The organism is Phenylobacterium sp. Root700 (assembly GCF_001429025.1).
Lineage (GTDB): Bacteria > Pseudomonadota > Alphaproteobacteria > Caulobacterales > Caulobacteraceae > Phenylobacterium.
Genome location: NZ_LMHT01000035.1, coordinates 395,423 through 453,093, shown reverse-complemented (window position 1 = coordinate 453,093; position 57,671 = coordinate 395,423). Strand labels below are relative to the sequence as shown.

48 protein-coding genes (2 of these 48 running past the window's edge) are annotated in these 57,671 nt (G+C 67.3%); 20 read left to right on the top strand and 28 right to left on the bottom strand.

The genetic code is table 11. From position 1 onward, the window contains the following. Positions 1–114, bottom strand: the start of a protein-coding gene (locus ASE02_RS21855; RefSeq protein ID WP_056737392.1) for a 3D domain-containing protein. Its footprint begins 372 nt before the window's first position; only the first 114 of its 486 coding nucleotides appear in the window; the start codon lies at positions 112–114; the stop codon falls past the left edge of the window. Positions 115–281: 167 nt separating this feature from the next. Here ASE02_RS21855 and ASE02_RS21850 point away from each other — a divergent pair, with 167 nt between their 5' ends. The 5 genes from ASE02_RS21850 (at position 282) to ASE02_RS21830 (ending at position 3,840) form a co-directional block, all read left to right on the top strand. Beyond that, the gene (locus ASE02_RS21850; RefSeq protein ID WP_056737390.1) at positions 282–863 is read left to right on the top strand and encodes a glutathione S-transferase family protein; all 582 of its coding nucleotides are present in this window, start codon (positions 282–284) and stop codon (positions 861–863) included. Positions 864–873: 10 nt separating this feature from the next. Next, positions 874–1,872 (top strand): S1/P1 Nuclease, encoded by a 999-nt coding sequence (locus ASE02_RS21845; RefSeq protein WP_056737388.1) that lies wholly within the window; start codon positions 874–876, stop codon positions 1,870–1,872. Positions 1,873–1,875: 3 nt separating this feature from the next. Further along, positions 1,876–2,325 carry an NUDIX domain-containing protein gene (locus ASE02_RS21840; RefSeq protein WP_056737386.1) on the top strand — a complete coding sequence of 150 codons (450 nt, stop codon included), beginning with the start codon at positions 1,876–1,878 and terminating at the stop codon, positions 2,323–2,325. A gap of 80 nt (positions 2,326–2,405) precedes the next feature. Further along, positions 2,406–3,305 carry a bifunctional methylenetetrahydrofolate dehydrogenase/methenyltetrahydrofolate cyclohydrolase FolD gene (folD, locus tag ASE02_RS21835; RefSeq protein ID WP_056737385.1) on the top strand — a complete coding sequence of 300 codons (900 nt, stop codon included), beginning with the start codon at positions 2,406–2,408 and terminating at the stop codon, positions 3,303–3,305. Positions 3,306–3,393: 88 nt separating this feature from the next. Further along, entirely contained in the window at positions 3,394–3,840 is a 447-nt protein-coding gene (locus tag ASE02_RS21830) for a globin domain-containing protein (RefSeq protein ID WP_056737383.1), read from the top strand. Between the two features lie 13 nt (positions 3,841–3,853). On the opposite strand, the gene ASE02_RS21825 is transcribed toward ASE02_RS21830, so the two are convergent. From ASE02_RS21825 to ASE02_RS21810, 4 genes are read right to left on the bottom strand one after another with little or no spacing between them, the layout of a single operon-like run. Continuing rightward, positions 3,854–4,489 (bottom strand): ABC-type transport auxiliary lipoprotein family protein, encoded by a 636-nt coding sequence (locus ASE02_RS21825; RefSeq protein ID WP_056737381.1) that lies wholly within the window; start codon positions 4,487–4,489, stop codon positions 3,854–3,856. After that, positions 4,486–5,424 (bottom strand): MlaD family protein, encoded by a 939-nt coding sequence (locus tag ASE02_RS21820; RefSeq protein ID WP_056737379.1) that lies wholly within the window; start codon positions 5,422–5,424, stop codon positions 4,486–4,488. Before ASE02_RS21820 ends, ASE02_RS21825 begins: the two co-directional genes overlap by 4 nt. Continuing rightward, positions 5,424–6,209: an ABC transporter ATP-binding protein gene (locus ASE02_RS21815; RefSeq protein ID WP_056737377.1), complete on the bottom strand. Its 786-nt coding sequence runs from the start codon at positions 6,207–6,209 to the stop codon at positions 5,424–5,426. Before ASE02_RS21815 ends, ASE02_RS21820 begins: the two co-directional genes overlap by 1 nt. 30 nt (positions 6,210–6,239) lie before the next feature. Next, complete coding sequence (locus ASE02_RS21810; RefSeq protein WP_056737375.1) at positions 6,240–7,355, bottom strand: ABC transporter permease; 1,116 nt, start codon at positions 7,353–7,355, stop codon at positions 6,240–6,242. A 269-nt stretch (positions 7,356–7,624) separates the two neighbouring features. Between ASE02_RS21810 and ASE02_RS22605 the strand changes: the two genes are divergently transcribed. Then, positions 7,625–7,951, top strand: coding sequence for a hypothetical protein (locus ASE02_RS22605; RefSeq protein ID WP_056737373.1), 327 nt, complete (start codon positions 7,625–7,627; stop codon positions 7,949–7,951). A gap of 56 nt (positions 7,952–8,007) precedes the next feature. After that, on the top strand, positions 8,008–8,514 hold the full coding sequence (locus ASE02_RS22600; protein WP_162257210.1) for a YdcF family protein: 507 nt from the start codon (positions 8,008–8,010) through the stop codon (positions 8,512–8,514). Positions 8,515–8,685: 171 nt separating this feature from the next. Here ASE02_RS22600 and ASE02_RS21795 read toward each other — a convergent pair whose 3' ends face one another. The 8 genes from ASE02_RS21795 to ASE02_RS21760 form a co-directional block, all read right to left on the bottom strand. Then, on the bottom strand, positions 8,686–9,375 hold the full coding sequence (locus ASE02_RS21795) for a response regulator (RefSeq protein ID WP_056737370.1): 690 nt from the start codon (positions 9,373–9,375) through the stop codon (positions 8,686–8,688). Then, positions 9,372–12,053: a sensor histidine kinase KdpD gene (locus tag ASE02_RS21790; protein ID WP_056737368.1), complete on the bottom strand. Its 2,682-nt coding sequence runs from the start codon at positions 12,051–12,053 to the stop codon at positions 9,372–9,374. Before ASE02_RS21790 ends, ASE02_RS21795 begins: the two co-directional genes overlap by 4 nt. Further along, positions 12,050–12,640: a potassium-transporting ATPase subunit KdpC gene (gene kdpC / locus ASE02_RS21785; RefSeq protein ID WP_056737366.1), complete on the bottom strand. Its 591-nt coding sequence runs from the start codon at positions 12,638–12,640 to the stop codon at positions 12,050–12,052. The genes ASE02_RS21790 and kdpC overlap by 4 nt, the downstream gene beginning before the upstream one ends. A 12-nt stretch (positions 12,641–12,652) precedes the next feature. Next, positions 12,653–13,342: a TorF family putative porin gene (locus ASE02_RS21780; protein WP_056737364.1), complete on the bottom strand. Its 690-nt coding sequence runs from the start codon at positions 13,340–13,342 to the stop codon at positions 12,653–12,655. A 135-nt stretch (positions 13,343–13,477) separates the two neighbouring features. Continuing rightward, on the bottom strand, positions 13,478–15,547 hold the full coding sequence (gene kdpB, locus ASE02_RS21775; protein ID WP_056737362.1) for a potassium-transporting ATPase subunit KdpB: 2,070 nt from the start codon (positions 15,545–15,547) through the stop codon (positions 13,478–13,480). Positions 15,548–15,566: 19 nt separating this feature from the next. After that, complete coding sequence (kdpA, locus tag ASE02_RS21770) at positions 15,567–17,276, bottom strand: potassium-transporting ATPase subunit KdpA (RefSeq protein WP_056737361.1); 1,710 nt, start codon at positions 17,274–17,276, stop codon at positions 15,567–15,569. Between the two features lie 317 nt (positions 17,277–17,593). Continuing rightward, positions 17,594–17,941: a PRC-barrel domain-containing protein gene (locus ASE02_RS21765; RefSeq protein ID WP_056737359.1), complete on the bottom strand. Its 348-nt coding sequence runs from the start codon at positions 17,939–17,941 to the stop codon at positions 17,594–17,596. A gap of 64 nt (positions 17,942–18,005) precedes the next feature. Beyond that, positions 18,006–18,947, bottom strand: a complete 942-nt coding sequence (locus ASE02_RS21760; RefSeq protein WP_056737356.1) for a helix-turn-helix domain-containing protein — start codon at positions 18,945–18,947, stop codon at positions 18,006–18,008. Positions 18,948–19,291: 344 nt separating this feature from the next. Here ASE02_RS21760 and ASE02_RS21755 point away from each other — a divergent pair, with 344 nt between their 5' ends. Continuing rightward, on the top strand, positions 19,292–21,583 hold the full coding sequence (locus ASE02_RS21755; protein WP_056737354.1) for a TonB-dependent receptor: 2,292 nt from the start codon (positions 19,292–19,294) through the stop codon (positions 21,581–21,583). Positions 21,584–21,680: 97 nt separating this feature from the next. Here ASE02_RS21755 and ASE02_RS21750 read toward each other — a convergent pair whose 3' ends face one another. From ASE02_RS21750 to ASE02_RS21730, 5 genes are all read right to left on the bottom strand, one after another. Next, the gene (locus ASE02_RS21750) at positions 21,681–22,868 is read right to left on the bottom strand and encodes an acyl-CoA dehydrogenase family protein (protein ID WP_056737352.1); all 1,188 of its coding nucleotides are present in this window, start codon (positions 22,866–22,868) and stop codon (positions 21,681–21,683) included. A 105-nt stretch (positions 22,869–22,973) separates the two neighbouring features. After that, entirely contained in the window at positions 22,974–24,668 is a 1,695-nt protein-coding gene (locus ASE02_RS21745; RefSeq protein WP_056737350.1) for a class I adenylate-forming enzyme family protein, read from the bottom strand. Between the two features lie 23 nt (positions 24,669–24,691). Further along, positions 24,692–25,846 carry an acyl-CoA thiolase gene (locus ASE02_RS21740; protein WP_200957739.1) on the bottom strand — a complete coding sequence of 385 codons (1,155 nt, stop codon included), beginning with the start codon at positions 25,844–25,846 and terminating at the stop codon, positions 24,692–24,694. 121 nt (positions 25,847–25,967) lie between these two features. Then, positions 25,968–26,996, bottom strand: coding sequence for an MBL fold metallo-hydrolase (locus tag ASE02_RS21735; protein WP_056737346.1), 1,029 nt, complete (start codon positions 26,994–26,996; stop codon positions 25,968–25,970). 101 nt (positions 26,997–27,097) lie between these two features. Then, complete coding sequence (locus tag ASE02_RS21730) at positions 27,098–28,327, bottom strand: acetyl-CoA acetyltransferase (protein WP_056737344.1); 1,230 nt, start codon at positions 28,325–28,327, stop codon at positions 27,098–27,100. 120 nt (positions 28,328–28,447) lie between these two features. On the opposite strand from ASE02_RS21730, the gene ASE02_RS21725 reads away from it, so the two are divergent. The 4 genes from ASE02_RS21725 (at position 28,448) to ASE02_RS21710 (ending at position 32,187) form a co-directional block, all read left to right on the top strand. Further along, entirely contained in the window at positions 28,448–29,281 is an 834-nt protein-coding gene (locus ASE02_RS21725; RefSeq protein ID WP_056737342.1) for an SDR family NAD(P)-dependent oxidoreductase, read from the top strand. Between the two features lie 97 nt (positions 29,282–29,378). Further along, complete coding sequence (locus ASE02_RS21720) at positions 29,379–29,903, top strand: nuclear transport factor 2 family protein (protein WP_056737340.1); 525 nt, start codon at positions 29,379–29,381, stop codon at positions 29,901–29,903. A gap of 9 nt (positions 29,904–29,912) precedes the next feature. After that, positions 29,913–30,671 (top strand): SDR family oxidoreductase, encoded by a 759-nt coding sequence (locus ASE02_RS21715; RefSeq protein WP_056737338.1) that lies wholly within the window; start codon positions 29,913–29,915, stop codon positions 30,669–30,671. 16 nt (positions 30,672–30,687) lie between these two features. Further along, the gene (locus ASE02_RS21710; protein ID WP_235536780.1) at positions 30,688–32,187 is read left to right on the top strand and encodes an AMP-binding protein; all 1,500 of its coding nucleotides are present in this window, start codon (positions 30,688–30,690) and stop codon (positions 32,185–32,187) included. A gap of 87 nt (positions 32,188–32,274) precedes the next feature. Here ASE02_RS21710 and ASE02_RS21705 read toward each other — a convergent pair whose 3' ends face one another. Continuing rightward, positions 32,275–32,667 carry a nuclear transport factor 2 family protein gene (locus ASE02_RS21705; RefSeq protein WP_056737336.1) on the bottom strand — a complete coding sequence of 131 codons (393 nt, stop codon included), beginning with the start codon at positions 32,665–32,667 and terminating at the stop codon, positions 32,275–32,277. Then, on the bottom strand, positions 32,664–33,068 hold the full coding sequence (locus tag ASE02_RS21700) for a nuclear transport factor 2 family protein (protein ID WP_082602272.1): 405 nt from the start codon (positions 33,066–33,068) through the stop codon (positions 32,664–32,666). Before ASE02_RS21700 ends, ASE02_RS21705 begins: the two co-directional genes overlap by 4 nt. 178 nt (positions 33,069–33,246) lie before the next feature. Between ASE02_RS21700 and ASE02_RS21695 the strand changes: the two genes are divergently transcribed. Further along, complete coding sequence (locus tag ASE02_RS21695; protein WP_056737333.1) at positions 33,247–34,176, top strand: nitronate monooxygenase family protein; 930 nt, start codon at positions 33,247–33,249, stop codon at positions 34,174–34,176. Positions 34,177–34,271: 95 nt separating this feature from the next. On the opposite strand, the gene ASE02_RS21690 is transcribed toward ASE02_RS21695, so the two are convergent. Together ASE02_RS21690 and ASE02_RS21685 are read right to left on the bottom strand one after the other, a co-directional pair. Beyond that, positions 34,272–35,897, bottom strand: a complete 1,626-nt coding sequence (locus tag ASE02_RS21690; RefSeq protein ID WP_056737331.1) for an AMP-binding protein — start codon at positions 35,895–35,897, stop codon at positions 34,272–34,274. Beyond that, a complete protein-coding gene (locus ASE02_RS21685) occupies positions 35,894–37,153 on the bottom strand; it encodes an MFS transporter (protein ID WP_162257209.1) in 1,260 nt (419 codons plus the stop codon). The genes ASE02_RS21690 and ASE02_RS21685 overlap by 4 nt, the downstream gene beginning before the upstream one ends. Positions 37,154–37,571: 418 nt before the next feature. On the opposite strand from ASE02_RS21685, the gene ASE02_RS21680 reads away from it, so the two are divergent. Then, complete coding sequence (locus tag ASE02_RS21680) at positions 37,572–39,044, top strand: carotenoid oxygenase family protein (RefSeq protein WP_056737327.1); 1,473 nt, start codon at positions 37,572–37,574, stop codon at positions 39,042–39,044. Between the two features lie 82 nt (positions 39,045–39,126). On the opposite strand, the gene ASE02_RS21675 is transcribed toward ASE02_RS21680, so the two are convergent. Continuing rightward, positions 39,127–40,485 carry an MFS transporter gene (locus tag ASE02_RS21675; RefSeq protein WP_056737325.1) on the bottom strand — a complete coding sequence of 453 codons (1,359 nt, stop codon included), beginning with the start codon at positions 40,483–40,485 and terminating at the stop codon, positions 39,127–39,129. Positions 40,486–40,720: 235 nt separating this feature from the next. Between ASE02_RS21675 and ASE02_RS21670 the strand changes: the two genes are divergently transcribed. After that, positions 40,721–42,931 (top strand): TonB-dependent receptor, encoded by a 2,211-nt coding sequence (locus ASE02_RS21670; RefSeq protein WP_156406171.1) that lies wholly within the window; start codon positions 40,721–40,723, stop codon positions 42,929–42,931. On the opposite strand, the gene ppc is transcribed toward ASE02_RS21670, so the two are convergent. From ppc to ASE02_RS21645, 5 genes are all read right to left on the bottom strand, one after another. Next, entirely contained in the window at positions 42,928–45,615 is a 2,688-nt protein-coding gene (gene ppc, locus ASE02_RS21665) for a phosphoenolpyruvate carboxylase (protein ID WP_056737322.1), read from the bottom strand. The genes ASE02_RS21670 and ppc overlap by 4 nt on opposite strands. A 138-nt stretch (positions 45,616–45,753) precedes the next feature. Continuing rightward, on the bottom strand, positions 45,754–46,374 hold the full coding sequence (locus ASE02_RS21660; protein ID WP_056737320.1) for a glutathione S-transferase family protein: 621 nt from the start codon (positions 46,372–46,374) through the stop codon (positions 45,754–45,756). A gap of 33 nt (positions 46,375–46,407) precedes the next feature. Further along, a complete protein-coding gene (locus tag ASE02_RS21655; RefSeq protein ID WP_056737318.1) occupies positions 46,408–46,848 on the bottom strand; it encodes an SRPBCC domain-containing protein in 441 nt (146 codons plus the stop codon). Continuing rightward, positions 46,845–47,177 (bottom strand): helix-turn-helix transcriptional regulator, encoded by a 333-nt coding sequence (locus ASE02_RS21650; protein WP_056737316.1) that lies wholly within the window; start codon positions 47,175–47,177, stop codon positions 46,845–46,847. The genes ASE02_RS21655 and ASE02_RS21650 overlap by 4 nt, the downstream gene beginning before the upstream one ends. A gap of 78 nt (positions 47,178–47,255) precedes the next feature. Then, positions 47,256–47,882 carry a TetR/AcrR family transcriptional regulator gene (locus tag ASE02_RS21645; protein ID WP_056737314.1) on the bottom strand — a complete coding sequence of 209 codons (627 nt, stop codon included), beginning with the start codon at positions 47,880–47,882 and terminating at the stop codon, positions 47,256–47,258. A gap of 143 nt (positions 47,883–48,025) precedes the next feature. Here ASE02_RS21645 and ASE02_RS21640 point away from each other — a divergent pair, with 143 nt between their 5' ends. The 5 genes from ASE02_RS21640 to ASE02_RS21620 form a co-directional block, all read left to right on the top strand. Next, positions 48,026–49,213 carry an efflux RND transporter periplasmic adaptor subunit gene (locus ASE02_RS21640; RefSeq protein WP_056737312.1) on the top strand — a complete coding sequence of 396 codons (1,188 nt, stop codon included), beginning with the start codon at positions 48,026–48,028 and terminating at the stop codon, positions 49,211–49,213. A 161-nt stretch (positions 49,214–49,374) separates the two neighbouring features. After that, positions 49,375–52,548, top strand: a complete 3,174-nt coding sequence (locus ASE02_RS21635; protein WP_056737310.1) for an efflux RND transporter permease subunit — start codon at positions 49,375–49,377, stop codon at positions 52,546–52,548. Then, positions 52,545–53,948 (top strand): efflux transporter outer membrane subunit, encoded by a 1,404-nt coding sequence (locus ASE02_RS21630; protein WP_056737308.1) that lies wholly within the window; start codon positions 52,545–52,547, stop codon positions 53,946–53,948. Before ASE02_RS21635 ends, ASE02_RS21630 begins: the two co-directional genes overlap by 4 nt. A gap of 145 nt (positions 53,949–54,093) precedes the next feature. After that, positions 54,094–55,578: an NAD(P)/FAD-dependent oxidoreductase gene (locus ASE02_RS21625; RefSeq protein WP_156406170.1), complete on the top strand. Its 1,485-nt coding sequence runs from the start codon at positions 54,094–54,096 to the stop codon at positions 55,576–55,578. 213 nt (positions 55,579–55,791) lie between these two features. Then, positions 55,792–57,671 carry the 5' portion of a TonB-dependent receptor gene (locus ASE02_RS21620; protein ID WP_056737304.1) on the top strand. The gene runs 397 nt beyond the window's last position, so the window shows 1,880 of its 2,277 coding nt (coding positions 1–1,880); the start codon lies at positions 55,792–55,794; its stop codon lies beyond the right edge, outside the window.

The following is a 57,671-nucleotide window of genomic DNA, read 5'->3' as shown; positions in this document are numbered from 1 at the left end:
CAGGGCCGAAACGATCAGGTCCCCGATCGGATCGGGGGGAGGCGCGGCTTGTGCGCTCGAGGACAGCCCCAAGAAAATCGGGAGGGCGGCAAGGGCGGCGAGGCGACGTCGCATGACGGCAGCTCCTTCGTCGTTGATCTTGGCAGCGGCGGACTAGGTACCCGGAGTCCGAGGGCGGTTCAACCCTGCGTGAAGGATTGCTAACAGCGACATATAGACACCATCGCTTGCCGAACGGCCTATTTCGGCTATCAAACCCTTACGCAACAAGGGGCGAGCTCATGCAGGTCTATGGGGATTCGATCTCTGGAAACTGCCTGAAGGTGCGGTGGGTCGCTGAATATCTCGGCCTGCCCTTCGACTGGATCGAGACCGATATCCTCAAGGGCGAGTCGCGGACGCCGCATTTCCTGGCGCTGAATCCGGCCGGTCAGGTGCCGCTGGTCGTCCTGAACGACGGCCGGCCGCTGGCCCAGTCCAACGCCATCATCCTGCACCTCGCCGAAGGTTCGGACCTGATCCCGACCGACGCCTATGACCGCGCCCGGATGCTGGAATGGATGTTCTGGGAGCAATATTCGCATGAGCCCTATGTCGCTGTGGCGCGCTTCCACGTGCGCTATGCGGGCAAGGCGGTGGCCGATCTCGAGCCCCGGCTGGTCGAGCGGGGCAATGGCGCGCTGCAGCGTCTGGAGGACGGCTTGGCCGTATCGCTATTCCTGGTGGGGGAGGCCGTCAGCCTCGCCGACGTGGCGCTGGTCGCCTACACCCGGCTAGCCCACGAAGGGGGCTTTGACCTTGGCCGCTATCCCAAGGTCCAGACCTGGGTGAAGCGGGTGGAGGCCGCGCTCAAGATCGCCTAAACGGAGGAGCATGAAAGCTCCGCTGATCGTCGCCCTCGTCGTCGCTCTAGCCCCCGCCCAGGCGCTTGCCTGGGGCGCCATGGGGCACCGGATCGTCGGGGAGGCGGCCATGCGCGCCTTGCCCGGCGAGGTCCCGGCCTTCCTGCGCACCCCGGCCGCGGTCCGCGACGTCGGAGAGCTCTCGCGTGAGCAGGATCGCTCCAAGGGCGCCGGGCGCATCCACGACCACAATCGCGACGCCGGCCATTTCCTGGATCTGGACGAGGACGGCAAGCTGCTGGGCGGTCCGTCCTTCCTGCCGCTGCCGGCGACCCGGGCCGACTACGAGAAGGGGCTGCAGGCCGCCGGGCTGGACAGCTGGAAGGCTGGCTACCTGCCCTATTCGATCATCGACCAGCACCAGCAGCTGACCAAGGATTTCGCCTATTGGCAGGCGGTGAAGGTCGCCGCGTCGCGCGAAAAGAACCGCGAACGCCGCGCCTGGCTGAACCGCGATCTGGTGCGGCGCGAGGCGCAGATCCTGCAAACCATCGGCAATCTCTCGCACTTCGTCGGCGACGGGGCCCAGCCCCTGCATGTGACCGTGCACTACAACGGCTGGGGCGAGTATCCGAACCCTCAGGGCTACACGACCGCGCGGGTCCACGGGCCCTTCGAGAGCGAGTTCGTGTTCAACAACATCAAGCTGGCGGCGGTGAGCGCCAAGGTGGCGCCGCTGCGCTCGTGCGACTGCCCGATCGAGAAGCGGACCGTGAACTATCTCTCGGACACCGCCACGCAGGTCATTCCCTTCTATGAGCTGGAGAAGACCGGCGGGATCCGGTCCGGCGACGGGCGAGGGATCACCTTCGCTACGGACCGGCTGGCGGTCGGCGCCTCCGAACTACGCGACATGGTGGTCTCGGCCTGGCGGGCCAGCGGTAACGCCACGGTCGGATGGCCGGTGCTGAGGGTGCAGGACGTGCTGGCCGGCAAGGATCCCTACGACAGCCTCTACGGCAAGGACTGACCGATGCGCGCGGTCCCGCAGTTCGGGGAACGGCAGGGTGGCAGGGTCTATGCCGATCGCCCCGCGGCCTTCGGCATTCTGGAGCGCGAGGGCAAGATCGCCCTGGTGCGCATCGTCAAGACCGATGGGGCCTCATGGCACGATCTGCCGGGCGGCGGCGTCGATCCGGGCGAGACCCCGGAGCAGGGCGTGGTGCGCGAGTTCGGCGAGGAGGCGGGGTTGCAGGTGGCGACGCGGTCGTCCTTCGGCGTCGCCGACCAATTCTTCATCAACACCGAGGGGCTGGCCTGGAACAATCGCAGCGTCTTCTTCAGCCTCGACCTGCTGGCCGAGGCGCCGGCGCTGAAGGTCGAGGACGACCATACCCTCATGTGGCTTGAGCCCGAGGCCGCGATCAGGATCCTTCGCCACGACTCCCACGCCTGGGCCGTGGCGGCCTGGATGCGGTCCTAGTCGAGGCCGCGCTCCTGGCCGCATTGCGCGGCGCAGGCTGAACGGGTAGTTCCAGCGCCAGTTCCGACCCAGGAGAACGCATGTCCCAGGCCCAGATCATCGACGGCAAGACCACGGCCGAACGTCTGCGCGCCGAGGTGGCCGCCGAGGTCGCGATCCTCAAGGCCCAGCATGGCCTGCAACCGGGCCTGGCGGTGGTGCTGGTCGGCGACGATCCGGCCAGCCAGGTCTATGTGCGCTCCAAGGGCGAGCACTCCAACGCCGCCGGGATGCATTCGGTCACCCACCGGCTGCCGGCCGATGTCAGCCAGGACGACCTGCTGGCCATGGTTGAGCAGCTGAACGGCGATCCGGCCATCCACGGCATCCTGGTCCAGCTGCCGCTGCCCAAGGGATTGGACGAGAAGGCGGTGATCGAGGCCATCAACCCGGCCAAGGATGTCGACGGACTGCATGTCGTCAACGCCGGACGGCTGGCGCAGGGGCTGCCCTCGCTGGTGCCCTGCACGCCGCTGGGCTGCATGATCCTGCTGCGCGAGACCCTGGGCGACCTGACCGGCAAGCGCGCCGTGGTGGTCGGCCGCTCGGTGCTGGTCGGCAAGCCGATCGCCCAACTGCTGCTGCAGGCCGACTGCACGGTCACTATCGCTCATTCGCGCACCCAGGACCTGGCGGCGGTTTGCCGCGAGGCCGACATCTTGGTCGCCGCGGTCGGCCGCCCGCAGATGATCAAGGCCGACTGGATCAAGCCCGGCGCGACCGTGATCGACGTCGGCATCAACCGCGTCCCGTTCCGCGATCCGGTCAAGGCCGCCGCCGGCAAGACCAAGCTGGTCGGAGACGTAGCCTACAAGGAAGCTTTGAGCGTCGCCGGGCACATCACCCCGGTGCCGGGCGGCGTCGGGCTGATGACCGTCGCCTGCCTGCTCAAGAACACCGTCACGGCGGCCAAGCGCATCGCCGGACTGGCCGACGCCTAGGTTCAGGCCAGACCGTCTACGTAGTGACCCGGAGTTGAGCGTGCGTCCGCGCGGCTGTTAAGGCCCAGATCACAAAGGGGATCTGGACATGCGCGAACTCTCTTCAACGACCATCGGCATCGTCAAGGCGACGGCGCCCGTACTGGTTCAGCACGGCGTGGCGATCACCACGGCCATGTACGAGCGGCTGTTTGTCGACGCCGAAATAAAGGCCCTGTTCGATCAGGCGGCGCAGGAATCGGGCGAGCAACCGCGCCGGCTGGCCGCGGCCATCGTCGCCTTTGCGCAGAACGTCGACAATCTGCCGGCGCTGTCGGGCGCGATCGAGAAGATGGCGACGCGGCACGTCCAGACGCATGTACGGCCTGAACACTATCCCTCGGTGGCGGCCGCGCTTCTGCCGGCCATCCGCGACGTGCTGGGCGAGGCGGCGACCGACGAGGTGCTTGGCGCCTGGGGCGAGGCCTACGGGTTCCTGGCCGACGTGCTGATCGCCCGCGAGGCGCAGATGTACGCCCTGGAACCGGTCAACTGACTGCGGTCAGCTCCTAGACCGGCGCGGAGCCGGTCTGGTTGGTCCAGCCGATCAGGTCGGCCAGGGCTTCGCCCACCGCCTGATCGAAGGCCCTGACGATCGAGGACACGCGGTTGTCGCTGGCGCGAACCTTGGCCTCGATGAGCGTCGAGCCGGCCAGGGTCCGGTCGGCGCGCACCAGGGTCACGCGCAGGCCGACGGCGACCTGGGGCGCGGCCTTGAGACCGTGATCATAGTCGGCTTCGAACTTGGTGACGTCGACCCGCAGGAAGTAGTCGGCCTTGCCGACCTCGCCGCGCGACATCAGCCGGGCCGCGCCATTGCTGCTGTCGAAGGCGCGGGTGAGCGCCTCGTTGAACAATGTCACGGCGGGCGAAACCCAACGGGACTCGGCGACATAGGCCACCTTGCCGCCGTCGACGGTGAGGATGCGGTCGCTCGACGCCGCCTGCACGAAGCTGCCGCCCGCCCGAACCACGCCGAACCGGGCGGTGGGCGCCGGCGCCGCGGCGTCCGCGGCCTTGGTCACGCCGTCGAAACGGTAGAGCTGGGCCGGATCTGACTTCGGAAACAGCGAGATGCAGGCCGAGAGCGAGACGGCGAGCGCCGTGAGGCTCAGGACGCGAAGGCTGCGTGCGAGGGCGGTCATGGCTTCACCTTGATTTCCTGGGCGGTCGGCTTGCCGACCAGGCCGCGGGGATTGGCTTCGACGTCGCGGATCAGCCGGTCGAGGGACTCGGCCGTCTCCTGCAGGGTTTGGACGGAGGAGGTCAGTTGCGGCAGGCCGTTGGTGGCGAAGTCGCTGGTCGGACCATCCAGGCGGCCGATCATGGTGCGAATGTCCTTGGCGGCGGCCTGGGCCTCGTCGGAGGCGGCGGCCAGATTGGCCAGGGTCCGCTTGCCGTCATTGTCGACCAGTTCGCGGCTGGACTTGCTCAGCGCGGCGATCTCGACGGCTGCGGCGTCGATGCTTTGCAGGGATTTCTGGGCGTCGGCGATGATGGCGCGGCGCTCACGCAGTTCGGCGGTCACCGCCTGGGCGTCGCTGATCGCGGCGCCGACCGTCTTGATGTTCTGGTCCGACAGCAGCCGGTTGACCCGGTCCAGGGCCTCGACCGTGCGGGTCAGCACCGTCCCGCCGCCCTCCAGAAGGTCGGACAGGGCGCTGCGCTGGGTGCGGAGCTTGGGGACCTGGCCTTGGGGCACGGTATCGCGCAGCAGGCGCTTGGACGGCGTCCCGGCGGTGATCTGCACGTAGTTCACCCCGGTGATGCCCTGGGGTTCGAGCGTGGCGTAGGAGTCGGCGCGGATCGGCACGTCGGAGGTGACCCGGGCGCGGGCGATCACCCGGTTCGGATTGGCGCGGTCGAGCTGGATGCGGGTGACCTCGCCGACCTTGATGCCGTTAAAATGGACTTCGCCGCCCTGGCTCAGGCCACGGACCGGCCCCTGGAAGATGATGTCGTAGACGTCGTAGTCCTGGGCGAAGGTCAGCCGCGCCAGCCAGACGACGAAGATCATCAGCCCGGTGAACAGCAGCAGGGTCGAAAAGCCCACCAGGGCGTAGTTGGCGTCTTTTTCCATCAGGCGGCCGTCTCGGCTTTCTTGACTGCACTGGCCGCGGCGCGTCCGCGCGGGCCGAGGAAGTACTCTTGGATCCAGGGGTGAGTTGAACGCTCAAGTTCGCGTACCGGCGCGGCCTCGACCACCTTCTTGTCGGCCAGCACGGCGACGCGGTCGGTGATCGCATAAAGCGTGTCGAGGTCGTGGGTGATCATGAACACCGTCAGGTTCAGGCTGTCGGAGAGGTCTTTGATCAGGGTGTCGAAGGCCGCCGCCCCGATGGGGTCGAGGCCGGCGGTCGGCTCGTCGAGGAACAGCAGTTCGGGGTCCAACGCCAGGGCGCGGGCCAGGCCGGCGCGCTTGCGCATGCCGCCTGACAGCTCCGCGGGCTTCAGGTCGCCGGCCCCGGCTCGTAGGCCGACCAATGCGATCTTCAGGTCGGCGAGTTCGTCGATGGTCTTGCGCGACAGATTGGTGTGCTCGTGCATTGGCGCGGCCACGTTCTGACGGACGGTGAGGTTCGAGAACAGGGCGCCTTGCTGGAAAAGGACGCCCCAACTGCGCTCGATCTCCGACCAGCGGCCGCGGCTGGCGTGCTGGATGTCCTGGCCGAACACCTTGACCGCCCCGGCGTCGGGATGGCGCAGGCCGATAATGGTGTTGAGCAGGACCGACTTGCCGGTCCCCGAACCGCCGACCACGCCCAGGACCTCGCCCCGCCGCACGGTCAGGTTCAGCCCATCATGCACGACATGCGAGCCGAACTGCGACTTCAGACCGGTCACCTCGATGGCCGGACCGTCCATGGGCAGCGCATCTGCTTCGTCTTCGGACACTTAGATCCCCAACTTCATGTAGAGCAGGGCGAAGGCGGCATCGATCAGGATGATGGCGAAGATGGCGTGGACGACGGCCGAGGTCACCCGGCGGCCCAGCGATTCCACATCGCCGCCGACTTCCATGCCCTGGCGGCAGCCGATGCCGGCGATGACCGCGGCCATCACCGGGGCCTTGGACATGCCGATCATGAAGTGCGTGACCCCGACATTGTCGATGATCCGCTGCAGGAAGAAGGCCGGACCCAGGCCGAGCACCGTCCAGGTGACCAGCAGGCCGCCGAATAGGCCCGCCAGGGTCGCCACGAAGGTCAGCAGGGGGATGATCGCCAGCAGGGCGGCGAAGCGGGGGAAGACCAGGGCCTCGAACGGATCGACGCCCATCACCTTCATGGCGTCGATCTCCTGATTCATCTTCATCGAGCCGATTTCGGCGGCGAAGGCTGAGGCTGAGCGGCCGGCCAGCAAGATGGCGGTGATCAGGATGTTGAACTCGCGCAGCACCGCGATGCCGATCAGTTCGACGGCGAACACCTCGGCCCCGAACTGCCGCAGCATGTTGGCGCCGAGCAGGCCGACCACCGCGCCGATGAAGAACGAGGTGACTGCGACGATCGGAATGGCGTCGAGCCCGGCGCGTTCTGCCAGCGAAACGCAGGCCGCCCAGCGGATGCGCGCCGGATTGATCATGACCCGGCCCATGACCACCAACAGGTGGCCGGTGAAGACCATGGTCTCGAAGAACTCGCCGGCCAGGTCGAATACGCCGCGGCCGACCCGGATGGCCAGTTGATAGAAGCCGCGCGGCTCGGGCCGCTTGACGGGCTTTTCCGCGGCCGCCGCGCCGACCAGTTCCAGCAGGCGGACCGTCTCCGGGCGCGCCTGGATGCGGTCGCTTGGCAGGACGTCGCGCAGCGCGCGGATCAGGGCGAAGGCGCCGGCCGTGTCGAGGCGTCCGACGGGCGTCATGTCCACGCCCTTCAGGCCCTCGGTCTCGACCGCGGCGGCCAGACGCTTGGCGGCGTCGCCGGTCGAGGTCGCGGTCCAGTCGCCGGACAGCACGGCCTTTCGGCCGTCATCGACGTCCATCAAGCTAAAGTCGGCGGGTCGTTCCATCGGCTCGCGTCGTAGCCTCGCTAGGGAGCGTTTGCGTGAGTCGAAACGCCTCGCAGGTCAACCTAGCAGAGCCGTCACTGGACCAGGAACGCCATATAGCCCAGGTTGTTCCGAGATTCCGCAACGCGGCGGCCCCGTTCGCGACAAGGTGATGTATAGTCGCACGGTCGCGCCTATCTTTCGCCCAAGTCGCGCGGCTATCAGGGGCGCGGGGTGGCTTGTCCGGCCCCGGAATGATTTTTCTCTTACCTCAAGGTCGGGAGCGTGCGTTGGCCCGTCAGATCGAAATCGCTGGGAAATCCGGCAACCGTTATCGTTACACCGCTCTTGAGGAGGATCGGATTCTGCCGCCTGCCGGGGCGAACTATGTGATCTGCAAGCCGACCTCTCAGGGGGTCGACGTGCTCTATGTCGGGGAAACCGACAGCTTGGCGCGCACGGTGTGGCGCGACCAATTGGCCAAGGCCAAGGATGTCTATGGCGACGACGCCGACGTGCTGACGCGGCTCAATGTCCGCAGCGCCGTGCGTTTGGCCGAACAGGACGATCTCATCGAGGAGCATCAGCCCCCGATGAACGCAGAGGCGAGAGCCTAGCGCCCACGGGCGCGCGCGGTCATCCTGCAACCCAATCGGCACGGACGACCTCGCATTTGTCCCACCACCTCATCGTTATCCTGGGTGCGGCCGTCCGACCGGACGGCCGCGCGAGCGCCGCGCTCCTGCGGCGTATCGAGGGCGGGCGGCGATTGGCTCTGGCTCGCCCGAACGCCCTGGTCTTCTGTTCGGGCGGAGTGGGGCGCTATGGCCCCTCCGAAGCCTCGATCATGGCCGGGCGGCTGGTTGAGGGCGGTGTGGCGGCCGATAGGCTGATCCTGGACGAAGGCAGTCTCGACACCCTGCAAACGGTGGTGGCGGCCGCGCACGTGATCGCCCAGCGCGACTTGCCCGGCGCGATCATCTGCACCGACAGCTATCACACGCCTCGAACCCGGCTGATTTTCGCCGCGCTCGGTGTTCCGACGCTGGACGGATCGGTGAAGGCTGGTCCGCGCCAGATGGGCTGGCCCGCCTGGTGGAAGATGCGCCTGCGTGAAATCCCGGCCATTCCCTATGACTGGGTCCTAGGGCTGACCAAGCGCCGAGGGCTTCGGAGCTAGGCAGCTTGGCCTTCCGCCCGCATCTTCCCCTTGGATCGTCATGGCCAACCTCTTGTGTCGGCCATCCATAAACACTGCGCTCGGGGATTTGCCGGGGCGGCCGCGTCTAGGGATCACCGGAACAAGCCCGGCGATGACGATCAGAGTTGGGAAGATCGATCGATAAGGGCCTCAACCTATCCAGCGATAGCCGACGCCGGGTTCGGTGGTGATCAGGATCGGGCTGGAGGGATCGACCTCCACCTTCTGGCGCAACTGGGCCACGAAGACGCGCAGGTACTGGACGTCTTCTTCGTGCGCCGGACCCCAGACGGCGGTCAGCAATTGGCGATGGGTGACGACCTTGCCGCCGCCCTCCACCAGTTGGGCCAGCAGGTCATATTCCTTGGGCGACAGGCGGATGGCCTGGCCGCCGCGGGTCACCAGCCGCTTGATCAGGTCGATGGTCAGGTCGCCGACCGTGACGATCGGCTCGGCCCCCTTCTGGCGCAGGCGGTGGCGCAGGGCCACCCGCAGCCGGGCCAGCAGTTCGCCGACCCCGAAGGGCTTTTCCACATAGTCGTCGGCGCCGAGATCGAGGGCGTCGATCTTCTCGGTTTCCTTGTCGCGGGCCGAGAGCACGATGATCGGGCCGTCATAGAAGGCGCGGGCACGGGTCAGCGCCTCCTTGCCGTCGAAATCGGGCAGGCCAAGATCCAGCACCACGGCGTCGGGCGCCTTGCGGGCGATCTCCTTCAGGCCCTCGGCGGCGGTGTCGGCGCGGATCGGCTCATAGCCGGCCGCCTCCAGCGCCGGTTGCAGGAACCGGTGGATCTGCGGCTCGTCGTCAATGACCAGGATGCGGGGGCGGTTGGCGCTCACAGCATGTGCCCCGGCATGACGGTTTCCTTGGGCAGGCTGATCAGGATGCGCGTGCCCTGGCCGTCGTGGATGGGACTGGCGGCGGCGATGCGTCCTCCCATGGCCTCGACGAAACCCTTGGAGATCGCCAGGCCCAGGCCCGCGCCCTTGCCCCGGTCGGTGGCTTCCTCCATGCGGCGGAACTTCTCGAACACGCGCTCAAGCTCGGGGGTCGGAATGCCTCGGCCCTCGTCCTCGATGGAGATCACCACGTTGCCGCGGTCCTCATAGGCCGCGACCTCGATCGACGATCCGTCCGGGCTATAGGCGATGGCGTTCTCCAGGATGTTCACCAGGGCCTGTTCCAACAGCGACGGGTCGGCCTTGACCATCGACAGCTCGACAGGGAAGTCGCGCGCCACGGTGCGCTTGTCCAGCCGTCGTTTCACCCGGTCCACCGCCGCGCGCAGCACGTCGCGGATATCGACCCAGTCGCGCCGGGTGACCAGCGCGCCGCCCTCTAGCCGGGTCATGTCCAGCAGGTCGCCGACATAGCGGTTCAGCCGCTCGGCCTCCTCCTGGATGGAGACCAGCAGGTCGCGCTGCACCCGGCTGTCCAGCGACTTGCCGTAGTCGAGCAGGGTGGTGACGGAGCCCAGCACCGTCGACAGCGGGGTGCGCAGGTCGTGGCTGACCGAGTTCAGCAGGGCGCCGCGTAGGCGGTCGGTGCGGCGCAGCGCCTCGGTGTCGGCGGCCTGGGCGGCGAACTCGGCGCGTTCCAGGGCGACCGCGCCCTGGTCGAGCAAGGCCGAGACGAAACGTTCGTTGTCCTCGGCGGCCAGGGCCTTGGGCTCGACCCCGGCGACGCCGGCGCGGGCCTTGACCCCCTGCAACGGGCGGAAGGTCCAGGCGGAGTTGGGCAGGGTGCCGGTGCCGGCGCCTGCCGGTTCGCCCTTTTCCCAGGCCCAGCGCGCGGCGGCCATGTCGCCGGGCGGCAGGGCGTCCAGGGGCGGGGAGGCGGCGGTCAGCGCCAGGTCGTCGCGTTCAGGGGTCAGGACCACCGCCGCACCGCTGGTCGCCGCGGCGAGCTGTTCGGCCAGGGCCTGGGCCGCGGTGTCCTGCTTGGCTGCCGAGGACAGCCTGCGACTCGCGGCCAGCAGCGACGACACCGCCGAGGCCCGCCGCGAGACGGCGCGGGCCTGATCGCGGATGCGGCCGGTCAGCCAGCCGGTGGTCAGGGCCACGGCGAAGAACACGGCGAAGGTCAGCACGTCGGCGGGATGGCCGATGCGCACCGTCAGACGCGGTTCCAGGAAGAAGAAATTATAGGCGAAGGCGCAGAGCGTCGCGGCGGTCAGGGCCGGCCAGAGCCCGAAGGCCAGTCCGCTGATCAGCACGCTCAGCATGAAGATCATGGCCAGGTTGGCGGTCTCGGCCACCTGGAACGTCGCGCCCGCCAGCAAGGCGGCGACGCTCACCAGGCCGACGGCGCCGGCGTGTCCGGCCCAGGGCCAGGAACTCAGCGGCGCGCGGAGGCGGGGCGACGACGCAGCGTCGGGCTCCGAGCCCTCGGTGACGACGTGCAGGGCCGCGCCCTGCGCCTCTTCCAGCAGGGCATGGACCAACGAGCGACGGAAGGGGGTGCGGCGGGGCCGGGCCGACTTGCCGACCACGATCTGGGTGACGTTGTTGCGCCGCGCATAGTCCAGGACGCTGCTTACGAGGTCGTCGCCGGTCAGCATCACCGTGACGCCGCCCAGTTGCTCGGCGAGCTTCAGGGCTTCGTTGAGGCGGGCCTGTCCGGTTGCGGGCGCGGGCGGGGCGTTGGGGCGTTCGACGTGGGCCACGAACCAGGGCGCGTCCATCATCATGTCGGACAGCCGCCGCCCGGTCCGCACCAGGGCGCCGGCCGAGGCGTCGGGGCCGAGCAGGACCAGGATCCGCTCGCCCGCCGCCCAAGGACCCTCGACCCCGGCGCGCTTCATGGCGCCCAGCAGTTGATCGTCCACAGTCTGGGCCGCGCGGCGCAGGGCGAGTTCGCGCAGGGCCGTCAGGTTTTCGGGCTTGAAGAACCGCTCGGCGGCGATGCGGGCGGTGTCGCCGATATAGACCTTGCCCTCGGCCATCCGCTCGCGGAGTTCCGAAGGCGTGATGTCGATCAGCTCGATCTCATCGGCGCGGGAGAGGGCGGAGTCGGGCACCGTCTCGCGCTGGCGCACGCCGGTGATCTTCCAGACCACCTCGCGCAGGCTTTCCAGGTGCTGGACGTTGAGGGTGGTCCAGACGTCGATCCCGGCGGCGAGGATCTCCTCGACGTCCTGCCAGCGCTTGGGGTGGCGAGACCCCGGCGCGTTGGAATGGGCGTATTCGTCGACCAACAGCAGGGCCGGCTTGCGCTCGAGCGCGCCGTCGAGATCGAATTCCAGCAGCGTGCGTTCGCGGTAGTCGATCGGCCGCCGGGCCATGACGTCCAGGCCGCGCAGCAGGGATTGGGTCTCGCGGCGGCCATGGGTTTCGACCACCCCGACAACGACGTCGCCGCCCTCCGCCTTTCGGCGGCGAGCGGCGCGCAGCATCTCGAAGGTCTTTCCCACCCCGGGCGACATGCCCAGGAAGACCTTCAGCCGCCCCCGGCCCGGCCTGGCGGTGGCGGCCAGCAGGGCGTCCGGATCGGGGCGGCGGGGTTCGTCCGGGCTCATGAGGCGGGAGGTTGACGCAGCGGATAGCGGGCGTCGAGGGCGAGGTTGGTCTCCAGCACGTTCACCCGCGGCTGGCCGAGGACGCCAAAGACGCGGCCCTCGACATGGGCGGCGAGGGTTTCGCGCACCAGCCGAGGTTCGACGCCCCGAGCCTTGGCGATGCGGTCGGCCTGGAGGGCGGCGTATTGCGGCGAGATATGCGGGTCGAGGCCCGAGCCGGAGGCGGTGACAGCGTCGGCGGGAATCACGCCCTGGCCGTCCTCGGCGCGAATAGCGACTGCGCTGTCCTTGACCCGCTTGGCGAGGTCTTCGTTCAGCGGGCCGAGGTTGGAACCCGACGAGGCCGAAGCGTCATAGCCGGCGGCGCCGGCGGCCGAGGGGCGGGGGTGCAGGTACTGGGCCTTGGCGAAGTTCTGTCCAATCAGCTCCGAGCCCACCACCTTGCCGCCCATGACGATGAGGCTGCCGTTGGCCTGGCTCGGAAAGGCGGCCTGGGCCACGCCGGTGATCAGCATCGGATAGGCGACCCCTAGCAGGAGCGTGAAGAAGGCCATCGATACGACGGCCGGGCGGATGAGGGACAGCATGGCGCAGATCTCCTAGAAGACGGCCTTGACGCCGAGCACGACGCGGCTGCCGTAGACGTCGCCGAAGCCGTGCTCGCTGGTGTCGTGATAGCGCAGGTCGAAACCGACGACGTCGTTGAGGGCGTAGCTCGCGCCGAGGTTCCAGTGCGTGTAGTCGCCGTCGTAGTTGACGTCCTGGTGGGCGAGCGTGCCTGAGATCGTGACCTTCTCGGCGACCGGAACCCAGCCATACAGCTCGACATAGGTCGACTTGCCGGTCTCGCCGAAGAAGTCGTTGGAATGGAAGACGTTCGCGCCGACCGTGGCCGGGCCGACGGGGAGCGAGCCACCCACCTTCAACTCCAGAAAGTCCTGATCGGGGCCTGAGGGCTGGTCGATGTAGGCATAGTAGATCATGCCAAGGTCGAGGGTGACGGGGCCTAGTTTGGGTTTGACGCCGGCGTAGAGGTCCAGTTCCGCGTCGGTGCCGTTGTTGAAGTCGACGTTCGAGATCCAGGCCCCGGCGTAGCCGAGGCTCCCGATCGTGGCGTCGACGCCGGCCGCCAGCTGCGGCTTTTCGTCGGTCTGGCTGACCCCGCGCCAGACATACTCGGTGGCGGCTCCGGCGTTGAACGAAAGGTCGAGTTCCTGAGCGAACGCCGGGGCCGCCGTCATGGAGGCGATGGCGGCGATGGCGAAGGGAAACACCCGGTACTGGGTCATGAGCGAGGTCCTGAAGGGTTCTTTTTGTGTGTCGATTGCGGGCATTGGCGTCTTCCTAGAAGGCGCCGCTCAGAAGGGCGCAGGCGAAGAGCAGGGCGATAAGGCCGCCCGAGACGAGGGCTTCACGCATAATCATCACGCAAGTCCCAGGCCGGAAACGATCATGTCGATCAGCTTGATGCCGATGAACGGGGCGATGAGACCGCCCAGACCGTAGATCAACAGATTGCGCGACAACAGCTTGGCCGCGCCGACCGCCCGGTAACGCACGCCGCGCAGGGCCAGCGGAATCAGCGCCACGATGATCAGGGCGTTGAAGATCACCGCCGAGAGGATCGCGCTCTCCGGGCTGTGCAGGTTCATGACGTTGAGCGCGCCGAGCGCCGGCAGGGCGGTCACGAACATCGCCGGGATGATGGCGAAGTACTTGGCCACGTCGTTGGCGATCGAGAAGGTGGTGAGCGCGCCGCGGGTGATCAGCATCTGCTTACCGACCTCGACGATCTCGATGACCTTGGTCGGGTCGCTGTCGAGATCGACCATGTTGCCGGCCTCGCGGGCGGCCTGGGCGCCGGTCTGCATCGCCACCCCGACGTCCGATTGGGCCAGGGCCGGGGCGTCGTTGGCGCCGTCGCCGCACATGGCGACCAGGCGGCCCTTGGCCTGTTCCTCGCGGATCAGGCGCAGCTTGTCCTCAGGCGTGGCCTCGGCGAGGAAGTCGTCGACCCCGGCCTCGGAGGCGATGGCCGCGGCGGTGACCGGGTTGTCGCCGGTGATCATCACCGTGCGCAGACCCATGCGGCGCAGGTCGGCGAACCGCTCCTTCACATTGGGCTTCACCACGTCCTTCAGGTGGATGACCCCGACCAGGACGCCGTTTTCGCTGACCGCCAGCGGCGTGCCGCCCGAGCGGGCGATACGGTCCACAGCCGCCGACAGGTCGGCCGGGATCTGCTCGGGCTTGAGGTCCAGGCTGCGGATCACCGCGTCGACCGCGCCCTTGCGCCAGGACTGACCGTCGGCGTCCAGGCCCGACTGGCGGGTGGTGGCGCTGAACGGGATCAGGGTCGCGCCCTCGGGCGCTTCCAGTTCCAGGCCCTGGCTGCGGGCCAGGTCGACGATGGAGCGGCCCTCGGGAGTTTCATCGCCCAGCGAGGCCATCAGGGTGGCGCGCATGACGATTTCCTGGCGCATGCCCGGGGCGGCGATCACCTCGGTGGCCATGCGATTGCCGAAGGTGATTGTGCCGGTCTTGTCGAGCAGCAGAGTGTCGACGTCGCCGGCGGCCTCAACCGCGCGACCCGAGGTGGCCAGCACATTGACCTTCAGCAGCCGGTCCATGCCGGCGATGCCGACCGCCGAGAGCAGGCCGCCGATGGTCGTCGGGATAAGGGTGATGAACAGCGCGCCCAGCACCATCGGCGGCAGGACGATGCCGGAATATTTGCCGAGGCCGAGCAGGGTGGCGACCGCGATCAGGAAGATCAGGGTCAGGCCCGCCAGCAGCACGGCCAGCGCGATCTCGTTCGGCGTTTTGCGGCGGTCGGCGCCCTCGACCATGGCGATCATGCGGTCGAGGAAGGTGTTGCCGGCTTCGGAGGTGATGCGGATCTTCAGCCAGTCGGAGACGACGGTGGTGCCGCCGGTGACGGCCGAACGGTCGCCGCCGCTTTCGCGAATCACCGGCGCGCTCTCGCCGGTGATCGCCGCCTCGTTGACCGAGGCCACGCCCTCGATGATCTCGCCGTCGGCGGGGATCACGTCGCCGGCCTCGACCAGGACGATCTCGCCGACTCCCAGCTTGTGGGCCGGGGTGGGGACGATGGTCCCGGTGACCGGATCGACGATCAGCTTGGCCTTGGTGGTGACGCGGGTGGCGCGCAGGGAGTCGGCGGCGGCCTTGCCTCGGCCCTCGGCGACGCTCTCGGCCAGGTTGGCGAACAGCACGGTGGCCCAAAGCCAGAGCGCGATCTGGATTTCGAAGCCCCAGTCGTGGCCGGCCATGATCTCGGCGACCGTGGAGGCCGAAGCCAGCAGGGCGACGATCCAGGTCGCGAAGATCACCGGATTGCCGGTCAGCTTGCGCGGGTCGAGTTTCACCACGGCGTCGCGGGCGGCGCGGCCGAGCATGGCGGGCGACAGGCTGCTCGCCAGGGTGGACGCCTTGCGGCGGTGTTCGCCTTGCGGAACGTAAGACGCGGTCATTGTGCGATGCCTCGAAAGATCAGCGTGCGGCCAGCGTCGTCAGCACTTGGAAGTGCTCGACGATCGGGCCTAGGGCGAGGGCAGGGAAGAATTGCAGGCCGCCCAGGATCAGGATCACGCCCACCAGCAGGCCGACGAACTGGCCGCTGTCGGTGGGCAGGGTGCCTGCGGAGGGGGCGAGCTTGGGCTTGGCGACCAGCGAGCCGGCGATGGCCAGGACCGCGATGATCGGCACGAAGCGGCCCATCAGCATGGCCAGGCCCAGCGTCGTGTTCCACCAGGGCGCGTTGGCGGTCAGGCCAGCGAAGGCCGAGCCGTTGTTCGCGGTGGTGGAGACGTAGGCGTAGAGGATCTCCGACAGGCCATGGGGGCCATGGTTCAACAGTCCCTTGAGCGCCTCGGGCAGGATCGCGGCGATGGCCGAGAAGCCCAGCATCGAGAGCGGAACCACCAGCACCGCCAGCATGGCGAGCTTGATCTCCTTGGCCTCGACCTTCTTGCCCAGGTACTCGGGCGTCCGGCCGACCATCAGTCCGGCGATGAACACCGCCAGCAGGGCCATGACCACCATGATGGCGATGCCCGAGCCGATGCCGCCGGGCAGGATCTCGCCCAGCATCATCAGGAACATCGCGATCCCGCCGCCCAGCGGCATGAAGCTGCCATGCATGCCGTTGACCGAGCCGTTCGAGGCTCCCGTCGTTTGGGCGGCCCAGGCGGCGGTGGCGGCGGCGCCGAAGCGGACCTCCTTGCCCTCCATGTTCTGGCTGGCGTCGACGCCGGCGGCGACCAGCGCGGGGGCGGGTTGAGTCTCGGCGAGATAGATGCCGGTCGCGCCGGCCGACAGCAGGATGGCCGCGGCCATCACCAGGGCGCGGATGTCCTTGCCGGCCAGGGCCGAGCGGCCAAAGGCGAAGAAGGCCGCCCAGCCGAGCACGTTGATCGAGACGGCGGTGAGGAAGTTGGTGAGCGGGTTGGGGTTTTCGAACGGGTGGGCGGAGTTGACGTTGAAAATGCCGCCGCCGTTGATGCCGAGCTGCTTGATGGCCAGTTGGCTGGCGACCGCGAACAGCGACATCTTCTGGTCGGCGCCCTCGACCGTGGTCGCCAGCGCCGAGGCTTGAAGCGTCTGCGGCACGCCCAGCGCCACGAGCACCAGGGCCAGGACGATGGAGCAGGGCAGCAGCACGTAGAGCGTGGTGCGCACGAGGTCAGCCCAGAAGTTGCCGACGCCCTCGCCGCGGTGGGCGATGAAGGCGCGGGCCAGGGCCGCGGCGATGGCCGCGCCGGTGGCCGCGGAGACGAAGTTCTGCACCGTCAGGGCCGCCATCTGGCTGAAGTGCGACATGGTGCTTTCGCCGCCATACGACTGCCAGTTGGTGTTGGTCACGAAGCTGACGGCGGTGTTGAACGCCAGGTGCTCGGACACGCCCGCGAACTCTTGCGGGTTCAAGGGCAATACGCCCTGCAGCCGGATGATCGCGTAGACCAGGAAGAAGCCGACCGCATTGAAGGCGAGCAGGGCGGCGGCATAGGAGAACCAGGTCTGGCTCTTGGTCGCATCGACGCCGCAGCCGGCGTAGACCAGCCGCTCCACCGGTTTGAACACCGGGTCGAGCCAGGTCCGTTCGCCATTCCAAACTCGGGACATATAGACGCCGAGAGGCCAGCCGAGCCCTATGGCCACGGCCAGCGTCAGGGCGATCTCCGCCCATCCTTGCCAAGTCATTTCAGTATTCCGTCAGAAGCGGTCGGGGCGCAGCAGCGCCGCGAGCATGTAGACGGCCACGGCGATCGCGCCGGCGGCCCAGAGCAGGTCCACGAACATTGTCAGAGCCGCCGTAGGCCGATGGCGAAGGCCGCGAAGAGCATGAATGCTCCCGCGCCTAGGCCAAGAAAGATGAGGTCCGCCACGGTGGTGTCTCCATAGCCGTATGATCAGGCTTGGAGCATGGGGCGGCGGCCCGTCAGGTTTCGAGACGGGACTGCCGGCGGCGGCATAAGGGAGTTGTAAAGATCGCAGGGCGCGGCGGCTGCGCCCTGGGTTCAGATCGGATCGACCCGGAAGTAGCGTTCGGTCTGTTCGCTCCAGGCGTAGGCCGTGTCGTTGAGCTGATCACGGTCATAGGCTGGGCTGCTCTTGACCTTGTCCTTCGTCAGATCAGTCAGGTAGCCGTCAGCCTTCTCGTCGAACCGCAGCTCGCGCCACGGGATCGGGTGGAATTTGCCGCCTGTTCCGAGCAGGCCGCCGAGTTCCAGGATGACGAACCGGGCCTGGCCGGTGTCGCGCTCGAAGAACACTTCGCGGATCGTGCCGAGCTTGCGGCCCGCGCCGTCCTTCAAGGTCGTCCCCAGCAGGTTGGCGCTGCGGATCATCAGGCTGTCTGGACTCATGGATTTCCTCCGGCTTTGCGGGGGAACGCCTAGCTCTGCTGTTTGATCCTTGGCCTAGGGCGCGTCAGGCGGCGGCTTTACGATCTTTGACCCGACGCTCGGTGACGGTTTCCAGCGTCAGGGGCTTGCGGCATTCGCTGCAGACCACCGCGGCGTCCACGCTCTGGCCGCACTGATTGTGCGTGACGATGACCGGCGGCTGGTCGTTCGTCATCAGCCACTTGTCGGCCCAGATCAGCAGGGCCAGGGCATGGGGATAGAGGTCCTTACCCTTCTTGGTCAGCCAGTATTCGTAGCGGGGTGGCGACATCTCGTAGAGCCGCCGTTCGAAGACCCCGTTGGCGACCAGCACGCGCAGCCGGTCGGTCAGGATGTTGGTGGCGATGTCCAGCGCGGCCTGGATGTCGTCGAACCGGTGAATGCCGAAGTACTGGGTCGAGATGATCATGCCGGTCCAGCGGTCGCCGGTCATGTCGACGACGTCGGCGACCGTACGCGCCGCCTCGTCGGAGGACGACTGCCGCCGGCGATGCAGGCGGGTGATCTCCACCTCTTCATAGCCCGCGCCGGGGCCCGGGTGATGGCGGCAGGCGTGCAGCGAGATGTCGCCGGCGCAATGACGGCAGACCATCAGCGGCAACATCGTCTTGCCGCACTCGGTGTGGACCAGACCGGCCGGGCCGTTGGGCGCGGTGGAGTCCCAGCGGATGCCCCAGCACCAGGCGATCAGGACCGAGTCGTAGAGGTCCAGGCCCATCGGCGTCAGGTGGTAGGATTGGCGGGCGGCGCCCTCGCGATGGGCGCGTTGCTCGAGGATGCCGCTGGCCAGCAAACCGCGAAGGCGATTCGACAGGGTGTTGCGGGGCGCTCCGGTCCGGGCCCTGAACTCCTCGTACCGGGTCGCGCCGCGAAACGCCTCCTGGAGGATCAGCTGACTCCAGCGATCACCGATGGTGTTCAGCGCGCGATGCACGGAGTTTTTGACGACTTTTCGGGTGCGGGCCATGGCTCTCCTGCCCAACGGGTATAGCCGCCTACCCAGGCTGTCCAGTCTTTGAACGCTGCAACCACCGGATGGTGAGGCCAGGGATCGTCGTCGTCCAGCCGGAAGGCCTTGGGGCGCCTCTCGATGAGGCGTTCAAATTAGTCTCTTTTTGAAAGTCTTGACCAGTCTCTTTTTGCAACCTAATGATTCCGGGTCGGGTAAAGACCCGATGCGCGTTTCTGGATTGCTTGTCTGTGCGGCGCGCAACGCCGAACAGGCGGCCGGAACCCGCGCTCAGAAAAGTGCAAAAGGGGAGGTCGTCCATGACGCTCAGGCAGTCGAGTACCCGTAATCACGCATATCTCATGGCCGGCTCCGCGCTGGCCCTGACGCTTGTCACAGCCGCTGGCGCCGCCCACGCACAGACCGCGGTGGAAGAGGTCATCGTCACCGCCACAAAGCGCCAGGAGGCGCTGATCGACGTGCCGCTGGCGGTCACCGCCGTCACCGGGACGCAGCTCAAGGCGTCCGGCATCCGCGACCTGCGCGACATGACCGCCCTGGCGCCGAGCCTCAGCGCCCAGACGCCGGGCGGGGATTCGGACTCCAGCCTGCGCATCCGCGGCATCGGCACGCTCTCGACGAACCCTGGCCTGGAGTCGGCGGTCGGGGTGGTGATCGACGGCGTGGTCCGGGCCAGGACCGGGGTGGCGATGTCCGAACTCGGCGACGTCGAACGGATCGAGGTGTTGCGCGGGCCGCAGGGCACGCTCTACGGCGCGAACACCTCGGCGGGGCTGATCAACATCGTGACCCCCGGCCCGAACATGGATTCCTTTGAGGGCTACGCCGAGGGGACCTACGGAAACTACAACTGGATGCGCGCCGCCGCGGGGGTGTCCGGCCCGCTGGGCGACGGCGTCGGTGGACGCCTGGAGGCGATCATCCAGAAGCGCGACGGCCTGCTGGAGGAGATCAATTCCGGCGACGACATCAACCGCATGGAGCGGTTGTTCGTGCGGGCCAAGGTCCGGGTCGACGCGACCGAAAACCTGCGCTTCAACTTCATCGCCGACTACACCAAGCGTAACGAGGACTGCTGCGCGGCCGTACTCGCAAAGGCCGGGCCGGTGCTGGCCAAGTCCAACGCCCTGGCGGCCGGGCGCGGCTACCTGAACGCCGGCAGCCTGGACCCCTTCGATCGCATCGCCGCCACCACGCCGGGCCGGGTCAACCAGGAAGACGTGACCGACTTCGGCTTCTCCGGTCAGATCGATTGGGACCTGGGCTTTGCGCAGTTCGTCTCGATCAGCGCGTTCCGCAAGTGGCAGGCCAATCGCGGCCAGGACTTCGACCATAGCGGCGTCGACCTCGGCTACATCGACAAGGACGGCTTGCGCGCCGGCTTCACCCAGGCGACCCAGGAGGTGCGCCTGCTGGGCACGACCGGGCGGCTGGATTGGCTGGTCGGCGGTTACTATTCCCACCAGGAGATCTTCCAGGACTTCGCCTACAAGATGGGGGCGTCCTACGCCGACTTCTTCGGCGGGGCGGCGGCCTTCAAGCCGGCGACGCTGGCGGCCTGGAAACCCGGCGACGGCGCGCAGGGGCTCTCCAATCAGAAGGGCGACGACTTCGCCGTCTTCACCCACGACACCTTCCACATCACCGACAAGCTCGCGGTGACCGGGGGGCTTCGCTACACGGTCAACGAGAAGTCGGTCTCGGTGCTGTCGATCAATTTCAACCCGGCCTGCGACGCAGCGCTGGCCAATGGCGACACCGCCGGCATCGGCGCCTTCTGCCTGTTCTTCTGGGACACCCGGATCAAGACCGACAATGGCGCGGCGACGGACAGCCGTCGAGAGACGGAGTTCTCCGGCACCGCGGTGATGGACTACGCCTTCACCGATCACGCCAAGAGCTATCTGTCCTATTCGCGCGGCTACAAGTCGGGCGGCTACAACCTCGATCGCGCCGGCTTTACGACGCCGGGCACGCCGCGGGGCTCGGACCTGGCCTTCGGCCCCGAAACGACCGACGCTTATGAGGCCGGGCTGAAGCTGGAGCTGTTCGAGAACAAGCTGCGGATCAACACCGCGGTCTTCCATCAGGTCGTCAAAGGCTTCCAACTCGTGGAGTTCACGGGGGTCGCCTTCCGGGTCCGCCGCTTGGCCGAGGCGCTGACCAGCGGGGCCGAGGTCGAGGCCACCTGGCGGCCGATCGACAGCCTGACCCTGACCCAGGGCGTGACCTATACCGACGCCCGCTACACCAACGATCCGGGCAATGTCGCCTTCGCCGGCAAACAGATGGAGCAGTCGCCCAAGTGGACCTCGGTCAGCTCGGCGACCTACAAGTTCCCGATCGGCGACAGTGGCTTCAACGGGCAGATTTACGCCGATGCGCGCTATGTGTCGGACCAGTACCTGGCCGCCTTCGACCCGCTGCGCATCCAGAAGGGCTACACCCTGGTCAACGCCCGGCTGAGCCTCTCCACCAATGAAGAACGCTGGCGGGTGGAGCTGTGGGCGCGGAACCTGTTCAACACCGAATACTCGCGCCGCAAGATCCCGACGACGTTCCAGACAGGGTCCTTCTCGGCCTTCCTCGGTGATCCGCGCACCTATGGCGTGACCCTGCGCGCCAGCTTCTAGAGTTCCTCCGCGGGACACCCACCCTGCGCCCGCAAACGACTAGGGCCGCCCCGATCCGGGGCGGCCCTTTCTTTGTCTTGCCGATGGAGGTGGGCGGTTAGAGGCCCATCTGACGGCCGGCCAGGTCGCGGAGGATCTCTTCGGAACCGCCGCCGATGACGAAGATGCGGGCTTCGCGATAGATGCGCTCGACCCGGTTGTCGCCGGTGTAGGCGCGGCCGCCCAGGACCTGCAGGCTTTCGCGGGCGCAGTGTTCCAGGGTGGTGGTCGCCGAGATCTTCATCATCGCCAGGTCGGCGACCGGGACCTCGCCCTGGCTGAAGCGCCAGACCAGGATGTCGAGATAGGCGTAGCAGGCGTTCACCCGCTGGATCATCTCGACGATCTTGTGGCGCATGACCTGGTGGTCGATCAGGCGCTGGCCGAAGGTGTGGCGCTGGCGGGCCCAGGAGATGGCCTCGGCGATGGCCGTCCGGGCCATGGCCAGGGTCGCGGCGATGCCGCTGAACCGCTCGATGTTGAACTGGTTGGCGAGGCCCGCGAAGCCGCGGTTCTCGACGCCGATCAGGTTGGAGACCGGGACCTCGACATTGTCGAAATGGATGGAGCCGTTGTTGCCGTTGTACCAGCCGAGCCCCTTCACGGGCTTGGTGCTGACGCCGGGGCGGTCAGCCTCGATCAGCAGCAGGGACAGGCCGCCGACGCCCGGACCGCCGGTGCGGACCGCGGTCAGCATGTAGTCGGCGCGGGTGGCGCCGGAGATGAGGATCTTGCCGCCGTTGACGATGTAGTTGTCGCCGCGCCGTTCGGCCGTGGTCTGGAAGGCGCCGACATCGGAGCCGCCGGAAGGTTCGGTGACCGCGAAGGCCATCTTCTTCTCACCGGCCAGCACCGGGCGGGCGATGCGCTCGCGCATTTCCTCGGGGCCGAAGGCGATGACCGGCGGCAGGGCGATCCAGTGCGTCGCCAGATCGGCGAACACCACGCCCGAGCCCATGCGGAAGAACTCTTCGGCGAAGATGATCCGGTAATAGAGGTCGATGTCCTCGCCGGTCCCGCCGAGCTCCTCGGAGAAGCCCATGCCCATGACCCCGGCCTTCGCGGCCTTGATGTAGAGCTCGTCGGGGAAGGTCGCAGCGGCGTCCCAGGCGTCCAGGTTCGGCGCGATCTCGGCCTCGATGAAGGCGCGGAGCTGAGCGCGCCAGGCGTGGTGCTTCTCAGTCATGAAGGGGCTGGGCGGGCGCAGCCCGTCGAAATCCAGGACCGGTTTGTCTGTCGCCGCCATCTATCCATCCTCCCGATTTATAACTTGCAAAATGATACTATCGATGTGTCGAGGGGTGAGCAATCGGTCAACTTGTCTTTTGAGACTAAAAACGTGACGGCGGGCTCACACGGTGACGAGCGAGTCCCGCAACTGACGCTTCAGAACTTTGCCGACCGGATTGCGGGGCAGGGAGGTCACGGTTTCCAGACGCTCGATCTGCTTGAAGACGGCGACCTTGCGCTGGCTGGTCAGGAAGGCGTTGATGGAATCCCGGGTGGGCGCGGCGCCCGGTTTGGCCACAACGAAAGCGCAGACCCGCTCGCCCAGGCGCTCGTCGGGGGCGCCGACCACGGCGACATCGGCGATGTCGGGGTGGGCCATCAGGTGGGCTTCGATCTCTTCGGACGAGATGTTCATGCCGCCCCGGATGATGATGTCCTTCAGGCGGCCCACGAACCGGTAGAACTGCTCGTCGTCGCCGGCGATCTCGAACAGGTCGCCGGTGCGGAACCAGCCCTCGGCGTCGAACGCCTTCTTGGTCAGTTCCGGCGCGCGCCAATAGCCGGAGAACAAGGTCGGCCCCTTGATGCGCATCTCGCCGATCTGTCCGGCGCCGGTGATCTCCAGCTCGGTTTCGGGATCCACCAGGCGGGTGAAGAAGCGGTCGTTGAGCGGATAGGCCCAGTCATGGCCGGCGACGCCGACCCGCGGGAAGTAGATCGCCCGGTGGGCTGGATCGGGAATATCGGCCGCCGTACCGCAGAGCGACATGCCCTCGTTGGAGCCGAAGTAGTTGATGATGTGGACGCCGTAGCGGTCATGGAAGGCGCGGATCATCGTCTCCGACAACGGCGCCGAGCCCGAGCCGATGGCGCGCAGACGGCCGAAATCGACGCCTTCCAGCAGGCTGGGGTCCTGGGTCAGCAGGTTCAACACCGCCGGCGGGGCGACCGTGTAGTCGATGGCGCGCTCGCGCATCTGCTGCAGCATGATCGACAGATCGAAGGGGTGGTGCTGGATCAGCACGCCGCCGACCAGCAGCCATCCGGCGACGGCGGTGGAGACCCCGGCCATATTGACCATCGGGAACGGGTTCAGCATCCGCGCGCCGTCGGCCAGACCGGCCGCGCCGATCACGCCCTGGGCCATGATCAGCCATTCGTTGTGGCTGCGCGGCACGCCCTTGGGCTCGGCCTCGGTGCCGGAGGTCCAGCAGATGGTCGCCACGTCGTCGGCGGTGATGTTCGCCGCCTCGGCGGCCGCCGTCGCCGCGGCCATTTCGGCGGCTTCGACCTGGTCCATCAGCGGAGCCAGTTCCAACGCCCCCTCGGCCGCGCCGAGACTGAAGATCGGGCCCAGGCCCGGCTGCAGGGAGCGCATCGGCGCGACATGGTCCTGCCCGCCGATGGAGGCCGCGGTGATCGCCGCCTTGGCGTCGGTGCGCCGGACGATGCCGGCAAGTTCGTTCTCCCGGTACTGCACGGGGGCCGGGGTGACGATGACGCCCAGCTTGAAGCAAGCGAGATAAGCCACTGTAAGTTCGACGACATTCGGAAGCTGGACCAGGATCACGTCGTCCTTGCCGATCCCGTGACCAAGCAGCACCGCCATCAGCCGCGTCACCTCGTCGTCCAGCTCCGCCCAGGTGAGCTCGCGGGGCGGCCGGCCGACGATGGCCTGGGTGTTCGGCGGGTCAATGACCGCCGGGGCGCCCGGTTTGCGGCGGACGTGGGCGTCGAACAGGTCGCTCATCCGCGTGTCGCCCCACCAGCCCCTGGCCCGATGGTCGGCGATGCGTTCAGCCGGTGCGAGGATCATGGGCCGCAGTCTCCTGGAGAGTTCTAGGCGAGGCGTTCGACCACCATGGCCGCGCCGACGCCGCCGGCGCCGGTGGCGACGACGAGGCCCAGACGGCCGTCAGCAGCGTCCAGGGCGTCGAGCAGGGACGACAACAGGATCGCGCCAGTGGCGCCCATGGGATGGCCCTTGGCCAAATGGCCGCCGCCGACATTGACCCGCTGCGGATCGGCCGGGCGATCGCGCAGGAACTTGGCGATGGTGACGGCGAACGCCTCCATGAACTCGATGCGGTCCATGTCGGCCAGGGTGAGCCCGGCGCGCTCAAGGGCGCGGTCCATGGCGGTGAAACCCGCGAGCAGCGAGGCGTGCGGATCGCCGCCGGCCTCGGCATAGGCGATGATACGGGCGCGGGCGGGCCTGGCCGGCGTCGGCGCGCCGCCCACGACCGCCAGTCCGGCGCCGTCGGCGACCGGCGGCGCATGGGCCAGGGTATGGCGGTGGTCGATGGGGCCTTCGAGGGCCGATGCGTAGGACGCCGCCAGGGCCGCAAAGCCGGGCTTCATGGCGGCCAGCGATTCCGCGGTGGTCGACGGGCGGGCGCATTCCTCGCTCGTGTGACCGTCGACGGCGATGCGCGAGGCCAGCAGGGCGGGCTTGTCCTCGGCCTCGCGGGTCAGGGTCTGGGAGGTGAGGGTGACGGCGTCCAGAGCCTCTCGGGCGACGCCCTCGGCTTGCGCCAACCGGTCGGCGGCGACGACCACCGGGACATAACGCGCCCGCTTGGGCAAGCTGGCGTCGGTGTAGTAGGCCGCGTTGTCGCCCATGAAGCCGACGCGGGACATCATCTCGACACCGCCGGCCAGGGCTTGGCGGACCGCGCCGCCGGCCACCATCGCCCCGGCATGGCCGATCGCGGTCAGGCCAGAGACGCAATAGTTGTTCAGGGTGAAGGCGTAGGCGTCTTCCGAGACGCCGGAATGCAGCTTGGACACCAGGGCGATATTGCCGCCCTGGTCGCCGATCTGGCCGACGCAGCCCAGCACCAGGGCCTGGCTGTCGCGGGGATCGTGGCCACGTTGCTCAAGGGCGTTGACGAGATTGCCGACCAGGGCCTGCGGGGTGTTGGCCGCGAGCGCGCCGTCAGGCCGCGCCTTGCCGCGCGGGGTGCGTACGGCGTCGTATATCCATGCGTCCACGTGCGTCTCCTCTTGGCCGCGCTGCATCGAACGTGAGCGTCAGGCTTAGACCTCGGCTTCTCACAGTAAGTCTAATATTGCAAGCTTATGGGCGCCGCATCCGTCGCGCCCGATCCGGGCGCTAGGTTTCCAGGGCGTAGCCGGCTTCGCGCCAGCCCTTCATGCCGCCGTCGAGGGCCACGGCCCGGCCGTAGCCGAGCTCGCGCAGGGTGGCGGCGGCCAGGGTCGAGATCTTGCCGAACTCGCAGCAGGTGAGGATCCGCACCGTGGGATCGGGCAGGTCGGTATTGGCCCGCAGCTCCAGCTGACCGCGCGGCAAATGCACGGCGCCGGGTATGTGGCCGGCCAGGAAGGCGTCCTTCTCGCGAATATCGAGGATGACCATGTCGCGGCTGTTGCCGCCGATCCGCGCGTTGAGTTCGGCCAGGGACATGAAGGGGACCTTGGCCGCAGCCTCGGAGAGCAGCTGGGCGACGGTCTTGCCGCCGCTCATATTGGTGCGCAGGGCCTCGGTCAGGTGCGTGGGCGCCGACAGGTCGAGGCTCTGCATCATCGCCACGAAGTCCGCGCGCTCGGTCTTCTGCAGGCGCGGATTGTCGGTGATTTCCGCGCCAATGGTCGAGCACGAGCAGCCCTTGTAGTCGTGAGCGGGGAAGACCAGCGTCTCTGGCGGCAGCTTCAGGAGCTTGCCGAACAGACTTTCATGGAGGGCGTGCGGATCGCCGCTGGGCAGGTCGGTTCGTCCGGTTCCGCCGATCAGCAGGGTGTCGCCGGTGAACACCCGGTCGGCCATGACCAGGCACATGGAGTCGCGCGTATGGCCCGGCGTGTGCAACGCCTGCAGCCGAAGTTCGCCGACGATCAGCATGTCGCCGTCGTCGAGCCGCATGTCGGCGTAGGGGGCCGGGCTCAGCCGGTGCATCACCACCGGCGTATGCAGCGCCTTCGCAAGCTCGCGACTGGCAGAGAAGTGGTCGGCGTGGGTGTGGGTGTCGACGACGTAGCGCACGTGCAGGCCATGCTGGCTCGCGAGGCCGATATAGCGGTCGATCTGGGTGAGTTCGGGATCGATGATCACCGCGGCGCGCGTGGCTTCGCAGCCGACGAGATAGGACTGGCATCCGCCGGTCGCGATCTGTTCGAAGATCATGGGCGCACCCTCAGGCTTCTGGTCGCAGCTTGCACCTAACGGCGGGCGCTGGAAACCATCGGCCGGAGGGCGGCCTTAGTCGGGAAGGCTTAAGCCCCGCGCTAGGCGCGGCGGCCGACCACGAAGCTCACGACGGTCCCGAGCGAGCCGCCGATGTTCAGGGTGCCATAGGTCTGGGCGCCCTCGACCTGATAGTCGCCGGCCGTGCCGGTGACCTGGCGACCAGCGTCCAGCAGCATCCGCGCGCCGGTGGCGCCGACCGGGTGGCCGCCGCCGATCAGACCGCCGGAAGCGTTGACCGGGCAGGCTCCGCCAAAGTCGATCACGCCTTCCTCGACCGCGCGCCAGCTTTGGCCGGGGGCGGTGAGGCCGAAGTGGTCGATGGCCATGTATTCGGTCGAGGTGAAGCAGTCGTGGGTCTCGATGCCGTCCAGGGCCGAGGTCCCCTCGATGCCCGCACGGCCGAAGGCGTCGGTGATGGCCTTGCGGACGTGGGGGAAGACGTACTCCTGGCCCCGCGAGCGCTCGAGCTTGTCGAGGAAGCGGATGCCGGCGTTGGTGTGGCCCCAGCCGAGGATCTGCGGGAAGTCGGCGGCCTTCACGCCACGCCGGGCGGCGTAGCGTTCCATGAAGCGTTCGGAGCAGAGCACGACCGCGCAGGCGCCGTCGGTGATCTGGCCGCAATCCTGGCGACGGGTGCCGGGTTCGATGATCGGGTTGGCCTCGTCGTCGTCGGTGAACGACTCGGCGGTGTAGGACCACTTGCGGGTTTGGGCGTTCGGATTGCGCTTGGCGTTGGTGAGATTGATCTCGGCGATGCGGTTCAGGTACTTGCGGTCAAGGCCGTAGCGCTCGCCATATTCCTGCGACAGACGGCCGAACACGGCGGGCCACATGAACTGGCAGTCGATGCCTTCTCGGCCCTGCCAGGACGCGGCGTTCTGGACCTTGGAGGCCTGGTCGCCGGGCAGGTTCTTCTCTTCCTCGACGCCGGCGATCAGCACGCAATCATAGCGTCCGGCCTCGATCTCGGCGGTGGCGGTGAGAATGGCGATGGAGCTGGAGGCGCAGGCCGCTTCGTGGCGCATGGCTGGCACGCCGTGCAGCTCCGGCACCACCTGGGCCACCATGGCGGCCAAGTGGCCCTGGCCGCGGTACAGCTCGCCAAAGGCGTTGCCCACATGGACCGCGTCGATGTCCGCGGCGTCCAGCTTACAGGCGTTCAGAGCGCCGAGGATCCCGTCGCGCATCATGTCCGACAGGTCGAGGCCTTCACGAGACCACGCACGCGCGAAGTCCGTCTGATGACCGCCCAAAAGATAGATCGCCATGGTTTCCCTCTCATGCGTCTTATTGTGACGCGCACCCAACCCTACGATAATAGTCCGTAATTGCAAGTGATGAGGCCGAGGAGATTCTCCATCGGCCCGCGACATAGAGGAAGCCCGGGAATGCGAGACTTCGAAGGTCGTATCGGCCTGGTGACCGGCGCGGCCGGTGGAATGGGCGCGGCGGCGGTTGACATTTTCGCCAGGCGCGGGGCGCGGGTGATCGCTCTGGACCGCAGGCTGGAGGATCTGGAAGGTCTTGTCCAGGCTTGGCGCGAGCAGGGTTTCCAGGTGGATTGCCTAGGCTACGACCAGGGCGATCCTGACAGTATCGAAGCCGCCTTCGGCCAGATGGATCTGCTGACCGACGGCCGGCTCGACTTTTGCTTCGCCAACGCCGGCTATGGCCGCTATCGCCCGGCGATGGAGATCGAGGCGCGGGAGTGGCGGCGCCATGTCGACATCAACCTCACAGGGACCTTCCTGGTCGTCCAGGCCGCCGCGCGGCGGATGATCGCCGGCGGACGGGGCGGGGCCGTCGTCATGAACGCCTCGTCCGGCGCGGTTTTTCCCACCGACCTGCTGTCGGCCTATTGCTCGTCGAAAGCTGGGCTGGTCATGCTGGCCAAGATCCTGGCCTCGGAGCTGGGCGCACACGGTATTCGGGTCAACGCCGTTCTGCCCGGCGTCATCGAGACCCCGATGACAGAGAGCCTGCTGGCCGCCCCGGGCGTGCCGCAAACCCTTGCCGCAGCTACGCCGCTCGGTCGGGCAGGTCGGCCGGAAGAGGTGGCCGAGGCCGCGGCCTTCCTCTGCAGCCCGGCCTCCGGCTATGTCACCGGCACCAGCCTGCTGGTCGACGGCGGCCAGACCCTGCACGGCTTCCCGCGCTGGTTCAGCACCGACCATCGTGATCCGGCCGCGCCGTGGACGCCGCATGTCGAGCGGCGCGACTAACCCGTCAATCTGATTTCAAACCGCTGTTCGCCCCTTGCGCGCCCCCTAGGCCCATGTAACTTTCACATAAAGACTAAAAAACGCGGGAGGTGAGGCCATGGCGGATCGGGACGCCGACATTCAGGCGCTGCTCGACAAGAAGGCGATCGAGGAGGTCTTGGTGCTGGCCTTGCGCGGCTGCGACCGCGCAGACTTCGACCTGGTCGCCGCCTCCTATCACCCTGACGCCTATGAGGATCACGGCGGCACCTTTTCGGGGCCGGCCAGCGAATGGCTGGAACTGCTGAGGGCGCGGTTGCCGAACGCGGGCCTGATCAACCACGTCATGAGCAATTTGATGATCGAGCTCGACGGCGACAAGGCGTTGGCCGAGTCCTACATCACCTCCTATTCGCGCGTACTGGCCGGCGACGACGGCTTTGACAACGCGACCCTGGCCCGGACCGTCGACCGCTTCGAGCGTCGCGCCGGCCAGTGGAAGATCGCCCGCCGCACCCTGGTCTGGGAGTGGAACCGCGAGACGCCGATCACTGAAACCTGGGGCCGGGGCGGGATCACCGCCGATCCCAATTCCTTGCTGCGTGGGGGCAAGAAGCCCGACGACGCGCTCTACCAAGTCTGAGGGACTCTCATGGAAATCACCAACGCCACCGCGCTCGTCACCGGCGCCAACCGGGGGATCGGCGAAGCCTTCGTCCGCGGACTGGTGGGGGCGGGCGCAGCCCACGTCTACGCCGCTGTGCGCGACCCGGCCTCGGCCCGCCACCTGGAAACCGAGTTCCCCGGCAAAGTCACGGCCATCGCCCTGGACGTCAGCAAGTCTGAGCAGATCGCCCCGGCCGCCGCGGCGCATGGCGACGTCTCGATCCTGGTCAACAACGCTGGAGCCTTCACCCACGGCCTGCTGATCGGCTCCGACACCCTGGACGGCGCGCGCGAGGAGATGGAGGTCAACTATTTCGGCCCTGTCGCCCTCTGCCGCGCCTTCGCGCCGATCCTGGCGCGGAACGGCGGCGGCGCGATCGTCAACGTGCTGTCGGTGGGCGGCATTGTCGCGGCGCCGAACATGGGCGGCTACAGCCCGTCGAAGTTCGCCATGCGGGCGGCGACCATGTGCATCCGCGCCGAATTGGCCGACCAGGGAACCAGCGTCAGCGCCCTGATCGTCGGCTCGGTCGACACCCGGATGGCGGCCCACGTCCAGGGTGCCAAGGAGCCGCCGGAAGTGATCGCCAAGGCCGGGATCCGCGCCATCCAGCGCGGCCTGGACGAGATCGACACCGATCGCATGGCTATCGAAACCCGCGCCGCCCAGGCTCGAGACCCCAAGGGCCTCGAACGTCAGATGGCGAAGATGCTCAAGGTCACCGAAATCTCCACTGGCCGCTGATGGAAAGGAACGCCGCGTGACCCGCAGCCTGCTGTCGCCGACGCTCGCCACACCCGCGCCGCGGGCCATGGGAATCCTGCTGGACCTCCAGGCCCTGCGCGATCCGGATCGCCCTGCCGTCACCTGCGACGGACGGACCCTGACCCGGGCCGAGTTCGCCGCCCGCGCCAATCGCCGGGCGCGGGCGCTGCAGCGCGCCGGGGTCATCGCCGGGGACTTCGTGGCTATCGCCTTGCCGAACGGCCCGGCGTTCCTGGAGCTGGCCTTCGCCTCCTGGATCCTGGGGGCGACACCCGCGCCGGTGTCCTACCGGCTGCCCGCGCCCGAGCTCAGCGCCATCATCGATCTGATGCAGCCGCGGCTGGTCATCGGCGGGGAGGCGACCCGCGCGGCGGGCGTGGCCTTCATGGACGAGGCGGCGACCTATGACGAAACCCTGTCGCCCGAACCGCTGCCAGAACAGATCGCGGCCCATGTGAAGGCCATCGCCAGCGGCGGCAGCACCGGCCGTCCGAAGGTGATCGTCGACCACGCGCCCTCCGTCTGCGACCCCGACAACCCGTCGCTCGGGATGGAGGGCGGCGACACGGTGGTCATTCCTGGGCCGCTCTATCACGCCGCGCCGTTCGGCCTGGCCTATATGGCGCTGTGCTGGGGCTGCCATGTGGTGATCACGCGGCGGTTCGACCCGTCGGAGACCCTGCGGCTGATCGGCGAGCATCAGGCCCAGTGGGCCTATCTGGTGCCGACGATGATGCACCGGATCTGGCGCTTGCCGGACGCTGAGCGTGCGGCGGCCGACGTCTCCTCGCTGGAGATGATCGTCCACATCGCCTCGGCCTGCCCGGTCTGGTTGAAGGAGAAGTGGATTGAGTGGCTGGGGCCCGATCGGGTCTGGGAGGTCTATTCCGGCACCGAGGCCATGGGCGGCACCTCCATCGGCGGCCGCGAGTGGCTGACGCACAAGGGATCGGTCGGCCGACTGATGCCGGGCAGCCAGATCAAGATCCTCAATGAGGGCGGGGAGGAGGCCGCGCCGAACGAGATTGGCGAGGTCTATTTCCTGCCGGCCGGCGGCCGCGGCGCTACCTACCACTACATCGGGGCCGAACCCCGCGCGCTCGGCGAATGGGAAACCTTCGGCGACCTCGGCCATATAGACGAGGAGGGCTACCTCTACCTGGCCGACCGACGGACCGACCTGATCATCTCGGGCGGGGCCAACATCTACCCGGCCGAGGTCGAGGCGGCGGTCGACGCCTATCCGGGCGTGTTGTCCAGCGTCGTGGTCGGACTGCCCGACGAGGATCTCGGCCAGCGCGTGCACGCGATCCTGGAAATGGCGGCCGAGGCCGGGCCGCTCGATGTCGAGGCGGTGAAGGCCTTCCTCGCCGCGCGGATCGCGCCCTACAAGCTGCCGCGCAGCTTCGAGGTGACCGCTGAGCGTCTGCGTGACGACGCCGGCAAGGTGCGCCGCAGCGCGCTGCGCGACGAAAGAGCAAAGGCGCCGGCATAGATCCGGCGCCTTCAAAAACGATCTGAGACCAAAACCCTGTCGGCGTTTCCTGGCTCGTTGGAGCCGGGAAACGCTCAAGGTCGCCGGCTACTTCGTGGCGTTCGGATCGGCCATCTGGAAGTAGTCGCGCCAGCCGACGATCTTGCCGTCCGGCTTGAAGTCGATGATGCCCATATAGGGGTGGGTCACCACCTGGCCGCTGGCGTTGACGTATTCCTCGCGGCCCTCGGTGAAGAGGTGAGCGTCGGTCTCGGAATGGCGCTCGATAATCCAGGTCGAACTGGAGTTGTCGGCCCAGTACTTGGTGATGAATTTCTCCACCCAGTCGCGGCCCATCAGCGGTCGGGTGCCGACATGGTAGTGGTACTCCACCTCCGGCGCGAAGAAGTCGAGGAAGGCCTGCTTGTCCTTCGTCGCGATCGCCTGCTGCAGACGGCGGATGGTGTCGATCTTGGCTTCGGTCGTGGTCAGGGTGGTCATGCGGCGGTCTCCGAGCCGGTTTCCTTACGCGCCGGCGCTTGCACCAGGGCGGAGTCGTAGTAGTCGCGCAGCTTGCAGATCTTGCCGTCGCGGAATTCGACAACCTGCATGAAGGGGTTGTCAATCAGCACCTCGCGGGTGCGGTCGTAGATCTTCTCCACGCCCTCCACGAGGATCTTGTCGTCCTTCTCGGCCCAATTGACGATCGTCCAATCGCGCTGATCGAAGCCGAGCTCGTAGTTGCGCAGGAACTTCCGCATCGTGGCTTTGTCGCGGATCGGCCGCGTTCCCATGTGCCAGTGATACTCAAGATCGTCGGTCATGGTTTCGAGGAAGGCCTCATGATCCTTCCGCTTGGAAGCGTCGATCATCGCCTCCAGCACCTTCATATTTTGGCTCATGGCCACGCCTTTCCTGTTTCCCTGAGGTCAGGCTATTTCGATAAGTGCATTTATGCAAGTAACTAGCGTGGGTTCGCATACCATGGTTGACGGCGTCGCCCACGGCCAATAAGTTCCATTTTGCAAGTTTATTGGCGCGAGGGTCGCGCCGGGGGCTGAAGGGACGTCGGAAGACCAGATGCAAGATATTGGTTCGATCAAGGCGCGCCTGCGCCTTCCCGCCATCGCCGCACCCATGTTCCTGGTCTCCGGGCCGGAGCTAGTGCTCGCCGCCTGCAAGTCGGGAATCATCGGCTCGTTCCCCGCCAACAACGCCCGGACCATCGAAATCCTCGACGAGTGGCTGGGCGAGATCGCTGCAGCCACGGCCGAGACCAAGGCCCCTTGGGCGATCAACATCATGGTCCATCGCTCCTATGAGCGGACGGACGAGGAAATGGCGCTGGTGCTGAAGCACAAGCCGCCGATCGTCATCACTGCGCTGGGCAGCCCCAAGGAGCTGGTCCAGGCGGTCCAGGCCTATGGCGGCATGGTCTTCGCCGACGTCAATTCGCTGACCTATGCGCGCAAGGCGGCTGAAGCCGGCGTGGACGGGCTGGTGCTGATCTCGGCCGGCGCCGGCGGTCACACGGGCGCGCTGTCGGCCTTCGCCTTCGTGCCGGCCGTGCGCGAGTTCTTCGACGGCGTCGTCGTGCTGGGTGGGGCCATCGGCTCGGGCCAGGCGGTGCGGGCCGCCGAGATCCTGGGCGCGGACTTCGCCTATCTCGGCACCCGTCTGATCGCGTCGGAAGAAAGCCTGGCGCACCCCGACTACAAGTCGATGCTGATCGACGCCTCGGCTGATGAGATCATCACCTCGGCTTCGCTGACCGGCGTACCGGCCAACTGGCTGAAGGGCAGCCTGGTCGCGGCGGGCTTCGATCCGGCGAAGATGGGCGCGAAGGCCGAGATCGACCTTGGCCGCCCGGAAAGCAACGACGCCAAGCGCTGGAAAGATGTCTGGTCGGCGGGGCAGGGCGTCGGCGCGGTTCGCGGCGTCGAGCACGTGGCCGACATCATCGATCAGTTGGTCGGCGAGTATCAGTCCGTCACCGCCAAGGCGGTCTAGAGGATACGGAAACGCCGCCGATCGGGGATCGGCGGCGCGGTTCCTGACGTGGAAGCAAAGCAGGGCGGAGGTCTCAAGACCTCCGCCCTGATCTTTTAGTGGGTGGACAGCTTCTCGCGCTTCACCGTGATCCCGGCGGCTTCCCGGTCCCAGGTCTGGCCGGTCACGCCTTCCTTGCGCAGCTCGACCTTCTGGATCTTGTTGGTCGGGGTCTTCGGCAGCTCGGCCTCGATGCGCACGAAGCGCGGCACCATGAAGTGGGCCATGCGCGGGATCAGGAACTCCAGCAGGGCCTTGGGGTCGATCGTCGCGCCGGGCTTGGGCGCGACGCACACCATCACCTCCTGCTCGCCGCCCGGTAGATCGACGCCGTAGGCGGCGACCTCGCGGACGTCCTCATAGGCGGCGACCTCCATCTCGATCTCCAGCGAGGACATGTTCTCGCCGCGACGACGAATGGCGTCCTTCTTGCGGTCGACGAAATAGAACAGGCCGTCGGCGTCGCGCGACAGCAGGTCGCCGGTGTGGAACCAGCCGTTGCGCCAGGCCTCGGCCGTGGCTTGCGGATCGCCGAGATATTCCTTGAACAGCTCCCAAGGGCGGTCGCTGCGGATCACCAGTTCGCCGACCTCGCCATCAGGCACGGTCTGGTCGTTGGCGTCGACGATCCGGCACTCGACGCCGGCCCGCGCGCGGCCGCAGCTGCGCATGGTCTTCTCGTTGACTTCGCTGATCAGCGGCGAGGAGACCTCGGTCATGTTGAACCCGGTCACGTAGTCGAAGCCGAAGCGCTTGGCCAAGGCCACCGTCTCTTCGGACACCGGGGAGAGCGTACAGATCCGCAAGGGGTTGTCGCTGTCGTCGGGGCGCGCCGGCTCCTTGTGCAGGAAGCTGGTCAGGGCACCGATAAAGCCGCTGCAGGTGGTGGAGCCCGTCTCGCGCACCAGGCTCCAGAACCGGCGGGTGTCGAAGGCCTCGAACAGGGCGATCGAACCGCCGCTGGCCAGGGCCGCCATGATCCCGCTGATGCCGCCGACATGGAACATGGGCAGATTGACCAGCATGCGGTCGTCGGCGGTCATGTAGCCGTAGGTGATGCGGGCGGTGGTCCACTCCTGGACATAGGAGGTGACTACGGCCTTCGACGGGCCGGTGGTGCCGGAGGTGAAGATGATCACCGGCGTGTCCCAGGGCTGCACCTCCACCGCCACGGCGGCCGAGGCCTCACCGTCCAGGGCGGCGAGCGGTTCGATGACCAGCGGCAGATCCAGCTCGTTCGGCCGCGCGCCGGTCAGGATCATGCGCTCCAGCGATCCCAGCGACAGGCCCGGCAGGCGGGTGGCGAGGTCGGGGTGGACCACCAGGATGCGCGCGCCGGTCTTGGCGATGGCGTGTTCCAACAGTCGCCCGCGGAAGCTGGTGTTGATGGGGGCCAGCGCCGCGCCGGCATAGTTGGCGCCGAACCAGGCGCGCGCCAGGGCCGCGGAATTGGGGGCCCAGGCCGCGACGATGTCGCCTGGTTTCACGCCGCGGGCCTGCAGGGCCGCGGCGGTGGAGAGCGCGATCTGCCGTGTCTGCGCCCAGGTCCATTCCTCGCCGTTCTCGAAGCGCATAAACACCTTGTCGGGCGTCGCGGCGGCGTGGCGGTCTATCAGCCGTGCGACGACGCAATCCTCGGCGCTGGGGGCCTTGGCGGCGTCGAACCATACGGGGTGGGTCATGGGTGTTCCTCCTGCCAAACCGCGGCCTTCGCGACGCTGGTTCGGAATGCGAAAAGACTCCAGGCGAGCAAGCCCGCCGCAAGCAATAGGGCCGTGCCGCTGACCAGGCCAAGCGAGGCGCCGATGCGGCCGCCCAGCAGGCCGTCGCTGAGGCCGGCGACAAGGGTCGGGCCAAGGCCCAGCGAGATCAGATTGCCGATCAGGAAATAGGCCGCCGTCACCTGGGCGCGCAGCTGGTTTGGCGCGATGGCCTGCAAGGCCGCGGCAGGCAGGCCGTTGACCATCCCAAAGCCGAAACTGGCGATCGCCAGCATCACCAGCATCTGACGGGTGTCGGCCAGGAACGGCGCGATGGCGGCGAAGGGCGCGCTGGCGAGCATGGTGAGCGCGGCGACACGCACGGGCGCGTCGGTACGGCCCTTGGCGCTCAGCTTGTCGGAGAGCCAGCCGCCGAGCAGCACGCCTGGCGTCGAGAGGCACAGCAGGATCGCGCCGTAGCCTAGGCCGACCTGCCCGGGCGTCCAACCATGCAGGCGGATCAACACCGCCGGTGTCCAGGCCATGTAGGAAACCCCGGCGATCCCAAAGACTGAGAAGCCGAGGATCAGCGGCGCCAGGGCCGCGCGGCGCGACCACATGAAGGCGCCCAGCCCTTGCTGCGCCTGGGTGGTCTTGGCCACGCCTCGGCGGGGCGGCTCGCGAACCAGCAGGAACAACGCTGCGATCAGCAGTCCCGGGGCGCCGACCAGGACGAAGGCGGTCTGCCAGGGCGCAAGCTCAGAGAGAACGGGCAGGGCGATCGGCGGCGCGGCGGTCAGCATGTCGATCACCTGGCCGCCAATGATGAGGGCGAGGCCCGCGCCGACATAGGGGCCCATCGAATAGACGGCGAGCGCGCGGGCGCGGCGCTCCGGCGGGAAGTAGTCGGAGATCAGCGAATAGGCGGCCGGCGACAGGGTCGCCTCGCCGATGCCGACGCCGATGCGGGCGGCGAACAGGCCCCAGAAACTGGCGGCGAAGCCGCAGGCCACGGTCATCAGGCTCCAGACCGCGACCCCGACCAGCACGATCATTCGGCGGCTGCCGCGGTCGGACAGCCGCGCCAGTGGCAGGCCCATCAGGGTGTAGAACAGGGAGAAGGCGATGCCGGCCAGCAGGCTGAACTGGGTGTCGCTGATCGCCAGGTCGCGGCGGATCGGGTCCACCAGCAGGGTCAGGATCTGTCGATCGATGAACGAGCTTGTGTAGGCGACCATCAGTACGGCCACCGCGAACCAGGCGAGGGTAGGGCTGGGCCATCCTGTCGGCCGGGGCGACGTGTCGAGCGCTGGAGAGGCGCGTACGACGACGCCTTCCTCATAAACGCTTTCGCCCTGCGATCCGCCCATGCCTGTTCCTCACCGGGGCGGGGAATTGCAGATCCGCGCCTGGACCTCGGCGACCGCTTCGGAATGGCGGCGCTGCGAGGCGTAGTTCTCGGCATACACTGCAATAGTCTCTAATTGAAAGTCATATTCGCGTCGGATGCGCGTGGCGCTGACGGCGCGCGTCGCGATGCCGCGAGTTACTGGTGAATTGGAACTAAAAGTGCTCGCGGTCTGAAAACTCCGCGCTATGATGCGTGAAATCAGGGTCGACCCATCGTGTCGGCTCAAGGCAAATGGGGAGAGCGCCATGCCCGTCGAACTGGTCAACCGCGTCGCGTCCAGCTTGAAGCCGAACGACCACCCGTACATGAACGGCGCCTGGACCCCGTCGCATGACGAGTTCAACGCCACCGGGCTGGAGGTGATCGGCGAGGTTCCCGCCGATATCGACGGCGTCTATGTGCGCAACACCGAGAACCCGGTGCATGAGCCGATCGGCCGCTACCATCCCTTCGATGGCGATGGCCTGCTGCACATCATGAGCTTCAAGGACGGCAAGGCGGAGTACCGCAGCCGGTTCGTGCGCACCAAGGCCTTCATGGCCGAACAGGAAGCTGGCCGCGCGCTGTGGGCCGGCCTGGCGGAGAACCCGGCGTTGTCGGAACGGCCCGGCTGGGGCGCCCACGAGGGCCTGAAGGATTCGTCCTCCACCGACGTGATCATCCACGCCGGCAAGATCCTCTCGACCTTCTATCAGTGCGGCGAGGGCTACCGGCTCGACCCCTACACGCTCGAGCAGGACGGCGTGGACGGCTGGACGCCGATCGACGGCATCTCGGCCCACCCCAAGGTGGACGAGCACACTGGCGAACTCTTGTTCTTCAACTACTCGAAGCACGCCCCCTACATGCACTACGGCGTGGTCGGTCCCGACAATAAGCTGAAGCACTACACCCCTGTGCCGCTGCCGGGGCCGCGCTTGCCGCATGATATGGCGTTCACCACCAACTACTCGATTTTGAACGATTTCCCGGTGTTCTGGGAGCCGGAACTCCTGAAGCGCAAGCTGCACGTGGTGCGCTTCCATCGCGAGATGCCCTCGCGGTTCGCCATCCTGCCGCGCTACGGCACGGCGGAAGACGTCAAATGGTTCGACGCCGATCCAACCTATGTGCTGCACTTCCTCAACGCCTACGAAGAGGGCGATGAGATCATCCTCGACGGTTACTTCGAGGAGCAGCCGGAGCCGAAATCCAGCAATTCGGCGCCTCCCGGCTACGAGCGGATCATGGCCTTCCTCGATCAGTCGGAACTGCAGCCCAAACTGCACCGCTGGCGGTTCAACATGACGACCGGCCAGACACATGAGCAGCACCTGGACGACCGCGTCCTGGAATTCGGCGTCATCAACAATCAGTACGCCGGCCGCAAGTACCGCTACGCCTACAGCGCGGTCTCCAAGCCGGGCTGGTTCCTGTTCACCGGCCTGGTCAAGCACGACCTGGACACCGGAGCGAGCGTCTGCGCGGACTTCGGCGAAGAGCGCTATGGCAGCGAACCTGGCTTCGCGCCCCGCGTCGGCGCGACCAGCGAGGACGACGGCTACCTCGTCACCTTCGTCACCGACATGATCGCCGACCGCTCGGAGTGCGTGATCTTCGACGCCCTGAAGCTTGAGGCGGGGCCGGTCTGCCGGATCATCCTGCCGGGACGGATCTCCAGCGGCACCCACGCCACTTGGGGCCAGGGCGAGGCGATCCGGGCCGCTCAAGGGGCCTGATCCCCCGTCCATCGACCTGAACGAAGAAGGGCCCCGGTTTTCACCGGGGCCCTAATCTTTTGGGAGGTGGAGGCCCGGACGTTCAGGCCGCGGCGATCATCTCCTCGTCCACCGCCCGGACATAGGGGCGGATGGCGGCGACCAGGGCCGCGATGCCGATCGGCAGGACGACGGCGGTGACGATGGCTACCGCGACGCCGATCTTCTTGGGATCCTTCAGCCAGAGGTCGCTGATCAGCGCGACCGCCGTCGGGCCGACGGTGAAGGCGACGATGTTACCGATCAGCAGGTAGATCGCCATCACCCGCGCCCGCAGGCGGTTGGGGGAGATGGCTTGGAAGGACACGGCCGGGAGCCCCTGGGTCAGGCCAAAGCCCAGGCACATCAGCGCCAGCGACGCGGCGGCCAGTTCTCCGGTCGGCGCGAAGGGCGCGGCGACGGCGAACGGAAAGCCCGCGATCGCGCCGATGACGGCGACCCGCAGCACCGCGTCCTTGCGGCCGGCGGCGGCGAAGCGGTCGGCCCACCAGCCGCCGATCAGAATGCCCGAGGTGCTGCCGACCAAGAGGATGGCGCCGAACACCGCCCCGACCTTGCCGACCTGCCAGCCATAGTTCCGGATCAGGAAGGCGGGCGCCCAGGTCAGGTAGGCGGCGATCACCACGCCGACCAGGGAATAGCCGACCGCCAGCAGGGTGAAGGCCAGCCAGCGCTCGCGGAAGAACGGAGCGAGCGGCGCGGAGGGCGCGTGGGTGGCGGCGCCCAGGCCCTGGCGCTTGGGTTCGCGCAGCAGCGCCATGGCCAGGACCAGTACGGGGCCGGGCAGGCTGACGATCATGAAGGCGACCTGCCAGCTCTTCAGGGCGCCGATCATCGGCAGGACGATGGGGGGCGCGGAATTGGCCCACTCCACGACCGCTCCGCCGATGATCAGGGCCATGCCGACGCCGGCGATGGAGCCCATGGCGTAGACCCCCATGGCGCGGGCGCGCCGGGCAGGGGGAAAGCTGTCGCCGATCATGGAATAGGCGGCGGGGGAGAGGCCGGCCTCGCCGATGCCCACACCGATCCGCGCGGCGAACAGGCTGATGAAGCTGCTGGCCAGGCCGCAGGCGGCGGTCATGGCGGTCCAGACCGCGACGCTGATCATGATCAGGTTGCGGCGCGATCCGCGGTCGGCGACCCAGGCCAGGGGCACGCCCATCACGGTGTAGAAGAGGGTGAAGGCCAGGCCGCTAAGCAGGCTGAACTGCGTGTCGGTGATGGCCAGGTCGCGGCGCAGCGGTTCGATCAGCAGGGTCAGGATCTGCCGGTCCACGAAAGCCACGGCGTAGGCCGTCATCAGGACGAAAACCGTCGCCCAGGCCCTCGACGCGCTTGGCCAGCCGAGATCTGGCGGGCCATCCGCCAGCAGGGGCGAACCGCTGATCTTCTGAAGCATCTGGTCGCCCTCCCAAGGCGTGGCCGCTGCGGCGGTTCTGGGTATGACGTTTCCCTGAATAGTATTAAATTGCAAGTCATTCTGTGTGGCCTTGGCGCCGCATCTGCGCGCGTGAATAAGCGACTTGCAAAAAAAGACTTGTCGATAAAAGTTCCTTAATGCAAGTCTATCGGAAACGGGAAACCATCCCGATACGGCAAGCGGTCCGAGGGGCCGCTATTAGGGGAAACGCGACGTGAGCAAGCATGCACTCATTCTGATGGCGACGGTCGCAGCGGGCGCGCTTCCGATAGCCACATCCGCCGCGGCGCAGACCGCTGAGCGTGGGCCGTCGGTGGAAGAAGTCATCGTCACCGCCAACCGTCGGGAAAGCCGCCTGCAGGACGTTCCCAGCGCCATCAGCGCGATCACCGAACAGGCTCTGGAACGCAACCGGATCGTCGATCTGGGCTCGCTGTCCAGCAGCGTGCCGTCGTTCAGCATGACCGAGAGCTCTGCGCTCGGCAAAGAACTGAGCATCCGCGGCGTGACCAGCGTCCGCATCCTGGACGCTACGGCCGAACCCTCGGTCGGCCTGTTCATCGACGAAGTCTATCTGTCGCGCATGGGCTCGGCCTTCACCGACTTCTACGACCTGGAACGGGTCGAGGTGATCCGCGGACCGCAAGGCGTGCTGCTGGGCAAGAACGTCGTCGGCGGCGCGATCAGCGTCATCACCGCCAAGCCGAAGTTCGAGAACGCCGGGGCGGCCACCGTGTCGTTCGGCAACTACAACAGCAACATGACCAACGGCTTCGTGACCGGGCCGCTGAGCGACACCCTGGCCGCGCGTGTCGCCTTCCAGACCCGCAACCGTTCCGGCTACAGCCGCAATGTCCTGCGCGGCGAGGACATGGATGATCTGAAGTCCTATCAGGGCCGCGGCGAGTTGCTCTACCGGGCGAAAGACGCCGACCTCCAGGCCTTGCTGACCTTCGACTATGGCTCGGCCGAGACCAACGGTTCGGCCCGGGTCATGAGCGACGACCCCTTCGCGGCGGGCGTCGGGGCGATCGCCGCCTATCGGGCGCGCAACAATTTCGGCCCGCGCGATGCGACCAGCCCGCAGCACGAATACACCCGTCGGATCACCCGCGGCGCCAGCCTGCGCGTCGACTGGGGCGTGTTTGAAGGCGCCAAGCTGACCTCCATCACCGGATGGCGCAGCTCCAAGGGCGTGATGGGCTTCAACCAGCTGGGCGTCGGTTCGCCTCCCGGCCTGGCCGATACGTTCTACTCGACGTCGGAACGTCCGGAGACGATCAGCCAGGAATTCCGCCTGGTGTCCGACAACCCCGACAGCCGCTTCGACTGGATCTTGGGCGTCTTCCATCAGCAGGACGACGTGACCCGCTACGACTCCAACGTCGCGACCACCTCGACCAAGATCGCCGCGCTCAGCGGGACGTTCCTCTACAAGAACGTGGCCGATCTGAAGACGACGGCGGTGTTCGGCCAGCTGGGCTTCAACATCACCGACCAACTGAAGGTGACCGGCGGCCTGCGCTACACCATGGACGACAAGAGCGGCGTGCGGACGGCGTCCTGCCTGGAAGACGGCGGCGATGGTCTCTGCGTCGCGGCGCTGGTCCTGGCCAAGGGCCAGTCCTTCACCGTCAACTATGGCAAGGATTGGAACGCCCTGACCCCGCAGGCGATCCTCGAATATCGCCCGAACGAACGCGTCATGGTCTACGGCAGCGTCGCCAAGGGCTTCAAGGGCGGCGGCTGGGACCACCTGCCGTCAACCGCGCGCGCGGCCGGCATCGGCTATGATCCGGAAAAGGCCACCAACTACGAACTTGGCGTGAAGTCCGACCTGTTCGATCGCCGTCTGCGCTTGAACGTCGCGGTCTTCAAGATGGACTACAAGGACCTGCAGTCGCAGCAGCTCGTGCTCGAATGCCTGTGCCTGATCACCAGCAACGCCGGCTCTGCGATCATCAAGGGCATCGAGGGCGAGGCCACCTTGGCGGTGACCGAGGCCCTGACCCTGACGGCCTCGGGCTCCTATCTGGACGCCAAGTACGACAAGTTCGTCGACGGCTCCGGCAACGTGTTCTCCGGCAACCGCATCCAGCGCTCGCCGAAGTACAAGTACGATATCGGCGGCACCTATGAGTTCGGCGTCGGGTCGTGGGACAAGGCCTTCAGCCTGCAAGCCAACTACACCCGCCAGGGCAAGAGCTACTGGACGCCGAACAACACCAACGCCCAGAAGCCCTTCGGCCTGCTGGACGCCTCGCTGCGCCTGAAGCCGCAGGACGCGCCGTGGTCGGTCACGGTCTGGGGCAAGAACATCACCAACGAGCTCTATGCGGTGGCGTCCCAGCCCTTCTTCGGCGACCTGATGAACTACTACGCGCCGCCGAAGACCTACGGCGTGGACCTGAAGTACGAGTTCTAGCCGCTGTTGCGCAGGCCCGCGGCGACGCCGTTGATGGTGAGGTGGATGCCCTCTCGCACCGCCTCATCGGCGTCGCCCGCGCGCCGCCTGCGGATCAGTTCGATCTGCAGGTGGTTCAACGGGTCGATATAGGGCAGGCGGGTGCGCAGGGCTTCGGCCAGCTCCGGATGCCGATCAAGCAACGCCCCTTGGCCGCTGATGGCCAGGAGGGCGTTTGTCGTTTTCTCCCACTCGGCGCTGATCCGGTCGAAGATCGTCGAGGCCAGGATCTTGTCCTCGACCAGGCCCGCATAGCGCCGCGCGATGTTCACGTCGGCCTTGGCCAGCACCATTTCCATATTGGCCAGGGTGGTGGCGAAGAACGGCCAGGCCTCATGCAGGTCGTTGAGCTCGCTCAGCGAGACGCCTGAGGCCTCGACCGCCGAGCCGAACCCGTACCAGCCGGGCAGCATGGTCCGCGACTGCGACCACGAGAACACCCACGGGATCGCCCGCAGGCCCTCGATGCTGCGCGTCGGCTGGCGCGAGGCCGGGCGGCTGCCGATGTTCAGCTCCACGATCTCGGTCAGCGGCGTGGCGGCGTAGAAGTAGTCGACGAAGCCGGGCGTCTCGTAGACCAGGTTGCGGTAGGCCTCCATCGAGGCCTGCGAGAGCTTGTCCAGGGCGCCGCCGTGGCGGCCGGCCAGGTTCTGGTCCGAGGTCTTGGCCAGGGAGGCGAGGACCACCCCGGCGGTGATGGTCTCGAGGCTTTGGCGGGCCAGCAGCGGGTCGGCGTACTTGTTGGCGACGACCTCGCCCTGTTCGGTGATGCGGATGCGGCCGCGCACGGTGCCTTCGGGTTGGGCCAGCAGGGCCTCGTAACTGGAGCCGCCGCCGCGCCCGACCGTGCCGCCGCGACCATGGAACAGCTGCAGGCGCAGGTCGGCCTTGTCGGTGACGGCCAGCAGGGCCTTGGACGCCTGATGCAGTTCCCAAGTCGAGGTGAGGTAGCTGCCGTCCTTGTTGGAGTCCGAATAGCCGATCATCACCTCCTGCAACCGCTCATCGGCCAGCAGGCTCTTGATCAGCGGCAGGGCCAGATAGGCGCCCATGGTCTGCGGCGCGGCGCGCAGGTCGGGGATGGTCTCGAACAGCGGCTCGGCGAAGATCTCGGTGCTGGGCGTCTCGCCCGGATGGAAGAGGCCGACCTCCTTCAGGAGGATGTAGACCTCCAGCAGGTCGGAGACCGAGGTGGTGTTGGAGACGATGTAGGCCCGGATGGCTTCGGAGCCATAGCGGCGGCGCGATTCAGCCGCGGCGCTGAGGACCGAATATTCCCGCTGGGTCTCCTCGCCGTACTGCGCGAACGGCGAATAGAGCAGCCGGCCGTGGGCGAGTTCGGAGAGCAGCAGTTCGCAGCGCGCGGCTTCGTTCAAGGCCTCGTAGTCGGCGCAGACGCCGGCGACGCTCATCAGTTCGGCGACCGTGCGGGCGTGAACCGCCGAGTTCTGCCGCAGGTCCAGCGTCGCCAGGTGGAAGCCGAAGATGTCCACGGCCCGGATCAGCTCGGGCAGGGGGCCGGTTGCGAAGATCTCGCCCTGGCTCTCGATCAGCGCGTCGAGGATGGTCTGCAGATCGGCCTTCAAGGCCTTGGCATCTGGATAGGGTTCAGCGACCAGGGTGGCGGGGCGGGGCGGGGCCTCTCCGGTCAGCAGCGGATAGGTGGCGGCCAGGCGGGCGTAGACGCCGCGCAGGGCCCGGCGGTAGGGCTCGTCCAGGCGGTGGGGCGAGGCGTCGCCGGAACTGTCGGCCAGCGCCTTGAGGCCCGGCGTCATCTTGGCCAGTTCACTGGAGATCGACAGCTCGGCCCCCAGCGCGTGGATGCGCTCCAGATAGGCTTGTAGGGCCGCCTGGGACTGGCGGGCGAAGGCTTGGCGCTGGACGGCGGCGGTGACGAACGGATTGCCGTCGCGGTCGCCCCCGACCCAGGAGCCGATGCGCAGGAAACTTGGCAGGTCAGCCTTCAGCTGGCGGCCCCAATGGGCGTAGAGGCGCGGCAGTTCGGCCAGGAAGCTGCGCTCGAAGTAGGAGACCGCCGTCTCGATCTCGTCGATGACGCCCAGGCGGACGCCGCGCAGCAGCCGGGTGCGCCAGAAGATCGCCACCTCACGCAGAAGCTCGGTCTCAAACCCTTGGCGCTCAGCCTCGGTGCGGGCCTTCTCCCAGGCGGTGAAGGCCGCGGCGATGGCGCCGGCGCGGTCCAGCACGCTCTTGCGGCGCACCTCGGTCGGGTGGGCGGTGATCACCGGGGCGATCAGGCCGGCGGCCAGAAGTTCCGCGACTTCGGCCGCGCCGACGCCCTCGGCCTCCAGCGCGCGCAGGCTGCCCGCCAGCGTGTCGGCCCGGGCGTCGCCATCCTTCATCTTGTCGCGTTGGATGCTGTCTTCGGCGATATTGGTGATCTGTAGGAAGCAGGCGAACGAGTGGGCGAACCGCACGGTCTCGGTCAGGTCGAGGCTGCGCAGCCGCTCTTCCAGCAAGGCCGCATTGGCCGCGCCGCCCTCGCGGTGGAACGCCACCGAGGTCTTGCGGATGTCTTCGATGCGGTTGAACAGCGCCTCGCCGTCCTGCGACTTGATTACATCGCCCAGCACCTTGCCGAGGAAGCGCACCTTGGCGCGCAGTTCCGAGGGGGCTGACTTCACAACTCGATCTGGCACTGGCTCTTCCGCTTCGCGTGTCGGTATCGCCGTTCTCTACAGTCCCACGGGCGCGCCGTCGCCTATGACCTTGGTCTTAGGCGACGGCCGGGACGCGGCGATGTTCAGGCGTGAAGAGCCTGATCAGGCGACGGCGGGTACGGGGAAGGGTTCGCGCCAGGCCGGCAGGGCGTTCAGGCGCTCATGCCACCGCTCCAGTTCGGGAAACTCGCCCAGCGGGATCTTGGCGCCCTCGGCGTAGGGCAACGACACGGCGAGCGCGAAGTCGGCGATCGTCAGGCCCTCGCCGACCACGAACTTGCGGCCCGTCAGGTGCGAGTTCAGGACCGCCGCGAACTTGCGGAAGTTGGTGGTCGCCTCCTCGACGGCGGCGGGGTCGGGCGGCCCAATGTTGAACTTGGCCTTGATCAGGTGCTCGAAATAGAGCGTCCCGGCGTAGTGGGTGAAGTGGGTGAGGTCCCAGCTTAGCCACCGCACGACCTCGATCTGCCGCTCGTCCCGCGGCCAGAGATCCGAACCCGCCTTGTGGGCCAGATAGGCCATGATGGCGTTGGATTCCCACACGACATGATCACCGTCGGTGAGGACTGGAACCTTGGCGTTGGGGTTGAGGGCCAGGAACGGCGGGCTCTGCTGCTCGCCCTTGCCAAGGTCGACCTGGACGTACTCGACGGGCGCGTTCAGGTGGCGTGCGACAGCGCAGGCCTTCCGGGGGTTCAGGACTTCCGCATAGTAGAGCTTCATAGCCGTCTCCTTTTCCTTGAGGCGTGTTCGGCGTCAGGCCAGCAGGCGTTCCAGCCGGTCCAGGGATTCGGTCCAGCCGCCGTTGTGGCTGTCGCGGGCGGGCTCGTCGAAGAACTGCTCGTGCAGCAGGGTGAGTTCGACGCCTTCGCTGACGGGCTGCAGCGAGACGGTCACCAGGGACTCGCGTTCCGGCATGGTGATCCAGGCCCAGCTGAAGACCAGCCTTCGATCCGGCTCAACCTCGCGATAGACGCCGCTGACGTCGTGGATCTCTCCGCTCTCGGTCTCGCGCATCACCACCCGGAACTTGCCGCCGACCCGCACATCAGTCTCGGCGCTGACGATGTGGGTGTGGTTGGGGCCAAACCACTGGGCCATGACCTTTGGATCGGTCCAGGCGGCGTAGACCGTTGTCGGGGAGGCCTTCAGGCGGCGCACGAGCGTCAGGCTGGGTCGGGTGGCGAGCGTGGTCATGGCTTTTGCTCCACGATGGTGGCGAGGCGATCGAGGCTTTCGGTCCAGAAGCGTTGATGGCGGTCGAGCCACTCCATCGCCGCCTTCATCGGCTCGGCGTTGAGCTGGCAATCGACCGTGCGGCCGGTCTTGCGGCGGGTCACCAGCCCAGCGTCGGACAGCACGTCCAGGTGTTTCATGACCGCCGGCAGCGACATGGGCAGGGGGCGGGCCAGTTCGCTGACCGACAGGGTCGGTTCGGCGACTAGCCGCGCGATCAGCGCGCGCCGGGTCGGATCGGACAGGGCCGCAAATGTGCGGTCGAGCGTGTTTGTTTCAAACTTAACCATTGAGTTAAGTGTCGGCTGGGCGCGAGGTCTTGTCAACCGCCGTTCAGCCGGGCCTCATTGGTGTCGTTCGCCCTGAAGCTACTGGTCGAGGTACTCGCGGATCAGGGCGCGGGCGGTGCGCGGCAGCATCCGCGCCGGGCCGTCGTTGGAGAGCGTCACGCGCGCCATGTACGAGCCCTCCAGCAACAGCATCAGCCCGTCACCCAGTTCGTCGTCCTGGGCGCCGGCGGCGCGGGACATCTCGATCAGGCGGCGATGGGTTTCGCGCTTGTGCTCCTGGGCGACCAGGAAGGCCGGGTGGTCTGGCTCATGCAACTCGACGGCGGCGTTGCAGAGCGCGCAGCCCTGCGCCTCCTCGCCGGATGACTTGTTGGCGAAGGCCTCGAACAGCCCTTCCAGTTTTTCGCGCGGCGTGTCGAAGGCGGCGACCACCTCGTCCCACCAGGCCCAGCCTTCGCGGGATTGCTCGCGCAGCACCTCGGCGACCAGTTGGTCCTTGGACGGGAAGTTTCGATAGAGGCTCATCTTGGTCGCGCCGGCCTCGGCGGCGATCGACTCGACGCCCACGGCGCGGATGCCGCGGCGATAGAACATGTCACGCGCCGTCTCGAAGATACGGTCGCGCGCGGGCCTGCGAGACGGCTCTGCCGGCTCGGCGGACACGGCCGGAACACCCGGCGCAGAATCTCTCCCCAACGTTTTCATATTTCCTCGCATTGACGTGCGAGTGACCGGTCAGTATCTATGCCCCAAGCGATACCGACCGGTATCGTCACATCTCCTTAAAATCACCGACTGCCCGACGCGTCAAGCGCGGGTCGCCGCGACAGTTTGGCCGGAGCCATCCCATGTCCGTGAAGTCCTTCGCCTCTGTCGGCTCCGTCCTCGCCTTGGCGCTCTTTGTCGCCGGTTGCGGGGCCAACGCCCAACAGACCTCCAACGAACCGCCGCCGCCGCAGGTTTCCGCCGCGCCGGTGGTCTTCAAGTCCCTTCGCCAATGGGACGAATTCACCGGCCGGCTCGAACCGGTCGAGCAGGTCCAGATCCGTCCGCGGGTCGGCGGCTATATCGACAGCGCCAGGTTCCAGGAGGGAACCCAGGTCCGCAAAGGGCAGGTGCTGTTCCAGATCGACCCGCGGCCCTTCCAGGCCGAGGTCAATCGCCTGGCGGCCGAAACCGACTCCGGCCGCGCCAAGCTGGAGCTCGCCAGCGCCAATCGCCAGCGCGGCGAGCGGCTGGTGGAGCAGGGGGCCCTGGCCCGCAGCGAGTTCGAACGCCTGACCTCGGAGGAAAAGGCCGCCCGCGCCTCGCTGGAGGCGGCCTCGGCCGCCCTCAACGCCGCCAAGCTGAACCTGGAATTCACCCGCGTGACCTCGCCCATCGACGGGCGTGTCTCCCGGGCGATGATCACCGCCGGCAATCTGGTGACCAGCGCCGACCTGCTGACCACCGTGGTGTCGGAGAACCCGGTCTACGCCTCGTTCAACACCGATGAGCAGACCTTCCTGAAGTACGCTCAGGGCGCGCGAGGCCGTCCCAGCCCGGTGTTCATGGGGCTGATGACCGAGGACGGCTATCCCCATGAGGGCAAGCTGGTCTTCGTCGACAACGCCATGGACGCCGGGTCCGGCACCATCAACGGCCGGGCGCTGTTCACCAATCCGGACGGCCGGTTCACCGCCGGTCTCTTCGCCCGCATCCGGTTGGTCAGCGATGCATCGGAGTCGGTCGCCCTGGCGCCTGACCGGGCCGTGGCCGCCGATCTCGGCAAGCGCTTCGTGCTGGTGGTCGGACCCAAGAACGTCGCCGAATATCGCGTCGTCACCCTGGGGCCGAAGGTCGGCGATCTGCGGATCATCCGCACCGGCCTCAAGCCCGGCGAGGTCATCATCGTCGGCGGCGGTCAGCGGGTGAAGCCTGGCCAGACCGTCGCGCCGACCCGGGTGGCCTTCAAGCTGCCGACGGCGGCCCTGGCCCAGGTCGAGGTCAAGCCGATCCAGACCGCCGCGCTCGAGACCAAGGTTCGCGCCGACTAAAGAGACGAGCCCTCCGGCTCTTCGCCATCCACCTCCCTCGGCGGGGGAGGGTCTGACGGACATCGTTGGATGCTCCTCCCGCTGGAGGAGCTGGCGGCGAAGCCGACTCTGAACCGATCCCAATCCAGGCGCGCCGACAGAGCCGCCAAGGAACCCCTCTCATGAACTTTTCCCGGTTCTTCGTGGACCGGCCGCGGTTTGCTGCGGTCTTGTCCATCATCATCTTCGTGGCCGGGCTGATCGCTCTGCCGCGGCTGCCGATCAGCGAATATCCCGAAGTCGTGCCGCCCACCGTGGTGGTTCGTGCGGCCTTTCCCGGCGCCAACCCCTCGGTGATCGCCGAGACGGTGGCCTCGCCCCTGGAGCAGGCGCTCAACGGGGTGGAGGGGATGCTCTATCAGTCGTCCCAGTCGACCGCCGACGGGGTGATGACCCTGACCGTCACCTTCGCGCTGGGGACCGATCTCGATAAGGCCCAGGTGCAGGTCCAGAACCGCGTCGCCCAGGTGCTGCCCAAGCTGCCCGCCGAAGTGCAGCGAGCCGGGGTGGTGACCAACAAGGCCTCGCCCGACCTGACCATGGTCGTGCACCTGATCTCGCCCGACAAGCGCTACGACATGCTCTACCTGTCGAACTACGCGCAGCTGCGGATCAAGGACAACCTGGCCCGGATCGACGGCGTCGGCGACGTGCAGATGTTCGGGTCCGGCCCCTACGCCATGCGCGTCTGGCTGGACCCGGAGAAGGTCGCCTCGCGCGGCCTGACCGCCGGCGACGTGTTGCGCGCCATCCGCGAGCAGAACGTCCAGATCGCCGCCGGCCAGCTCGGCGCGCCGCCCGCGCCGGGCGCCTCGGACTTCCAGATCGCGATCAACGCCCAGGGGCGCCTGACCGACGAGGACGACTTCCGCAACATCATCATCCGCACCGGCAAGGCCGGCGAGATCACCCGCCTGGGCGACGTGGCGCGGATCGAGCTGGGCTCCTCCAGCTACGCCCTGCGCTCGCTGCTCGACAACCAGCCGGCCGTCGCCCTGCCAATCTTCCAGCGGCCGGGCTCCAACGCCCTGCAGATCTCCCAGAACGTTCGCGCCACCATGGCCGAGCTGAAGAAGGAGTTCCCCGAGGGCGTCGACTACAAGATCGCCTACGACCCCACCGTCTTCGTGCGCGGCTCCATCGACGCCGTCAGACACACCCTGATCGAAGCCATCCTGCTGGTGGTGATCGTGGTGGTGCTGTTCCTGCAGAGCTGGCGCGCCTCGGTGATCCCCTTGATCGCCGTGCCGGTGTCGTTGATCGGCACCTTCGCCGTCATGCACATGATGGGCTTTGGCCTGAACACGCTCACCCTGTTTGGCCTAGTCCTGGCGATCGGGGTGGTGGTCGACGACGCTATCGTCGTGGTCGAGAACGTCGAGCGGAACATCGAGGCCGGACTTCCGCCCAAGGAGGCCTCCCGCAAGGCGATGACCGAGGTCACCGGCCCGATCATCTCCACTGCCCTGGTGCTCTGCGCGGTCTTCGTGCCGACCGCCTTCATCAGCGGCCTGACCGGCCAGTTCTATCGCCAGTTCGCGCTGACCATCGCCATCTCGACCATCATCTCGGCCTTCAACTCCCTGACCCTGTCGCCGGCCCTGGCCGCTGTGCTGCTGAAGCCGCATGACGCGCCGAAGGACCGCTTCCAGAAGCTGATCGACGCGGCCTTCGGCTGGCTGTTCGGACCGTTCAACCGGTTCTTCGCCAAGTCGTCGCATGGCTATGTCCGCGGCGTGTCGAAGATCCTGGGCAAGTCGACCGTGGCCATGGCGGTCTACGGCGTGCTGGTGCTGCTGACGGTCGTCGGCTTCATGAAGACCCCGACCGGCTTCATCCCGACCCAGGACAAGCAGTACCTGGTCGCCGCCGCCCAGCTTCCCGACGCCGCCTCCCTCGATCGCACCGAGGCGGTGATCCGGCAGATGAGCGACATCGCGTTGAAGACGCCTGGCGTCGAGAGCACCATCGCTTTCCCGGGCCTCTCGATTAACGGCTTCACCAACAGCCCCAACGCCGGGATCGTCTTCGTGACGCTTGATCCCTTTGACAAGCGTAAGGGCAAGGGGCTCTCGGCGGGAGCTCTCTCTGAGGAGCTGAACGCCAAGTTCGGGGCCATCGAGGACGGCAATGTCGCGGTCTTCCCGCCGCCTCCGGTTATGGGGCTGGGCACCATCGGCGGGTTCAAGATCCAGATCGAGGACCGCGCCGGCCTGGGGGCTGAAGAGCTCTACACCCAGACCCAGAACATCATCACCAAGGCCGGCAAGGAGCCGTCGCTGACCGGTCTGTTCTCCGGCTTCCAGATCAACGTGCCGCAGATCACCGCCGATATCGACCGCGAGAAGGCGCGCGCCCAAGGCGTCTCGCTGACCGACCTGTTCGAGACCATGCAGGTCTACCTCGGTTCAGTTTATGTGAACGACTTCAACCGCTTCGGCCGTACCTATGAAGTGGATGTGCAGGCCGATCAGCAGCACCGCCTGGAGCCGGAGGACGTGCTGCGCCTGCAGACCCGCAACGGCGAGGGTCAGATGTCGCCGCTCGGTTCGTTCGTCACCCTGCGCCAGACCACCGGCCCGGACCGCGTGACCCACTACAACGGCTATCTGTCGGCCGAGATCAACGGCGGTCCGGCGGTCGGTTTCTCGTCCGGCCAGGCCGAGAAGGCGATGCAGACGCTCGCTCAGTCCGAGCTGCCCAACGGCATGGGCTATGAGTGGACCGAGTTGACCTATCAGCAGATCCTGGCCGGCAACACCGCGGCCCTGGTCTTCCCGCTCTGCGTGCTGCTGGCCTTCCTGGTGCTGGCCGCCCAGTACGAAAGCTGGAGCCTGCCGCTGGTGGTCATCCTGATCGTGCCGATGACCCTGCTGTCGGCCTTGGCCGGCGTGTTCTTCACCGGCGGCGACAACAACATCTTCACCCAGATCGGGCTGATCGTGCTGGTGGGGCTGGCCTGTAAGAACGCCATCCTGATCGTTGAGTTCGCCAGGGACAGGGAAGCGCACGGGGTTCCAACCTGGGACGCGGTGCTCGAGGCCTGCCGCCTGCGGCTGCGACCGATCCTGATGACGTCGCTGGCCTTCATCATGGGCGTGGCGCCGCTGGTCTTCGCCCATGGGGCAGGGGCTGAAATGCGCCAGGCGATGGGTGTGGCGGTGTTCGCCGGCATGCTGGGCGTCACCTTCTTCGGCCTGCTGCTGACCCCGGTCTTCTACATCCTGGTCCGCCGTTTCACCGGCCGGACTCATGCGGCCAAGGCCGCGGCCGCCACCCCGGAGGCGCACTCTTGAACCCCTTCCGACTAACCGCCTCGGCCCTCTTCGCGCTCAGCCTCGCGGCCTGCGCGGTGGGGCCGAACTACAAGACCCCAGGCACCGCGCCGGCGGTCTTCCACAACGCCGATCCAGCCGCCTTCATCGCCGCCAACCCCGAGGCGGCCTGGTGGCGACAGTTCGAAGATCCCGTTCTGGATCAGCTCGTTACCCGCGCGCTCTCAAGTAACCTCGACCTCAAGGTCGCGGTGGCGCGGGTGGCGGAGGCCAGGGCGCTGTTCACCGACCAGCGGCTGGACCAATTGCCACGTGTCGGCGTCGCCGGCGGGGCGACCCAGAGCCGTCAGCAACAGCCGGGATCGGGCGAGGCCAGGGTCGAGACCGAGAGCTATCAGCTCGGCTTCGACGCCGCCTGGGAGCTCGACCTGTTCGGTCGGGTGCGTCGCGGCGTCGAGGCGGCCGGCGCTGACGCCGACGCCGCCCGCGCCGATCTTCGCGACGTCCAGGTCAGCGTCGCCGCCGAGGTGGCCCGCAACTACTTCGAACTGCGCGGCGCCCAGGCGCGGCTGGGCGTCGCCCGTCGCAACCTGGACACTCAGCGCGACACGGTGCGGATCACCCAGGCGCGGTTCGATGTCGGCGGCGCCGATCCCATCGACATCCTCAGCGCCAAGGCCCGTCTCAGCGCCACGGAGTCCACCATCCCGACCCTGATCACCCGCGAGCGGCAGGCGGCCTATCGCCTCGCCGTCCTGGTTGGCGAGCGGCCGGGCGCGTTGGACGACCTGCTGACGGCGGGCGAGGGACGTAGCGCGCCCTTCGCCAAGGCCTTGCCCATCGGCGAGGCGGGCGAACTGTTGCGCAGGCGGCCCGACATCCAGGCGGCCGAGCGCCGGCTGGCCGCTCAGACCGCTCGCGTCGGCGTCGCCACCGCCGATCTCTTCCCCAGGGTGCGGGTGACCGGCTTCGTTGGTTTCCTGGCCGGGGACCTGTCCTCGTTGGGCGAGGGCGCGAGTAAGGCCTGGTCGGTGGCGCCCAGCGTCACCTGGCCGGGGCTCGACCTCGGCGGCGCGCGGGCCAGGCTGCGGGCGCAGCAGGCGCGGGGTGACGCCAGTCTGGCGCTCTATGACCAGACGGTGTTGCGGGCGCTGGAGGACGTGGAGAACGCCCTGGTCAGCTACGGCCAGCGCCAGTCGCAGCTCCGCAGTCTGACCGATCAGGCCGCGGCCTCGCGGCGCGCCGCCGAACTGGCGCGGGTCCGCTACAAGGAGGGCGGCCTCGACTTCCTGGTGCTGCTGGACGCCGAGCGGACCCTGCTGGCGGCCGAGGACGCGGTCAGCGTCGCCGAGACCGGCGTCAACACCGACGTGGCGGCGGTCTACAAGGCGCTGGGCGGCGGCTGGCCCGCGGCGGAATAGACCGGGCAAGGCGGGGCGCCCGAGCCGGCGCTCCGTCAACTTATCAATGATCACTTGGCGCGAGCCCTTGGACGTAGCATGATGTCCAACAACTGTTTGACGGATGCTTCGGCGAAGTTCGGAGGTCCATGCGAGGAATAACCAGGTGGCGGTCGAGCACTTTGACGTACTGATCGTGGGCGCCGGCCTGTCGGGCATTGGCGCCGGCTACCATCTGCAGGCCAATTCTCCGAACAAGACCTATGCGATCTTAGAGGGACGCGAGGCGATCGGCGGCACCTGGGATCTGTTCCGCTATCCGGGCATCCGCTCGGACAGCGACATGTACACCCTGGGCTATTCCTTCAAGCCGTGGAGCGGGGCCAAGGCCATCGCCGACGGCCCCTCGATCCTAAAATACGTGCGCGATACCGCCGTCGATCACGGCATCGACCGCCACATCCGCTTCGGTCATCAGGTGAAGCGCGCCTCCTGGTCCTCGGCCGACGCCAAGTGGACCGTGGAAGCCGAACGCGGGCCGGGCAGGGACGTGGTCCAGCTGACCTGCAACTTCCTTTTCATGTGCAGCGGCTACTATGACTACGCCGAGGGCTACACCCCCGACTTCGCCGGAACCGACCAGTTCCCCGGCCCGATCCTGCATCCCCAGAAGTGGCCGGAAAACCTCGACTACTCGGGCAAGAAGGTGGTGGTGATCGGCAGCGGCGCGACCGCCGTGACCCTGGTGCCGGAGATGGCCAAGCAGGCGGCCCACGTGGTCATGCTGCAGCGCTCGCCGACCTATGTGGTTTCGCGACCCGCCGAGGACGCCGCGGCCAACTGGCTGCGCGAGCATCTGCCCGCCAAGCTCGCCTATGGGATCACCCGCTGGCGCAACGTGCTGTTCGGCATGCTGTTCTTCAACATGGCCCGCAAGAAGCCGCAGCAGACCAAGGAACGCATCCTGGGCATGGTGCGCGAGCACCTGGGGCCGGACTACGACGTCGATAAGCACTTCACGCCCAGCTACAACCCGTGGGACCAACGCCTGTGCCTGGTGCCGGACGCCGACCTGTTCGAGGCGATCAAAGGTGGTCGGGCCTCGGTGATCACCGACCACATCGACACCTTCACGGCCAAGGGCCTGAAGCTGAAGTCTGGCCAGGAGCTGGAGGCCGACGTCATCGTCACCGCCACCGGCCTGAAGATGCAACTGCTCAGCGGCATGGAAGTCACCGTCGACGGCGAGCGGATCGATCTCTCCAAGACCGTGTCCTACAAGGGCATGATGTACAGCGGGGTGCCGAACCTGGCCTCGGCCTTCGGCTACACCAACGCCTCCTGGACGCTGAAGTGCGACCTGACCTGCGAATATGTCTGCCGGTTGCTGAACCATATGGACCGCAGGGGCCTCAAGCAGGCGACTCCGCAAAAGAACCCGGTGGTCGATGAGGCGCCTTGGCTCGACTTTTCCTCGGGCTACGTTCAGCGCGGCGTCGGGCAGTTCCCCAAGCAGGGGGTGAAGAAGCCCTGGAAGCTGAACCAGAACTACGCGCTCGACCTGCTGGCGCTGCGCTTTGGGGCTGTCACCGACGAGGCGATGGAGTTCTCCAAGCCCAAGGCGCCTGAGCGGGAGAAGATCAGCGCCTAGAGCGCTGATATTGCACCGATAACATCTCCGCCCGGCCGTCCGACTGGCGTGCGGTCTCCAAGCAACGAGTGCTAATCCGGCTGTTCATCGGCCGGACGTTTAGGCATGGCTGGAAGGTTTTCAGCAGCTTTTGAGGCGTAGAGGGGGCGCCTGGAATACGCCCCGAAGACGAGGACGCCGCCTGTCGCGCCCTCGTAAAAATGAGGACTGCTCGTGAAATCTCGCCTCCTATGCGCCGCCAGCCTGTCGGCGCTGCTTCTGTCCGCCGGCGCCGCGCTCGCCGCGGACGCCACGGCTGCCGGAGGCTCGGTCGACGAATTGATCGTGACCGGCGAGAAGGTCACCCGCAGCCTCCAGGATACGGTCGCCAGCGTCGCCGTCGTCACCGCCAAGCGGATCGACGACGAGAACATCCAGACCTTCGGCGACATCATCAACCGCACCGCCAACGTCGCTGAAACCTATGGCGCGTCGGGCTTCTCCATTCGCGGCGTCAGCAATATCGGCGTCACCGGCGCCGGTAACGGCGGACTGACCACGATCTATGTCGACGGCGCGGCGGTTCCCGACTGGGGGCTGAGCAATGGCCCGCTCGACATGTGGGACGTCGGTCAGGTCGAGATCCTGCGCGGTCCGCAATCGACCCTGCAGGGCCGCAACGCCATGGCCGGGGCGGTGGTGATCCGCACCCAGGATCCGACCTGGGAATGGGCCGCGAACGGCCGTGTCCTGCTGTCGGACGCCGGCGACCGCTCGGTCGCGCTGGCTGGCGGCGGCCCCATCGTCGCCGACCAACTGGCGTTCCGGTTGGCCGTCGAGGACCGCCACGCCGACGGCTTCATCTACAACACCACCCGCAAAGAGGACGAGAACGCCCGCGATGCGACGACCATCCACGCCAAGCTGCTGATGACGCCGCAGGGCGTCCCCGGCCTGACCGCGCGCGCGTCCTGGCTGCATGACGAGCGGGACGGCGGATACGCCTTCACCTACGCCCGCACCGACGTGCCGGACGCCGCCAAGCATCGGGTCAGCACCTCCGATCATCCGAACTACAGCGACGGCGTGACGGACATCCTCACCCTGGCCGCCGACTACGAGATCTCCGAGCGTCTGACGCTGTCTGGCCTCACGACCTGGAGCCGCCTGGATCTGAACAGCAGCTTCGACATGGACGGCGGGCCGACCAGCGAGGCGTTCGGCGCCGAGGACGTGACCGACAAGACCTTCTCGCAGGAGGTGCGTCTCCAGTATCAGGGCGAACGGATTTCCGGCCTGTTGGGCGGCTATTACGCCAACCGCCAGCAGGACGTCACCCTGACCAACCGGACCAGCGTGCCGACCCCGACCTCGACCCTGGTCGGCGTGTTGATGAGCCCGCCGTTCGGCCTGGACGCCCAGACCGCCGGTTTCGCCGCGGGGCTCTATACCGCCGCGCTGCCGGTTGTTCCGGTGAACTTCCGCGGAGCTTCGACCGAGGAAATCAAGACCGTGGCCCTGTTCGGCGACGGGCGTTTCGAACTGACGCCGCAGCTCTCAGTGCTCGCCGGCTTCCGCTACGACCGTGAAGAGAACGTCCAGGACGTCGACCAGATCGCGACCTTCGCCGGCCGCTATCCGAACCCGGCCGCCTTCGGGACGCTTGCGCCGGTGATCGGCGGCCTCAACCAGGTGGTGGGGATGTTTGTGGGTCAAGCCGCCGCGACGGCGCCGCGCACCAGCCGCAAGTTCGAGGCGTTCCTGCCCAAGCTCGGGCTGAAGTACGACATCACGGACGACGCCTCGGCGAGCTTCGTGGTCCAGCGCGGCTACCGCTCGGGCGGGGCCTCCGTCAATGTCGCCCGCGGCGACATCGTGTCCTACGATCCGGAATACACCTGGAACTACGAGCTGGCCCTGCGCTCGACCTGGCTGGACGACGCCTTGAGCGTCAACGCCAACGCCTACTATGTCGACTGGACCGACCAGCAGGTGCTCGTGAATCTAGGCGGCAATCTCTACGACACCCAGATCGAAAACGCCGGCAAGTCGCACCTCTACGGCGCGGAACTTGAGGCGGCCTATCGGGTCAGCGCCCGGTTCGACGGCTACGC

Excerpts from the sequence above, each read along its gene's own strand:
- ASE02_RS21765 (WP_056737359.1), bottom strand. The coding sequence starts at position 17,941 with ATGAGTCCAGACAGCCTGATGATCCGCAGCGCCAACCTGCTGGGGACG.
- kdpA (WP_056737361.1), bottom strand. The coding sequence starts at position 17,276 with ATGACTTGGCAAGGATGGGCGGAGATCGCCCTGACGCTGGCCGTGGCC.
- ASE02_RS21650 (WP_056737316.1), bottom strand. The coding sequence starts at position 47,177 with ATGGTTAAGTTTGAAACAAACACGCTCGACCGCACATTTGCGGCCCTG.
- ASE02_RS21750 (WP_056737352.1), bottom strand. The coding sequence starts at position 22,868 with ATGGCGGCGACAGACAAACCGGTCCTGGATTTCGACGGGCTGCGCCCG.
- ASE02_RS21730 (WP_056737344.1), bottom strand. The coding sequence starts at position 28,327 with ATGGCGATCTATCTTTTGGGCGGTCATCAGACGGACTTCGCGCGTGCG.
- ASE02_RS21745 (WP_056737350.1), bottom strand. The coding sequence starts at position 24,668 with ATGATCCTCGCACCGGCTGAACGCATCGCCGACCATCGGGCCAGGGGC.
- ASE02_RS21635 (WP_056737310.1), top strand. The coding sequence starts at position 49,375 with ATGAACTTTTCCCGGTTCTTCGTGGACCGGCCGCGGTTTGCTGCGGTC.
- ASE02_RS21780 (WP_056737364.1), bottom strand. The coding sequence starts at position 13,342 with ATGACCCAGTACCGGGTGTTTCCCTTCGCCATCGCCGCCATCGCCTCC.
- ASE02_RS21680 (WP_056737327.1), top strand. The coding sequence starts at position 37,572 with ATGCCCGTCGAACTGGTCAACCGCGTCGCGTCCAGCTTGAAGCCGAAC.
- ASE02_RS21850 (WP_056737390.1), top strand. The coding sequence starts at position 282 with ATGCAGGTCTATGGGGATTCGATCTCTGGAAACTGCCTGAAGGTGCGG.
- ASE02_RS21695 (WP_056737333.1), top strand. The coding sequence starts at position 33,247 with ATGCAAGATATTGGTTCGATCAAGGCGCGCCTGCGCCTTCCCGCCATC.
- ASE02_RS21820 (WP_056737379.1), bottom strand. The coding sequence starts at position 5,424 with ATGGAAAAAGACGCCAACTACGCCCTGGTGGGCTTTTCGACCCTGCTG.
- ASE02_RS21790 (WP_056737368.1), bottom strand. The coding sequence starts at position 12,053 with ATGAGCCCGGACGAACCCCGCCGCCCCGATCCGGACGCCCTGCTGGCC.
- ASE02_RS21675 (WP_056737325.1), bottom strand. The coding sequence starts at position 40,485 with ATGCTTCAGAAGATCAGCGGTTCGCCCCTGCTGGCGGATGGCCCGCCA.
- ASE02_RS21685 (WP_162257209.1), bottom strand. The coding sequence starts at position 37,153 with ATGGTCGCCTACACAAGCTCGTTCATCGATCGACAGATCCTGACCCTG.
- kdpB (WP_056737362.1), bottom strand. The coding sequence starts at position 15,547 with ATGACCGCGTCTTACGTTCCGCAAGGCGAACACCGCCGCAAGGCGTCC.
- ASE02_RS21640 (WP_056737312.1), top strand. The coding sequence starts at position 48,026 with ATGTCCGTGAAGTCCTTCGCCTCTGTCGGCTCCGTCCTCGCCTTGGCG.
- ASE02_RS21645 (WP_056737314.1), bottom strand. The coding sequence starts at position 47,882 with ATGAAAACGTTGGGGAGAGATTCTGCGCCGGGTGTTCCGGCCGTGTCC.
- ASE02_RS21725 (WP_056737342.1), top strand. The coding sequence starts at position 28,448 with ATGCGAGACTTCGAAGGTCGTATCGGCCTGGTGACCGGCGCGGCCGGT.
- ASE02_RS21830 (WP_056737383.1), top strand. The coding sequence starts at position 3,394 with ATGCGCGAACTCTCTTCAACGACCATCGGCATCGTCAAGGCGACGGCG.
- ASE02_RS21660 (WP_056737320.1), bottom strand. The coding sequence starts at position 46,374 with ATGAAGCTCTACTATGCGGAAGTCCTGAACCCCCGGAAGGCCTGCGCT.
- ASE02_RS21815 (WP_056737377.1), bottom strand. The coding sequence starts at position 6,209 with ATGGACGGTCCGGCCATCGAGGTGACCGGTCTGAAGTCGCAGTTCGGC.
- ASE02_RS21810 (WP_056737375.1), bottom strand. The coding sequence starts at position 7,355 with ATGGAACGACCCGCCGACTTTAGCTTGATGGACGTCGATGACGGCCGA.
- ASE02_RS21720 (WP_056737340.1), top strand. The coding sequence starts at position 29,379 with ATGGCGGATCGGGACGCCGACATTCAGGCGCTGCTCGACAAGAAGGCG.
- ASE02_RS21735 (WP_056737346.1), bottom strand. The coding sequence starts at position 26,996 with ATGATCTTCGAACAGATCGCGACCGGCGGATGCCAGTCCTATCTCGTC.
- ASE02_RS21840 (WP_056737386.1), top strand. The coding sequence starts at position 1,876 with ATGCGCGCGGTCCCGCAGTTCGGGGAACGGCAGGGTGGCAGGGTCTAT.
- ASE02_RS21655 (WP_056737318.1), bottom strand. The coding sequence starts at position 46,848 with ATGACCACGCTCGCCACCCGACCCAGCCTGACGCTCGTGCGCCGCCTG.
- ASE02_RS21700 (WP_082602272.1), bottom strand. The coding sequence starts at position 33,068 with ATGAGCCAAAATATGAAGGTGCTGGAGGCGATGATCGACGCTTCCAAG.
- ASE02_RS21755 (WP_056737354.1), top strand. The coding sequence starts at position 19,292 with ATGGCCGGCTCCGCGCTGGCCCTGACGCTTGTCACAGCCGCTGGCGCC.
- ASE02_RS21825 (WP_056737381.1), bottom strand. The coding sequence starts at position 4,489 with ATGACCGCCCTCGCACGCAGCCTTCGCGTCCTGAGCCTCACGGCGCTC.
- ASE02_RS21845 (WP_056737388.1), top strand. The coding sequence starts at position 874 with ATGAAAGCTCCGCTGATCGTCGCCCTCGTCGTCGCTCTAGCCCCCGCC.
- ASE02_RS21715 (WP_056737338.1), top strand. The coding sequence starts at position 29,913 with ATGGAAATCACCAACGCCACCGCGCTCGTCACCGGCGCCAACCGGGGG.
- ASE02_RS21690 (WP_056737331.1), bottom strand. The coding sequence starts at position 35,897 with ATGACCCACCCCGTATGGTTCGACGCCGCCAAGGCCCCCAGCGCCGAG.
- kdpC (WP_056737366.1), bottom strand. The coding sequence starts at position 12,640 with ATGCTGTCCCTCATCCGCCCGGCCGTCGTATCGATGGCCTTCTTCACG.
- folD (WP_056737385.1), top strand. The coding sequence starts at position 2,406 with ATGTCCCAGGCCCAGATCATCGACGGCAAGACCACGGCCGAACGTCTG.
- ASE02_RS21705 (WP_056737336.1), bottom strand. The coding sequence starts at position 32,667 with ATGACCACCCTGACCACGACCGAAGCCAAGATCGACACCATCCGCCGT.
- ASE02_RS21760 (WP_056737356.1), bottom strand. The coding sequence starts at position 18,947 with ATGGCCCGCACCCGAAAAGTCGTCAAAAACTCCGTGCATCGCGCGCTG.